The 56,989-nt window shown below is 70.3% G+C and carries 54 protein-coding genes (1 of these 54 cut by a window edge); 30 read left to right on the top strand and 24 right to left on the bottom strand.

All coding sequences use genetic code 11. The features are described 5' to 3' along the window. A protein-coding gene (locus tag VM306_RS24360) for an ArnT family glycosyltransferase (protein WP_325518978.1) crosses the window boundary here: on the top strand, window positions 1–99 show its 3' end. It extends 1,920 nt beyond the left edge of the window; the window shows 99 of its 2,019 coding nt (coding positions 1,921–2,019); the start codon falls outside the window, past its left edge; its stop codon occupies window positions 97–99. 76 nt (window positions 100–175) lie between these two features. On the opposite strand, the gene VM306_RS24355 is transcribed toward VM306_RS24360, so the two are convergent. Beyond that, a complete protein-coding gene (locus VM306_RS24355) occupies window positions 176–322 on the bottom strand; it encodes a hypothetical protein (RefSeq protein ID WP_325518976.1) in 147 nt (48 codons plus the stop codon). A 10-nt stretch (window positions 323–332) separates the two neighbouring features. After that, entirely contained in the window at window positions 333–698 is a 366-nt protein-coding gene (locus VM306_RS24350) for a hypothetical protein (protein WP_325518974.1), read from the bottom strand. A gap of 684 nt (window positions 699–1,382) precedes the next feature. Here VM306_RS24350 and VM306_RS24345 point away from each other — a divergent pair. Both VM306_RS24345 and VM306_RS24340 read left to right on the top strand, forming a co-directional pair. Beyond that, the gene (locus tag VM306_RS24345) at window positions 1,383–2,636 is read left to right on the top strand and encodes a DUF2252 domain-containing protein (protein ID WP_325518988.1); all 1,254 of its coding nucleotides are present in this window, start codon (window positions 1,383–1,385) and stop codon (window positions 2,634–2,636) included. A gap of 21 nt (window positions 2,637–2,657) precedes the next feature. Next, window positions 2,658–3,275, top strand: a complete 618-nt coding sequence (locus VM306_RS24340; protein WP_325518972.1) for a DsbA family protein — start codon at window positions 2,658–2,660, stop codon at window positions 3,273–3,275. Here VM306_RS24340 and VM306_RS24335 read toward each other — a convergent pair. Then, window positions 3,272–4,174, bottom strand: coding sequence for a GGDEF domain-containing protein (locus VM306_RS24335; protein ID WP_325518970.1), 903 nt, complete (start codon window positions 4,172–4,174; stop codon window positions 3,272–3,274). The genes VM306_RS24340 and VM306_RS24335 overlap by 4 nt on opposite strands. Window positions 4,175–4,417: 243 nt before the next feature. Between VM306_RS24335 and VM306_RS24330 the strand changes: the two genes are divergently transcribed. The 4 genes from VM306_RS24330 (at window position 4,418) to VM306_RS24315 (ending at window position 8,325) form a co-directional block, all read left to right on the top strand. Beyond that, window positions 4,418–5,125 (top strand): hypothetical protein, encoded by a 708-nt coding sequence (locus tag VM306_RS24330; protein WP_325518968.1) that lies wholly within the window; start codon window positions 4,418–4,420, stop codon window positions 5,123–5,125. Between the two features lie 64 nt (window positions 5,126–5,189). Continuing rightward, the gene (locus tag VM306_RS24325) at window positions 5,190–5,747 is read left to right on the top strand and encodes a hypothetical protein (RefSeq protein WP_325518966.1); all 558 of its coding nucleotides are present in this window, start codon (window positions 5,190–5,192) and stop codon (window positions 5,745–5,747) included. After that, window positions 5,734–6,948: an MAB_1171c family putative transporter gene (locus VM306_RS24320; RefSeq protein WP_325518963.1), complete on the top strand. Its 1,215-nt coding sequence runs from the start codon at window positions 5,734–5,736 to the stop codon at window positions 6,946–6,948. The genes VM306_RS24325 and VM306_RS24320 overlap by 14 nt, the downstream gene beginning before the upstream one ends. Continuing rightward, window positions 6,949–8,325, top strand: coding sequence for an FAD-dependent oxidoreductase (locus VM306_RS24315; protein ID WP_325518961.1), 1,377 nt, complete (start codon window positions 6,949–6,951; stop codon window positions 8,323–8,325). Here VM306_RS24315 and VM306_RS24310 read toward each other — a convergent pair. Next, entirely contained in the window at window positions 8,309–8,782 is a 474-nt protein-coding gene (locus VM306_RS24310; RefSeq protein ID WP_325518959.1) for a VOC family protein, read from the bottom strand. The two genes, VM306_RS24315 and VM306_RS24310, sit on opposite strands and share 17 nt — an antisense overlap. Window positions 8,783–8,920: 138 nt before the next feature. On the opposite strand from VM306_RS24310, the gene VM306_RS24305 reads away from it, so the two are divergent. Next, window positions 8,921–9,886: a helix-turn-helix transcriptional regulator gene (locus tag VM306_RS24305; RefSeq protein ID WP_414672441.1), complete on the top strand. Its 966-nt coding sequence runs from the start codon at window positions 8,921–8,923 to the stop codon at window positions 9,884–9,886. Window positions 9,887–9,889: 3 nt separating this feature from the next. On the opposite strand, the gene VM306_RS24300 is transcribed toward VM306_RS24305, so the two are convergent. Continuing rightward, complete coding sequence (locus tag VM306_RS24300) at window positions 9,890–10,369, bottom strand: DUF4262 domain-containing protein (protein WP_325518955.1); 480 nt, start codon at window positions 10,367–10,369, stop codon at window positions 9,890–9,892. Between the two features lie 222 nt (window positions 10,370–10,591). Here VM306_RS24300 and VM306_RS24295 point away from each other — a divergent pair, with 222 nt between their 5' ends. From VM306_RS24295 to VM306_RS24245, 11 genes are all read left to right on the top strand, one after another. Then, window positions 10,592–13,636: a TIR domain-containing protein gene (locus tag VM306_RS24295; protein ID WP_325518953.1), complete on the top strand. Its 3,045-nt coding sequence runs from the start codon at window positions 10,592–10,594 to the stop codon at window positions 13,634–13,636. 111 nt (window positions 13,637–13,747) lie between these two features. Then, a complete protein-coding gene (locus tag VM306_RS24290) occupies window positions 13,748–14,227 on the top strand; it encodes a sigma-70 family RNA polymerase sigma factor (protein ID WP_325518951.1) in 480 nt (159 codons plus the stop codon). Then, complete coding sequence (locus VM306_RS24285; RefSeq protein WP_325518949.1) at window positions 14,220–15,251, top strand: hypothetical protein; 1,032 nt, start codon at window positions 14,220–14,222, stop codon at window positions 15,249–15,251. The genes VM306_RS24290 and VM306_RS24285 overlap by 8 nt, the downstream gene beginning before the upstream one ends. 40 nt (window positions 15,252–15,291) lie before the next feature. After that, complete coding sequence (locus tag VM306_RS24280) at window positions 15,292–16,095, top strand: SAM-dependent methyltransferase (protein ID WP_325518947.1); 804 nt, start codon at window positions 15,292–15,294, stop codon at window positions 16,093–16,095. A gap of 109 nt (window positions 16,096–16,204) precedes the next feature. Beyond that, entirely contained in the window at window positions 16,205–16,711 is a 507-nt protein-coding gene (locus VM306_RS24275) for a SigE family RNA polymerase sigma factor (RefSeq protein WP_325518945.1), read from the top strand. Then, complete coding sequence (locus VM306_RS24270) at window positions 16,708–17,640, top strand: LCP family protein (protein ID WP_325518943.1); 933 nt, start codon at window positions 16,708–16,710, stop codon at window positions 17,638–17,640. Before VM306_RS24275 ends, VM306_RS24270 begins: the two co-directional genes overlap by 4 nt. A gap of 86 nt (window positions 17,641–17,726) precedes the next feature. Continuing rightward, a complete protein-coding gene (locus VM306_RS24265) occupies window positions 17,727–20,486 on the top strand; it encodes a helix-turn-helix transcriptional regulator (RefSeq protein WP_325518941.1) in 2,760 nt (919 codons plus the stop codon). A 138-nt stretch (window positions 20,487–20,624) separates the two neighbouring features. Further along, window positions 20,625–21,545, top strand: a complete 921-nt coding sequence (locus tag VM306_RS24260; protein WP_325518940.1) for a hypothetical protein — start codon at window positions 20,625–20,627, stop codon at window positions 21,543–21,545. A 62-nt stretch (window positions 21,546–21,607) separates the two neighbouring features. Then, window positions 21,608–22,129, top strand: coding sequence for a TetR family transcriptional regulator (locus VM306_RS24255; protein ID WP_325518938.1), 522 nt, complete (start codon window positions 21,608–21,610; stop codon window positions 22,127–22,129). A 9-nt stretch (window positions 22,130–22,138) separates the two neighbouring features. Beyond that, entirely contained in the window at window positions 22,139–23,233 is a 1,095-nt protein-coding gene (locus VM306_RS24250; RefSeq protein WP_325518936.1) for a nucleotide disphospho-sugar-binding domain-containing protein, read from the top strand. 27 nt (window positions 23,234–23,260) lie between these two features. Then, the gene (locus tag VM306_RS24245; RefSeq protein ID WP_325518934.1) at window positions 23,261–24,415 is read left to right on the top strand and encodes a glycosyltransferase; all 1,155 of its coding nucleotides are present in this window, start codon (window positions 23,261–23,263) and stop codon (window positions 24,413–24,415) included. An 18-nt stretch (window positions 24,416–24,433) separates the two neighbouring features. On the opposite strand, the gene VM306_RS24240 is transcribed toward VM306_RS24245, so the two are convergent. The 5 genes from VM306_RS24240 to VM306_RS24220 all read right to left on the bottom strand — a co-directional run bounded on the left by VM306_RS24240 (window position 24,434) and on the right by VM306_RS24220 (window position 27,984). After that, a complete protein-coding gene (locus VM306_RS24240; RefSeq protein WP_325518932.1) occupies window positions 24,434–24,817 on the bottom strand; it encodes an STAS domain-containing protein in 384 nt (127 codons plus the stop codon). Between the two features lie 102 nt (window positions 24,818–24,919). Continuing rightward, window positions 24,920–25,288, bottom strand: a complete 369-nt coding sequence (locus VM306_RS24235; RefSeq protein WP_325518930.1) for a response regulator transcription factor — start codon at window positions 25,286–25,288, stop codon at window positions 24,920–24,922. After that, on the bottom strand, window positions 25,285–26,313 hold the full coding sequence (locus tag VM306_RS24230) for a PAS domain-containing sensor histidine kinase (RefSeq protein WP_325518928.1): 1,029 nt from the start codon (window positions 26,311–26,313) through the stop codon (window positions 25,285–25,287). Before VM306_RS24230 ends, VM306_RS24235 begins: the two co-directional genes overlap by 4 nt. A 295-nt stretch (window positions 26,314–26,608) precedes the next feature. Further along, window positions 26,609–26,983 (bottom strand): response regulator transcription factor, encoded by a 375-nt coding sequence (locus VM306_RS24225; RefSeq protein ID WP_325518926.1) that lies wholly within the window; start codon window positions 26,981–26,983, stop codon window positions 26,609–26,611. Between the two features lie 5 nt (window positions 26,984–26,988). Further along, the gene (locus tag VM306_RS24220) at window positions 26,989–27,984 is read right to left on the bottom strand and encodes an FAD-dependent oxidoreductase (RefSeq protein WP_325518924.1); all 996 of its coding nucleotides are present in this window, start codon (window positions 27,982–27,984) and stop codon (window positions 26,989–26,991) included. Between the two features lie 70 nt (window positions 27,985–28,054). Between VM306_RS24220 and VM306_RS24215 the strand changes: the two genes are divergently transcribed. After that, complete coding sequence (locus VM306_RS24215; protein WP_325518921.1) at window positions 28,055–28,927, top strand: LysR family transcriptional regulator; 873 nt, start codon at window positions 28,055–28,057, stop codon at window positions 28,925–28,927. 206 nt (window positions 28,928–29,133) lie between these two features. Further along, window positions 29,134–30,318, top strand: a complete 1,185-nt coding sequence (tuf, locus tag VM306_RS24210) for an elongation factor Tu (RefSeq protein WP_325518919.1) — start codon at window positions 29,134–29,136, stop codon at window positions 30,316–30,318. Between the two features lie 240 nt (window positions 30,319–30,558). Here tuf and VM306_RS24205 read toward each other — a convergent pair whose 3' ends face one another. The 5 genes from VM306_RS24205 to VM306_RS24185 are packed head-to-tail and all read right to left on the bottom strand — an operon-like array spanning window position 30,559 to window position 34,783. Further along, the gene (locus tag VM306_RS24205) at window positions 30,559–31,509 is read right to left on the bottom strand and encodes a TIGR03557 family F420-dependent LLM class oxidoreductase (protein WP_325518917.1); all 951 of its coding nucleotides are present in this window, start codon (window positions 31,507–31,509) and stop codon (window positions 30,559–30,561) included. Then, on the bottom strand, window positions 31,506–33,263 hold the full coding sequence (locus VM306_RS24200; RefSeq protein ID WP_325518915.1) for a thiamine pyrophosphate-requiring protein: 1,758 nt from the start codon (window positions 33,261–33,263) through the stop codon (window positions 31,506–31,508). Before VM306_RS24200 ends, VM306_RS24205 begins: the two co-directional genes overlap by 4 nt. Further along, window positions 33,260–33,982 carry a metallophosphoesterase family protein gene (locus VM306_RS24195; RefSeq protein ID WP_325518913.1) on the bottom strand — a complete coding sequence of 241 codons (723 nt, stop codon included), beginning with the start codon at window positions 33,980–33,982 and terminating at the stop codon, window positions 33,260–33,262. Before VM306_RS24195 ends, VM306_RS24200 begins: the two co-directional genes overlap by 4 nt. Further along, complete coding sequence (locus VM306_RS24190) at window positions 33,979–34,227, bottom strand: BON domain-containing protein (protein WP_325518911.1); 249 nt, start codon at window positions 34,225–34,227, stop codon at window positions 33,979–33,981. The genes VM306_RS24195 and VM306_RS24190 overlap by 4 nt, the downstream gene beginning before the upstream one ends. Next, the gene (locus VM306_RS24185; RefSeq protein ID WP_325518909.1) at window positions 34,190–34,783 is read right to left on the bottom strand and encodes a nucleotidyltransferase family protein; all 594 of its coding nucleotides are present in this window, start codon (window positions 34,781–34,783) and stop codon (window positions 34,190–34,192) included. The genes VM306_RS24190 and VM306_RS24185 overlap by 38 nt, the downstream gene beginning before the upstream one ends. Window positions 34,784–34,862: 79 nt before the next feature. On the opposite strand from VM306_RS24185, the gene VM306_RS24180 reads away from it, so the two are divergent. The 3 genes from VM306_RS24180 (at window position 34,863) to VM306_RS24170 (ending at window position 36,871) form a co-directional block, all read left to right on the top strand. Next, window positions 34,863–35,090 carry a zinc-ribbon domain-containing protein gene (locus VM306_RS24180; protein ID WP_325518907.1) on the top strand — a complete coding sequence of 76 codons (228 nt, stop codon included), beginning with the start codon at window positions 34,863–34,865 and terminating at the stop codon, window positions 35,088–35,090. 279 nt (window positions 35,091–35,369) lie between these two features. Continuing rightward, on the top strand, window positions 35,370–36,053 hold the full coding sequence (locus tag VM306_RS24175; RefSeq protein ID WP_325518905.1) for an SRPBCC domain-containing protein: 684 nt from the start codon (window positions 35,370–35,372) through the stop codon (window positions 36,051–36,053). Next, window positions 36,050–36,871 carry an alpha/beta hydrolase gene (locus VM306_RS24170; RefSeq protein WP_325518903.1) on the top strand — a complete coding sequence of 274 codons (822 nt, stop codon included), beginning with the start codon at window positions 36,050–36,052 and terminating at the stop codon, window positions 36,869–36,871. The genes VM306_RS24175 and VM306_RS24170 overlap by 4 nt, the downstream gene beginning before the upstream one ends. Here the strand turns inward: VM306_RS24170 and VM306_RS24165 are convergent. Together VM306_RS24165 and VM306_RS24160 are read right to left on the bottom strand one after the other, a co-directional pair. After that, window positions 36,781–37,986: an MFS transporter gene (locus VM306_RS24165; protein ID WP_325518901.1), complete on the bottom strand. Its 1,206-nt coding sequence runs from the start codon at window positions 37,984–37,986 to the stop codon at window positions 36,781–36,783. The genes VM306_RS24170 and VM306_RS24165 overlap by 91 nt on opposite strands. A gap of 76 nt (window positions 37,987–38,062) precedes the next feature. After that, window positions 38,063–38,461, bottom strand: coding sequence for a DUF2000 domain-containing protein (locus VM306_RS24160; RefSeq protein ID WP_325518899.1), 399 nt, complete (start codon window positions 38,459–38,461; stop codon window positions 38,063–38,065). 50 nt (window positions 38,462–38,511) lie between these two features. Between VM306_RS24160 and VM306_RS24155 the strand changes: the two genes are divergently transcribed. Then, entirely contained in the window at window positions 38,512–39,273 is a 762-nt protein-coding gene (locus VM306_RS24155) for an AraC family transcriptional regulator (RefSeq protein ID WP_325518897.1), read from the top strand. A 4-nt stretch (window positions 39,274–39,277) separates the two neighbouring features. Next, window positions 39,278–41,875 carry a BTAD domain-containing putative transcriptional regulator gene (locus tag VM306_RS24150; protein ID WP_325518895.1) on the top strand — a complete coding sequence of 866 codons (2,598 nt, stop codon included), beginning with the start codon at window positions 39,278–39,280 and terminating at the stop codon, window positions 41,873–41,875. Here VM306_RS24150 and VM306_RS24145 read toward each other — a convergent pair. The 3 genes from VM306_RS24145 to VM306_RS24135 are packed head-to-tail and all read right to left on the bottom strand — an operon-like array spanning window position 41,844 to window position 44,225. Continuing rightward, a complete protein-coding gene (locus VM306_RS24145; RefSeq protein WP_325518893.1) occupies window positions 41,844–42,866 on the bottom strand; it encodes an FAD-dependent monooxygenase in 1,023 nt (340 codons plus the stop codon). The genes VM306_RS24150 and VM306_RS24145 overlap by 32 nt on opposite strands. 35 nt (window positions 42,867–42,901) lie before the next feature. Then, a complete protein-coding gene (locus VM306_RS24140; protein ID WP_325518891.1) occupies window positions 42,902–43,504 on the bottom strand; it encodes a DUF305 domain-containing protein in 603 nt (200 codons plus the stop codon). Window positions 43,505–43,508: 4 nt separating this feature from the next. Then, window positions 43,509–44,225 carry a lytic polysaccharide monooxygenase gene (locus VM306_RS24135; RefSeq protein ID WP_325518986.1) on the bottom strand — a complete coding sequence of 239 codons (717 nt, stop codon included), beginning with the start codon at window positions 44,223–44,225 and terminating at the stop codon, window positions 43,509–43,511. Window positions 44,226–44,534: 309 nt separating this feature from the next. Here VM306_RS24135 and VM306_RS24130 point away from each other — a divergent pair, with 309 nt between their 5' ends. The 3 genes from VM306_RS24130 to pip all read left to right on the top strand — a co-directional run bounded on the left by VM306_RS24130 (window position 44,535) and on the right by pip (window position 46,721). Next, the gene (locus tag VM306_RS24130; protein WP_325518889.1) at window positions 44,535–45,017 is read left to right on the top strand and encodes a hypothetical protein; all 483 of its coding nucleotides are present in this window, start codon (window positions 44,535–44,537) and stop codon (window positions 45,015–45,017) included. Next, complete coding sequence (locus tag VM306_RS24125) at window positions 45,014–45,652, top strand: DUF305 domain-containing protein (protein WP_325518887.1); 639 nt, start codon at window positions 45,014–45,016, stop codon at window positions 45,650–45,652. Before VM306_RS24130 ends, VM306_RS24125 begins: the two co-directional genes overlap by 4 nt. 121 nt (window positions 45,653–45,773) lie before the next feature. After that, window positions 45,774–46,721 carry a prolyl aminopeptidase gene (pip, locus tag VM306_RS24120; RefSeq protein WP_325518885.1) on the top strand — a complete coding sequence of 316 codons (948 nt, stop codon included), beginning with the start codon at window positions 45,774–45,776 and terminating at the stop codon, window positions 46,719–46,721. On the opposite strand, the gene VM306_RS24115 is transcribed toward pip, so the two are convergent. From VM306_RS24115 to VM306_RS24105, 3 genes are read right to left on the bottom strand one after another with little or no spacing between them, the layout of a single operon-like run. Continuing rightward, window positions 46,718–48,268, bottom strand: coding sequence for a tannase/feruloyl esterase family alpha/beta hydrolase (locus tag VM306_RS24115; protein ID WP_325518883.1), 1,551 nt, complete (start codon window positions 48,266–48,268; stop codon window positions 46,718–46,720). The two genes, pip and VM306_RS24115, sit on opposite strands and share 4 nt — an antisense overlap. Window positions 48,269–48,318: 50 nt before the next feature. Beyond that, window positions 48,319–50,292 carry an amino acid transporter gene (locus VM306_RS24110; protein ID WP_325518879.1) on the bottom strand — a complete coding sequence of 658 codons (1,974 nt, stop codon included), beginning with the start codon at window positions 50,290–50,292 and terminating at the stop codon, window positions 48,319–48,321. A 27-nt stretch (window positions 50,293–50,319) separates the two neighbouring features. Then, window positions 50,320–52,449 (bottom strand): diguanylate cyclase, encoded by a 2,130-nt coding sequence (locus VM306_RS24105; protein WP_325518877.1) that lies wholly within the window; start codon window positions 52,447–52,449, stop codon window positions 50,320–50,322. Window positions 52,450–52,829: 380 nt separating this feature from the next. Here VM306_RS24105 and VM306_RS24100 point away from each other — a divergent pair, with 380 nt between their 5' ends. Beyond that, complete coding sequence (locus VM306_RS24100) at window positions 52,830–55,496, top strand: AfsR/SARP family transcriptional regulator (RefSeq protein WP_325518875.1); 2,667 nt, start codon at window positions 52,830–52,832, stop codon at window positions 55,494–55,496. 1 nt (window position 55,497) lies between these two features. Here VM306_RS24100 and VM306_RS24095 read toward each other — a convergent pair whose 3' ends face one another. Next, window positions 55,498–56,712, bottom strand: a complete 1,215-nt coding sequence (locus tag VM306_RS24095; RefSeq protein WP_325518873.1) for a peptidase inhibitor family I36 protein — start codon at window positions 56,710–56,712, stop codon at window positions 55,498–55,500. Between the last annotated feature and the right edge of the window lie 277 nt (window positions 56,713–56,989).

Here is a 56,989-nt window from a genome sequence, read left to right as displayed (position 1 = left end):
AACGGCCGCCAGGAGTGGATCTCGCAGCACTGCTCCACGGTGGACCCGAGCGCTTACGGTGGCGGATCGGCGCAAACGCTGCTGGAGTGCCGCGCGTGAGCCGGTCAGGGCACGAGCGCCCACGCCTGCTGTGCGCTGGCCTTGCAGAACTCGAGCCGGCGGCTCCGGGTGGTGATCACACCGTCTGAGCCGGCACGGACCGGCGCGGCCAGTCTTCGGCCGCGCCGGCCGTCACCTTTTCGACGGCCGGTTCGTCGTGCCCGGCCTGCTCGGCGAGCACGCGACGCACCTGTTCCTCGCTGGCACCGAACATGAAGCACATGCCGTCGACGCTAGGCGCGGCTCCGGCTCCCGGCTTCTCGATTCCTGCTCGCTGTCAGCGCACCGGCCCCGAACGCCGCCGGCAACGCGCCGAACAGCCCCAGTCCGAGCAGTGACGCGCCCGTCCTGGCCAGCACGACCCCGGCGGACGGCTCCGGTGCCGCACCGCCGGGGCCGGCGGGAAGCGGACCCGGGGTGGGTGGCCACGACTCCTCCACCTTCGGTTCGAGGAAGATCGCGAGTTGCGCCTCGCGGTTCGCGGTGACCGTGACGTCGCGTTCGACCGGGCTGCGGTAGGTCCAGGGCCCCTCCACGTGCGCCCGGTGCGAACCGGCGGGCACGCGGTCGAACCGCAGCTTCCCCGTCGAGTCCGACACGGCCTCGCCACGACAGCGCCGGTGTGCCGGTCGTGGAACACGACCCGCGTGCCGGCGACGCCCTCGTCCTCGTCGCCCCCGTAGTTGCCGTTCCCGTCGTACCAGAGCCGTCCCGCCACCGAGCCGAACCCACCGGGACGGCGGCCCTGGCCGAAGCCTCGGCGTGACCGTCGCCGTGCAGGACCTGCGGCCCGAACCTGCAGGCCGCGAGCACCTCGCCGGCGGCGAGCGCGTCCTGCGGCACCACGTCGTGAAGCCGAACCGGCCGCCCGCGTCGCTGACCGCGTCGTGGTCTCCGGCGGCGTTGTCTCCGGCGGCGGTGGCGATGCCGATGTGGACACGGGCGTCCCCGGCGGGTCGGGCTCCTCGGCCAGGGCAGCCGCACCGCCGAACGCGAGCGCCGCGGCTGTGGTCACCGCGCCGAATCTGAGCAGGGGGCGCCTGACAGGTCTGCTGAGCACTGTTTCCCCACGGATCAGTCTTCTCGTAGACCCTCCAATGCGCCTCCTGCCCGGTTTGTTGCGTTATGCGATCAACTCGCGCCGAACTGACGGCGAAATATGCACGCGCACCACTGACAGCGCGCATGCTCGTGCTGAGATCTGCGTCTGGAGAAGGAGGGGCACCGTGACCGATCGCGGCGACCGCATTGTGAGTGTGCTCGAGGACGCGTTCTCGGGGCTGATGGCGGCCGACCCCGCCGCGTTCCGGCACAAGTTCCGCAAGATGGCGGCCGAACCGTTCGCGTTCTACCGCGGCAGCGCATGCCTCTTTTACGCCGACATGGCCGAATTGCCCGATGAATGGGCCGACGACCGCACCGGTCGCATCTGGATCCAGGGCGACCTGCACGCGCAGAACTTCGGCACCTACATGGACTCCGAGGGCACGCTCGTGTTCGACGTCAACGACTTCGACGAGGCCTACCTCGGTTCGTTCACGTGGGACGTCCGCCGGTTCGCCGCGTCCATGGCCCTGCTCGGCTGGCGCAAGGCGTTGCCGGACAGCGTGATCACCGACCTGATCCGCACCTACGTCACGGCCTACGTCACCCAGGTCCGCTCGTTCGCGGAGCACCCCGCCGACGAGCTGTTCAGCCTGCGCCTGGACAGCACCGAGGGCGCCCTTCACCGCGTGCTGCAACGAGCCCGGCTGGAAACGCGCATCGGCCTGCTGAACGAGAAAACGGTCATCGTCGACTACGAACGCCGCTTCCGCCGCGACCGCGATGGCATCCACGAGCTGGAACCGGACGAGCGCGCCGCCGTCGAGCAGGCGTTCGTGTCCTACCTGGACACCATCCCGACCGGCAAGCGGGCCAGCAGCCTGACCTACGCCATCAAGGACGTGGTGGGCCGCAGCGGTTTCGGCATCGGCTCAGCCGGCCTGCACGCCTACAACATCCTCGTAGAGGGCCGCACGCAGGCGCTGGAGAACGACGTCGTGCTGTCCATGAAACAGGCGAACGTGGCCTCGCCCAGCCGAATCGTCCACGACGAACGCATCCGCGAGTACTTCACGGACCACGGCCACCGCACAGCCGTCTCCCAACGTGCACTGCAGGCGCACGCAGACCCGTGGCTGGGCAACACGCAGATCGACGGCGTCGGCTACGTGGTCGCCGAGCTCTCGCCGTACGAGGCCGACCTCGACTGGTCCGACCTGACCGAACCCGCGGACATGCTGCCCGTCCTCGGCTACCTGGGCAGGGCCACCGCGAAGATGCACTGCGTGGCCGACGAGGACTCCGCGCAGACGCTCGTGGACTTCCAGTGCGAGGAGGCCATCTCGGCGGCGATCGGGGACCGCGAGGAGGAGTTCACCGAGTCGGTCGTCTCCTTCGCGCTGGGGTACGCGCGGCAGACCCGGGAGGACCACCGGCTGTTCGTGGACGCGTTCCGGGAGGGGCGGATCAAGGGGGTCGACGCGACGGCGTGAGCCGGGAATGTCTCGCGGGTCGTGGACTTTGTACTGGTCGTGAAGCTCCTCTACGTCTTCGACGCCTACTGCGGCTGGTCGCACGCCTTCTCCGGCACCCTGGAGGCGGTGACGGCCCGCCACCCCGACATTCCGGTCCAGGTGGTCTCCGGCGGGCTGTTCACCGGTGAGCGGCGGGTGCCGATCCGCGAGTTCGGGTTCATCAAGGACGCCAACGTGCAGGTCACGGCGCGGACCGGGGCGCGGTTCGGCGAGGCCTTCAACGCCGTGCTCGACGAGGGGACGTTCGTGATGGACTCCGAGGCGGCGGCGCGGGGGCTCATCGCGTTGCGCGAGGCCGCGCCGGAGCGGGCGGTCGAGCTGGCCATCGCGGTGCAGAAGGCGTTCTTCCACGACGGCAGGAGCCTGTCCGATCCGGAGACGTACCGGGTGATCGCTCGGGAGTTCGGGCTCGACGGCGACGCTGTCGTGGCGGCGTTCGAGAGCGCTGTGCCCGATGAGGACTTCGCGTTCGCTGCACGGCTTGGTGTGAACGGGTTTCCGACGTTGATCGCGGTGCGCGGGCCGGAGATGTACGCGATCGCGCGCGGGCACGCCAGTGCTGACGAAGTCGAGCAACGACTGGCTTCGTTGGTCTAGCGGATGACGCCGTGGTGGCGGTTCGTCCACGCCGCCACGGCGGGCAGCACGTCGGTGATCCACTCGCGTGCGGCGGCGGTCAGTTCGTAGCGGGCGGCGCGGCGGATCACGAAGCCGTTGTCCTGCAGGCGTTCCAGGGTCAGGATCACGCGCGGGCCGAGGGCGGAGACCAGGTCCTCCATCGGTTTGGGGCCGTCGGTCAGGGCGACCATGACCTGGGGCAGCTGGTCGCTGCTCATCAGGTCCTGCAACGCGACCAGGTGGTGCAGTGCGGCGGTGTCGGTCTTGCGCTCGGCCGTGACGGCACGCGGGTCGTGCAGCTGGACGCGGGCGCGGCCGGTGCGCTTCGCCCGTTGCAGGGCGGCGTCGGTGTCGCGGACCAGGTCGATCAGCGAGTCCTCCGGTCCGGGGACGTGGGACGCGACGCCGATGGACGCGGTCTGGTCGTGCAGGGTGACGTGGTGGCCGTCGTTCGTGGTCACCTCCGTCCGCAACGCGCGGATGCCGCGCAGGATCCGTTCCGCGGCAACGGCCGCGTCGGTTCCGGTGGTGTCGGGCAGCAGCACGAGGAACTCGTCGCCGCCGTAGCGGCACACCAGGTCCGTCGGGCGCGTGCAGGCGGCCAGGACGTTGGCGACGTCGGTCAGCACCACGTCGCCGGCGGGGTGGCCGTACTCGTCGTTGATCTTCTTGAAGCGGTCGAGGTCGACCATGAGCAGCGCGACCTGTTCCCAGCGGCGCTGAGCGCGGCGGTACACGGCGGGCGCCTGGTCGTCCCAGCCCCAGCGGCCCAGCAGGCCCGTCAGGCGGTCGGTGGCCCACGCGCCGACTGGCTGCGCGCACGCACCACACCGCGATGGCGTGCTCTCGTCGTGCAGGTGCAGGGAACCGTGATCCACCGGCAGTCCCATCCGCCCAGTCGCCATGAGTCCCCCCAGACTTCAGCTCCGGACCGGCCCGATCTGCCCCTTTCAACTGAAGTGACGTCGTTCGGATCAAACGCGACACATCAGTGCAAGCGGCGGAGTGTGATCATAGGGCTACGCACTGGTGGATTCAACCCCCGTGATGCCATATGCTTTCTTGATTCCACAACAGTGGAATGATCGCTGGCCAGCGAGACGTTCCCGCGGAGGTGTGGCGTGAGGCCGTTCGCCGAAGTCCTCAACGACCTGTGCACCAACCCGCCCGACGGCCGGGGCAAGGTGACCAACGTAGCGCTCGCCGCCGCGGTCAAGGCACGGGGCGGGGACATCGGGCACGGCTACATCTCGCAGCTGCGGCTCGGCGTGAAGGACAACCCGACGTGCCAGGCCATCGTCGACCTCGCGGGCGCGCTCGGCGTGCACCCGGCGGTGTTCCTCGGCGGTCGCGGCGAGCTGCACCCCGCTGAACGGCCCGGCTGGCGGGCGACCGCGTTGACGACGCTCTTCGAGGCGGTGCACCCGCCCGACCGCGGGCCGTGGTCGCCGGAGGAGGTCGCGACGTCGATCAGCTCGTCCGGCCAGTTCGGCAGCATCTCCGCGAGCTACATCCGCGAGCTGCTCAGCTCGGCGAGCGACAACCCGCGCCTCAAGCACATCCTGGGTCTGGCCGACCACTTCGGCGCCGACCCGGCGTACTTCTTCGACGACGACCTCGCGGCGCGGGTCGACTCGGAGCTCACGGACTTCCTGGCCCTGCGCGAGCTCGGTGTGGTCGAGTTCGTCACCCGGCTGGCCGAACGCACGGGCGAACTGTCCCCTCAGGCCAGGGCTGCTGCGGTAGAAGGGTTCAGACAGGCGCTCGAGGTCGGTGAAGGGTGGTCGTTCCCGTTGAACGGCCGCCGTCCGTCTCCGGACCACACCTGATGACGACGCCGGCGTGAAGATCTCTGCCTGGACCGCTGCTGACGACATCGAGAGGAGGCGACGGGTGAACCGCAGGAAACTGCGCAAGCTGGTCGACGAGGTCGCCCGCGACCTCGACCTGCCGCCCGACGCCACGCACCGCGACGCGAGCCGCCGGGTCTGCGAGCTGTTGAGCGAACGCCTGGGACGTCCCGTCGACGTCCGCTTCGCCGCCATCAGCAACGCGATCTGCCTCAGCGGCGCGACGGCGTTGCTCGAGAACGGCACGTACCTCGTCATCTGCGCGGACTCGCCGTCCTGGTACCACCGGCTGCACGTGCTGCTGCACGAGTTCGCGCACGTGCTGCTCGAGCACCAGCCCGTCGCGCTGGGCCGCAGCGAGGGCATGCGCAAGCTCGCGCCGCACCTGCTGCCCAGGATGGCGCAGATCATCGCCGGGCGGACGACGCTCACCGAGGACGAGGAGCGCGAGGCGGAGAACCTCGCCGACCACCTGCTGGAGCGCCTCACCGAGCACCGGGTGTGGTCCGACACCGCGACGACCGAGGAACCCGCGCACGTCCGGCGGGTGGCGGAGTCGCTCGAAGGAAGATCTCGCTGGGTGCGTCGTGGCGATCTTTAACCTGATCTACCTCTCGTGCGGTGTCGTCGGTCTGCTCCTCCTCGCGTACAAGATCCGCGCCCTGCGGTCGAGCTGGGGCAACCCCCGTGTCGTGGCGCTGATCTCCACCGTGTTCTTCGGCGCGTTCGCCGTGCTCTTCGCCGCGCCCGCGAACATCACGTGGATCAACTCGACCAGCGGCGTGCCGAACTTCGCGGCGCTGCTCGTCTACAGCATGGTGGTCTGCTTCGCCGGAGCCGCGTTCGCGCTGGTGCTGTACTGGCGCTACCCGGCGGTCCAGGCGTGGCAACGGGTCCGGCTGATCCTCGTCAGCTACACGACGGTCGTCGCGGCGATGGCCGTGCTGTTCTTCAGCTCCGACATCGCCGAAGAGCGCCAGGTCGACTTCGACACGTACTACGCGGGGCAGCCGACGATCGCGGTCTTCCTGTTCATCTACCTCGTCGCCACCGCGGTCGGCTGCGGCGGTCAGGCCTACCACTGCCGGCAGGGCGCGCGGGACGAGGCGATCTCCGCCCGGCCGTGGCTCGCGCGCGGCCTGCTCTGGTACTGCGCCACGGGACTCTTCCCGGTGGCGTTCGCGGTCATCAAGCTGGTCGTGCTGCTGCTGAACTGGGCGGGCGAGCACCGGTTCGACGTGCTGAGCACGGCCGCGCCGCTGATGGCGTCGCTGGGCATGATCCCGCTGGTGATCGCGATGGCGTTGCCGGCCTTCGGGCCGCAGCGCCCGTCGCCCTCGCTGTGGCTGCGGCGCTGGCGGACGTACTTCGCGTTGCGGCCGTTGCACCGCGCGCTCGTGCACGTGAACCCCGCGATCGTGCTGGTGGCGCCGGGCAAGTTCCTCAACCCGCACCACCGCGTGCGCCGGCAGATCATCGAGCTCAACGACTGGCGCTGGGCGCTCACGCCGTACTTCGACCTGACCATCGGCGAGGCGGCGACCTCGCTGGCGCGCGAGGCCTCCCTGACCAAGGACGAGGTGGCCGCCGTCGTCGAGGCGGCCCAGCTGCGGGCGGCGGGCACGTCCGGGCGTTCCAAGCCCGCGAAGCGCCGTCCCGCCGCGGAGATCGTCGACGGCACGGACCTCAACGCCGAGCACGACAGGTGGGTGCGCATCTCACGGGCGTACCAGCACTCGCCGATCGTCGACGCCGCAGTCGCCGACGCGGCGCGGGTGGAAGCAGCAGGGGGAATGGACTAGATGGCACCCACACACGCCGTCGTGCTCGGCGGAGGGCTCGCGGGCATGCTCACGGCGTCCGTTCTCGTCCGGCACTTCGACGAGGTCACCGTGGTGGAGCGCGACAAGCTGCCGGACGGGCCGACGCCCCGGTCCGGCGTGCCCCAGGCCCGGCACGCTCACCTGCTGATGTCCGGTGGCGCGCGGGCGATCGAGTCGCTGCTGCCCGGCACGCTGGACGCGCTCTTCGCCGCAGGCGCGCACCGGATCGGCGTGCCGAACGACCTGGTGTCGCTGAGCGCCCAGGGGTGGGTGCCGCGGTTCCCCGAGATGCAGTTCATCGTCTCGTGCAGCCGCACGCTGCTCGACTGGGTGGTGCGCGGCCAGGCGTTGCGGGACGACAAGATCTCCGTCCTGACCGGCACCGAACCGGTGTCGCTGCTCGGCGACCGGCACGCGGTGTCCGGTGTGGTGGTCGAGGACCGGATCTCGCAGGAGCGGACCTCGCTGGAGGCGGACCTGGTCGTGGACGCGACCGGGCGGGGCTCTCGGCTGCCCTCGTGGCTGGCCGATTTCGGGCTGCCCGCCGTGCGGTCCGAGTCGGTCGACTCCGGACTTGCTTACGCCACAAGGATTTTCCGTGCCCCTTCGTCGGCTTCCGCCGCCTTCCCGATCGTCAACGTGCAGGCGAACCCGCGCGACCCGCATCCGGGGTGCACGGCGACGTTGCTGCCCATCGAGGACGGGCGGTGGCTCGTCACGCTGTCCGGGACGCGTGGCGGTGAGCCCTCGACCGACGAGTCGGAGTTCGTGTCGTTCGCGCGGTCGGTGCGCAACCCCGTGGTGGGCGAGCTGATCGAAACGGCAGAGGCGCTGTCGCCGGTGTACGGGTCGCACAGCACGGCGAACCGGCGGAACTTCTTCGAGCGCCTGAAGCCGTGGCCCGCCGGACTGCTGGCGCTGGGTGACTCCGTGGCCACCTACAACCCCGTCTACGGGCACGGGATGTCGATCGCGGCGCAGAGCGCGCAGGTGCTGGACGCGGGCCTCGCGGCCGGGTACGGCGCCGCGCGGATCCAGCGCGGCATCGGCAAGGTGGTCGACGGCGCGTGGGCGATGGCGACCAACCAGGACATCCTCTACCCTGGCGCGGTCGGCAAGCCGCTGCCGCTGGCGGGGCGGGTGTTGCAGCGCTATGTGGACCGTCTGGTGCGCACGGCGACGACGGAAGCCGCCGTCACGCGGGCGTTCCTGGACGCCTTCACGTTGTCCGCGCCGATGGCGAACCTGCTGAGTCCTCGCATGGTGTGGGCGACCTTGCGCGGGCCCCGGCGTTCGGTGTCGCCCGAGCCCACGCTGACCGCCGACGAGCGCGACCGGGTCACCTCCGCGGAGTGAAGTCCGGGCTCTGCACGTACTTCATGGCCTGCTCGAACACCGGGTCCTGCATCCTCGCGTCCAGCTCCTCCGCGGTGGGCTCTGCGACGCGCTGGTGGAGCCACCACAGGTTGCCGAACGGGTCGGCGAACCGGCTGACCCGGTCGCCCCAGAACATCTCGGTCGGCTCGGTGACGACGGTGGCGCCGTTCTGCGCCGCCTTGCCGAGCATCGCCGCGTCGTCGGCGACGTAGAGGCGCAGGAACGCCGGGGTGGGCGGCCAGGCGGGCACGTCGAACAACATCACCACCGAGTCGCCGATGCGGACCTCGGCGTGGCCGATGTTCGGTGGCTCGCCCACGCGTCCGAGCTCTTCCGCGTCGAAGACGTTCTTGATGAAGTCGATCAGCTCGGCCGTGTGGCCCTGCGTGATCAGCCACGGCGTGACGGTGTGGTAGCCCTCGGGCACGACGTCCATCGGTCTCCCCTTGTTCGGTGGTGGGGCGACCGTATGGCTGAGATAGGACCGTTTCGGTCCTACTTCTCGCTTGGGGCCTGTGTCGAAGTCAGGCCCGGCTATCGCGAACACGGACTTCGACCCAGGCCCTAAGTTGTGCTGGTGAGTGACGCGGCTCGGTTGTTGCGCCTGTTGTCGTTGCTGCAGACGCCGCGCGAGTGGCCCGGCAGCGAGCTGGCGCGCCGCCTGGAGGTCACGCCGCGCACGGTGCGCCGCGACGTGGACCGCCTGCGCGACCTCGGCTACCCGGTCGAGGCCACGATGGGCGTGCTCGGCGGGTACCGGCTCGTCGCGGGCGCGGCGATACCCCCGCTGCTGCTGGACGACGAGGAAGCCGTCGCCATCGCGGTCGGCCTGCGCACCGCCGCCCGTCAACCGGTGGCGGGCATCGCCGAGTCGTCCCTGCGCGCCTTGGCGAAGCTGCAGCAGGTGCTGCCGTCCCGGCTGGCACGGCGGGTGGCGTCTCTGACGGCGGCCACCACTTCGGCCGCGTCGTCGTCCGCCTCGCTCGTCGACCCCGGCCAGCTGAGCGTGATCGCGGGCGCGGTGGAGGCCCGGTCACGCGTGCGGTTCGCTTACGTGGCGCAGGAGAACGTGGTGTCGAAGCGCCACGTCGAGCCTGTTCGGTTGGTAGCGCTGGACCGGCGCTGGTACCTCCTCGCGTTCGACGTCGAGCGGGACGGCTGGCGGACCTTCCGGGTGGACCGGATCTCGTCCTCGCTGGCCACCGGGGTCCGGTTCGCACCACGGGTGCCGCCTGGCGGGGACGCGATCTCGTACGTGACGGAGACGATGTACTCCTCGGCTCCGACCTATCGGGCTCACGCCACGCTGCGGCTACCCGTGGAGCTGGCGCGGGCCCGGCTGGCGGACTTCGCCGGTGAGCTGACCGCGGTCGACGACGGCTCGTGCACCTGGCACAGCGCCGAGGACACGGTCGAGTACCTCGCGTTCCGGCTGACCTCGCTGGGGTGCGAGTTCGCCGTGCACGGGCCGGCGGAACTGGTGGGGCACCTGCGGGAGCTCGGGGAACGGATCAGCCGCTCGGTGGGACGGGAAGCCTGAGAGTCAGCCTCCCGGCGGTCTCGCCCGCACCCCCAGCACCGGCTGACCGCCCGGCACGCCCGCGTACTCGCTGTCCCAGGGCCAGCGCCCGCCCGAGTCCGGGTGCACGAGCTGCAGCGCCGCGATGCCCTCCCCGAACAACCGCGCGGACACCAGCAGGTGGGCCCACGGCCGTGCCACCTCCACGACCTCCAGCAGCGGGCCGCCGGGGAGCGAGAACCGCCGGCCCGGCGAGGGGAGGCACGTGTGCGTCAGGTGTTCGGCCACGGCGTCCAGCAGGCGGCCCCCTTCCAGGACCGGCAGGCCCGTCACCACCAGCTCCGGCAGGCCCAGCAGGGTGAGGCCGACGGTGTAGGCCCATGGCGGGTGCGCTCGGTCCCGGTCCAGGGCTTGCACGGCCCAGCCGCGCGCGTCGATGCAGCGGCGCAGGGTGGCCAGGTGGTCTTCCATCCGGCCGGCGGGGTGGTCGCAGTCCCAGCACATGGCGGTCTCCTCTGATCGGTGTGGTTCCAGTGTGGCGAGGAGGACCGACAAGATCGTTTGGGCAGTTCATGGACAGAAAGGTGACAAACGATCTGTGGGCCGTCTGGATCGTTACCCTGCGACGCACGGAGGATCGTCCATGCGCCAAAGAGGGCTTCTCATCGCGTTGGTTGAGGCCGTACGAAGGTTCGCCATGCGGCGTGCGGTGGTCCGGGGCCGCTGATGGACATGGAACCCGGCTCGCCGCTGGCCAACGCCGTCAAGGCCGCGCGTTCCGCCGCACTGCGGGGCAACGTGGTGGGGGTCGACCTCGCCTACGCGAGAGCCGCCAAGATCAGTCCCGTCGTCACCTACGACCACTGCTCCACCCTGCTCAACCTCGGTGCGCTCGGCAGAGCGGCCCGGCGCTGCGACGAGTACCTCGCCCAGTTCGACGACACCGCGCTGCGGGTGCTCAGGGCGCAGGTCCGCAGTGCCACGACGGACCACGACGGCGCGAAGCGGGAAGTGCGCGAGCTGCGCAAGCGGGAGCTCACCGAGCTGGAGCAGGCGAAGCTCGCGAGGGTCGCCGCGCTGGCCGCCGCCGACCGCTACGACTTCCCCACCGCGGAGAGCGAGCTCGACGCCGCCGAACGGCACTTCCGCCGGGCGGGGCGCAGCGAGTTCCTCGAGGACGTCGGCAAGGACCGGCTGCTCCTCGACGTGCGCAGGAGCACCCACGTCCCGAGGCTCGCGAAGCCGGCCCCGCTCACCCCCGCCGAGTTCCTGCGGCGGTCGGCGGCGCTGCGGCGGGACGTCCGGTACGAGGAGGCGCTGGCGTTGATGACGAGGGCCGTCACCAGCTACCAGGTCGAGCCCTCGCTGCGGTTCGCCGTGCTGTACGAGCTGACGGTCCTGCTCGTGCTGACGCGGCAGCCGGGGTCGGCGCGCAAGCTCTTCCCGCTGCTGGTGTCCGCTGCGGGACCAGAGGTGATCTCGAAGCTCCCCGACGCCACCAGGACGCTGCGCCTCGAACGGCGGCTCGACCACGTGCGCAGACTGGTCGTGGACGGTGAGCTGCTCAAGGCGAAAGGCATGCTGGGTGAGGGGAATTCCGCCCTCTGGCACCTCACCGCCGCCGAGATCGCCCACGCCGAGGACCGGTTCGACGAGGCGGCCCACCACTTCCACGAGGCGGCGACGCGGTCGAACCACGCCGAGCTGAAGGCGTTGGCGTTGCGCAAGCTCGGCGACTCCCGCGCCGACGCGGGCGAGGAGGACGAGGCCGCGCGGTACTGGCGCGAGTCGCGCCGCGTCGAGCTGAGCACCGGCGACCAGCAGAACGGCCCCAAGCTCCGGATGCTGCGCGCCACCCCCGACGAGCGCGACGGCCGGGTGCTCGCCGCGGTCCGCCGGGTCGAGCGCGAGGGCCGGAAAGCGTTGCCGGGACTGGTGGTCGCGGTCGAGACGGCCAACAGCGCCAAGGTCCTCGCCGAGCCGCGGCACCTCCCGCGGTTCACCGACCTCAGGGCGGCCAGGCGGTGGCTCGCCAGGACGACCCGGCACCTGCCGCGCGACCAGGTCGTGTGGATGATGCACGTGACGCCGGACCAGCTCCACCACGTGATCATCGGCCGCGGGACCACCCACCTCACGACCGACGTCCACATCAGCGATCTCACCGAAATCGTCCGCCGGCTCAAGGCGTGGAAACCGAAGCACGAACCGACGGTCCTCGGCGCGCTGCTCATCGAGCTCACGGCGTTGATCGGCCTGAAGGACGTCGTCGAGGCGCTGCCGCCGAACGTCACCAGGATCGCCGTGGTGGCGGGCGACCTGCTGGCGGACATCCCGTTCGCCGGTCTGCCGGTCCCCGGCACCGGCCAGTTCCTGGGCCTGAGCCACGCGCTGTCGACGCTGCCGTGCCTGTCCGCGCTGGCACCGCTGCGGCGCCGGGCCCGTGCTCAGCGAGGCGACGAGACGGCGGTGTTCAGTCCCGACCCGAAGCTCCGCGGTGTCCAGGGCGAGAGGTTCCGCAAGGCGTCGGACCTGGAGCCCACGCTCGCGGAGCGGCGCTTCCACCGCGTCCGCATCGACGCCTGCGGCACGTCCAACCGCCTGAGCCCCGAGCAGTCGTGGCTGAAGTTCGGCGACGAACGCGTGCCCGCGGAAGCGTTGGGGAACATGGACTTCAGCGCCTGCGGCACGGTCGTGCTCGGCGCCTGCGAGTCCGGGTTCGTCCGCGCCGCCGTCACGGCGGGCGCGGGGGCGGTCGTGGCGGCGCGCTGGGCGGCGGGCGAGACGGCGCGCACGGTGCTCGACGCGTTCGACAGGAACCTGGCCAGGCTGCCCCGCGACCAGGCGTTGCAGCACGCGCTGAGAGAGGTCGGCGACCGGCACCCCGCCGAGTGGGCGTGCTGGTCGGTGTACGGCGACGCGGGGGTCCAGACCACGGCGGGCCCGCTGCGCAGACGACTCAGGAAGAACGGAGAGCCCGTGCCGCTCGAAACCCGTCCCAAGGTGTTCCTGTCGTTCGCGGGCAAGGACCGCGCGCACGCCGAACGGCTGCGCGCGGAGCTGGAGGAGCGCAACGTCAACGCCTACCTCGACGAGACCGACGTGGCGCCCGGCGCCTCAGTCGTCGACGAGGCGCTCGCCACTTCCGACTACTACGTCCTGCTGTGGTCGGCGAACACCTCGCGACGCGAGTGGGCCACCGAGGAGTGGACGGCGGCCTTCACCCCGGAGGTCACGCGGCGGCGCGCCTTCCTGTTCGTCGTGCGGCTCGACGGGGAACCGCTGCCGCCGCTCCTGGCGCCCCGCAAGCACATCGACCTGGTGGACGCCGCCGACCACCTCGTCGCGACGTGGCGCGCGGATCGCAAGTCGGAGCTGCCGGTGTTCCCGCAGCCCGTGCCGCCCGCCCCGGACGGGCCGACCGCCGCGATCTCCGTGCGCAGCCACGACCTCGGCGTCACGCACGTTGTCATGGCACCGCTGCACGTGTCCGGCGCCGAGCTCTACCAGACCGTGTCCGACGCGTTGCGGCTGCCGACCGAGCAGGCCACCTTCGACGGTTCGATCGGGATGCGGTTCTCCTACGAGCTGTTCCACCATGGCGAGTCGATCCCGGCTGATCAGTCCACTGTGGACCTGTCGTCCGACCTGGTCGACATCGCCGTCCGCGTGGAGCCGTTCGGCACGCGCGAAGGCTTCTCCGACGAGGGTCTCGACGTCGACCAGCAACGCATGCTGCTCGTCGCGGCGTTCCGCCACCTACTCCCCTGAACGGGTGAACCAGCACGTCCAGCTCAGCCTTTTCCGGGCTTCAGCGCCTGTAACCGGTGAAGGTCGTCCCAGGGCGATGAAGACCGCGGGCGGACGCTGAAGGGGAGGCCGTTGAGCACACCGGAGCCGGACGAGGGCTTCGCCGACTTCTTCCGTGCCTGCCTGCCCGTGGTGACCAGGACGTTGACGGCGCTCACCGGAGACACCCGCGTGGTCGAGGACGTGGCGCAGGACGCGTTGGTGATCGCACGCCACCGGTGGCACGACATCAGCTCGTACGACAAGCCCGAGGCGTGGGTGCTCAAGGTCGCGATCCGGCTGATGCGGCGCCGGCAGCAGCGGCACGAACGCGAGACGCCGCTGGTAGTGGTGCCCGACGTCGCCGACCAGGTGCACGAGGTGGAACTGGTGCACTCCGCGGTGCGCAAGCTCTCTCCCCGGCACCGCGAGGCCGTGGCGCTGCACCACCTGCTCGGCTACTCGGTCAGCGAGATCGCCTCGGTGCTCGTGGTCGGCGAGTCGACCGTGCGCACGCACCTGAGCCGCGGCCGCGACGAGCTGCGGCGGATTCTCGGAGGCAGTGATGAGTGACCTGCTGGCCCGCTTCGAGCTCGACGACGCGGTCGAGCGGGTGTACCGCCTCGGCGAGGCCGCCGAACGGGCCGGGAACCCGCGCGAGGCGGCCGTCCACTTCCGGGTCGCCGCCGACCAGCACCTCGGTGACGCGGCGGTCCGGCTCGCGCGGGCGTTGTTCGCGCTCGGCGAGACGGAGGAGGCCACGCGCTGGTGCGCCACCGCCGCGGCGGACGGCTTCAGCGAGGCGGTGGAGCTGGTCGAGGAGAACCTCCTGGCGCGGCAACGGTTCCTGGAACACGCGGCACGGATCACGGTGGGCGCGCCGACGTTCGACTGGCTGCCCTCGGGCATGCCGTCCGGCCGCATGGAGCCGTCGGCGATCAAGGCTCGCACCCAGGCGTTGCGTGCTCTGGACCGCCGATACGGCGGAATCGCTTGCCACGCAGCGGTGTTGGAGCATCTCGCCGCAGTCGAACCGATGATCGTCGTCGGTGACGAGGCGATGTGGACGGCCGTCGCCGAGGTGCACGAACTGGCCGGCTGGACCGCGTTCGACAGCGGGCTGCCCGGCACGGTGCTGCCGCACTTCGAACGCGCCCTGACCCTGGCGCGGCAGGCGGAGGACGAGTCGCTGATCGCCTCGGTGCTGACCCGCGCGGGCCGGATGTTCCTGCACCACAACGCACCCGACGACGCGCTGAAGGCGTTCCAGCTCGGGCTCGTGGCCGCGCACAACTCGTGGGCCGACCGGCGGGACGTGACCGATCCGGAACAGGCCATCGCCTCGCTGACGACAAGGGTTGGCACATATGAAGAAGGGCGGGTCCGCGCCCGCACGATCGCGCTGACCGCCCTGGCCCGCAACCACCTCGCGATCGGCGACACGGCCGCTGCCGGCGGTTTCGTCGGGAACGCCCTGGCCGGCGCGAGAAACCTGCGTTCGGCGCGCGCCGACGACCAGCTGCGATGGCTGGCAGAGGAGGCCCGCGCGGCCGGCGCATCCGTGCTGGTGGACCAGATCTCGGCCCGCGTCGGCTGACCGCTCCACGCGTGCGCGCAGACGTTGTAGGTTCTCCGGCATGGCCGAGCCTTTCTCCTGGGTGCCCGCAGGGATCAACACGGACGTGCCGAGCGCCGCGCGCGTCTACGACTTCCTGTTAGGAGGTGGCCACAACTTCGCGTCCGACCGCATGGTCGGCGACAAGGTGCTGCAGGTCCTGCGCGACGGTCGCGCGATCGCCGCGTCGAACCGCTCGTTCATGCGCCGCGCGGTCCTGCTGATGATGGACCAGGGCATCACCCAGTTCCTCGACCTCGGCTCGGGCATCCCGACGGTCGGCAACGTCCACGAGATCGTGCAGCACGAGAACCCGGACGCGCGCGTGGTCTACGTGGACTACGACGAGGTCGCGGTCTCGCACAGCCAGCTCATCCTGGAGGGCAACGCCAACGCGGGCGTGGTGCAGGCGGACATGTGCCGGCCCCACGACGTGCTGTCCGACCCGGTCGTGCAGGACCTGATCGACTTCTCGCGGCCCGTCGGCCTGCTCATGGTCGCCGTGCTGCACTTCGTGCCGGACGAGAAGAACCCGGCCGAGGTCGTCGCCCGCTACCGCGACGCCATGCCGGCGGGCAGCCTGGTCGCGCTCTCGCACCTGACCGCCGACTTCAAGCCGGACGAGATGGGTGCCGTCGTCGAGGCCATGAAGCAGAGCCGCGACCCGATGTACTTCCGCCCGCTCGACGAGTTCCTGCCGATGTTCGACGGCGTGGAGGTGCTCGAGCCGGGCGTCGTCCCGGCGCCGCGGTGGCACCCGGAGCTCGGCCCGGCCGGAGAGGGCGGCCCGGAGGACGTCTACGTCGGAGTGGGCCGCACGCTCTAGCCGGACCCGGCTTCGTCGGCTGTGGCCTGGACCACAAAACCCGGTGCAGCGAACGGGGGTGTCCAGGGGGTTTCCCGAACCACACGACCACGAAGAAGAAGGGGGCGGCGTGGGGTTCGACCAGTTCGTCACCGATCGGCTGGACCGGCTGCTGCGGTACGCCACCGCGATCACCTGCGACAAACACCTGGCGCAGGACATCGTGCAGAACGTCCTCATGCGCGCACAGGGCAAGTGGGACCGCATCGGAGCGATGGAAGCTCCGTACCTGTATGTGAAGCGCATGGTGACCAACGACTACCTGTCGTGGCGTCACCGCAAGGCCGCGCGCGAGATCGCCGTGGAACGCAGCGAACTCGCTGAGCGCGTGCCGTCGATGGCTGATCCTGCTGATGCGCACGCCGAACGCGAGGCCATGCGCGCACGGATCGCTGTCCTGCCACGCAAGCAACGTGCGGCGTTGGTGCTGCGGTTCTACGAGGACTGCAGCGACGCTGAGATCGCACAGGTGCTCGGCTGCGCGGAATCGACTGTGCGCAGCCAACTCTCTCGCGCGCTGCAGACGTTGCGCGCCCATGAACTCGCTCGGTCCGCCACCCTGGGGGTGCACTCGTGAACGACCTCATCCGTCAGGCCATCGCCGCCGAGGCCGAGGAGCGCGTCGACCCGCGGACCGTCATGGCCGGGTTGCGCGAGCGCAAGAAGCGCAAGCCGATCGGCATGATCGTCGGGGTCGCGACGCTCACCGCGGCCGCGGCTGCCGCGGCCGTGATCATCCCGACCGCGGTGAAGAAGACCGACGCGGCGCCTGCCGCGGCGCCACCGGCGACCGCGCAGAACGTGCTGCTCATCGGCCTCGACGACTACGACAACGCCGACGCGCTCATGCTCGCGCGGTTCAAGGCCGGTGGAGAGGGGGTCTCGATCGTCTCGGTGCCACGGGACGTCCTCGTGGGCGCGGAGAGGATCAACGGCCTGTTCGCCAAGGATCCCAAGAGGCTGACCGACGCGATCGAGAAGACGACGGGGGCGGAGGTCGACCACTACGCCGCCGTGAGGATGTCCGAGTTCGGCAGGATCTCGCAGCTCCTCGGTGGGGTCGAGGTGTGCCTGAAGGCACCGGTGAGCGATCCGGTCGCCAAGGTCAGCTTCCCGGCCGGGCGGCAGACCCTCCAAGGGGACAAGGCGCTCGCGTTCCTGCGTCAGCGGCACGGCCTGGAGAACGGCGACCTGGACAGGGCCAGGCGGCAGCAGGCGTTCCTCGCCGGTCTGGCCTCGCGGATCACGAAGGAGAACGCGCTGGCTCTCGCCCGCGGCGTCACCGGGGTGATCAGGACGGACGAGGGCTGGGACGTGCTGGAGTTCGCGCAGCGGTTCACCGGCCCGGTGACGGTCGGCGTGACGACGCTGCCGGTCGACGAGCCCGTCGAGCTCCAGCCCAGTACCGGTTTCGGGTACGAGGTCGACCCGGCCAAGGCCAAGGAGTTCGTCGGCAAGGCTCTCGAGGGCGGCGACGTCTCCGGCGGAGACGGCTGCGTCCGATGACGATCACTCCAATGGAGCATCAAGTCCCCCGGTTGCATCGTCGATGACCAGCGTGTAGCCCGCCGGACGGCCGCTACGATCACCCCGTGCGCGAGCCCCTCGAACGAGACGACGAGATCGCGCACATCCGCGAAGCACTCGACGCGGCCACCCGTGGTGAGGGTCGTGTCGTCGTCATCGAGGGCCGTGCCGGCATCGGCAAGACCAGGCTCGTGCACGAGTGCCGCGAGATGGCCAAGGAGCGCGGGTTCGGCCGGCTGCAGGCCGTCGGCGACGCCCTGGAGAGCGCCATGGCGTGGGGCGTCGTCCGGCAGATGGTCGAGCGGTCGGTGTCGCGGTACTCCGGCGAGATCCGCGCGAAGATCCTGGCCGGGCCGTCCGGGGCCGCGCTCAAGGCCCTCGACGACGCCGCGCTCGACCCGAGCGAGGCCGAGCTCGCCCGCACGCTGCACTCGCTGTGGTGGGTCGCGGTGGACCTCTCGTCCACCCGGCCACTGCTGATCACGGTGGACGACGCGCACTGGGCGGACCACTCGTCGCTGCAGTTCCTCGTCTACCTCTCGCGCCGGATCGCGGACCTGCCGATCGCGCTCGTCGTCGCGACCAGGCCACCCGCGGACAACTTCGGGCCGCTCGCGCAGTTCAGCGTGTCCGCCGACCGGCTGTTGCCGCGCCCCCTCACCACGGAGGCGCTCGCCACGCTGGTCGGCGGTCACCCCGAGGTGATCACCGCGCTGCACGCGGCCAGCGGCGGGAACCCGTTCCTCACCGGCGTCCTGGTGGACGAGCTGGCGGCGCTCGGGCTGCCGCTGGACGACGCGGCGACGGCGGAGAAGGTCGGCACGCTGGGACCGAGCACCGTCTTCCGCGCCACGCTCGGCCGGTTGCCCACGCAGGCCGTGGCGCTCGCGGGGGCGGTCGCCGTCCTCGGGTCGCACGCGGATCCCTGGCAGGCGGCGGAACTCGCCGAGGTGAGCGATCTCCCCGCCGCGGTGGAGGCGTTGACGGCGGCGAACGTGCTCGTCACCGGCGACCACCTGGAGTACGCGCACCCCGTTGTGCGCGAAGCGGTTCTGGCCGGTCTCGGACCGATCGCCCGTGCCTCGCTGCACGCGCGCGCCGCGAAAGCGTTGCGGGATCAGCACGCGCCGGCGGACCGGATCGCCGTCCACCTCGTCCACGCTCCCAAGGGGACGCTGCCGAACGCCGCGGAAGTGTTGCGCAAGGCCGCTTCCGCGTTGTTGGCGGCCGGTGACGCGCGCACGGCCGCCGCGCACCTGACACGGGCGGTGGACGAGAAACCCGACGACGCGGCGCTGCGTGCCGAGCTCGGACGAGCGTTGCTGCGGACCGGCGACGCGGTCAACGCGCACCGGCACCTCAAGGCCGCGGCGCAGGGGCTGCCGGACGCGGAGCTGGTGGCGGCCGCCGCCTCGGCGACGGCGGCGCTGGAAGGCCCGGCGGCGGCGATCACCGAGCTGACCGAAGCCATCGCGGCACGGCCGAACGGTGAGTCGCGGCTGCACCTGGAGGCACGGCTCGCGGTGTTCCGCTCGTTCCTCCCCGACCAGCGGCAGGTCGCGTCCGCGCACCTCAGCGCCTACGCGGACCTGCCGGGCAGCACCCCGGACGAACGCACGCTGCTCGGGCTCCTCGCGCAGATGGGCCGCTACGAGGTGTGGCCGCACGACGAGGTCGCCGCGACCGCGACGCGCGCGCTGGCCAACGGCGCCTACCTCGACGACGCGACGGGCAGCACGGACGCGATGGTCGCGTGGCTGGTGGCGTTGCTCGCGCTGATGGCCGCGGACGGCGTCGACACGGCACGACCCGAGATCGAGCGCGCACGGCTGAAGGTGCGCCGCCACGGCTCGCCGATCGAGTTCGCGATGGTGGCGAACGCGTCGCTGTTCCTGAGCTGGCGCATCGGGGCCATGCAGGCGGTCGAGGCGGAGGCCGAGGGCGCGCTGGCCGCCGTCGAGCACGAGGACCCGGTGTCCGAGGTGATCAGCCTGCGGGCGACCTCGACGCACTTCGCGGCCTACGCGGCGCTCGAACGGGGCGACGTCGCCGCCGCCACGGGCTTCATCACCGCGTTCGACACCAGGCACGCCGACGCCCGGCTGACCATGCCGATGATCTGGCTGCACGAGGTGCGGGCGTTGATCGCGCTGGCGGAGGGCGACGCACGGCGCGCGATGGCCGAGGCATACCGCCAGCGCGACGCGATGCACCAGATGCACGCCGACCCGCCGACGGTCCCGTGGCGCGCTCCGGCGGCGAGGGCGGCGTTGCAGCTCGGCCAGCACGAGCTCGCGCTGGAACTGGCGGCTGAACAGCTCGGCGTGGCCCGTAGGTGGGGTGCCGCGACCGAGGTCGGCGCGGCCCTGCGGCTGCTCGCGCACGCCGACCCCGGCGACCGGCTGGACCTGCTGACCGAGTCGGTGTCGGTCCTGGATAGCTCGCCGTCACGCCTGGAGCTCGCCCGGTCGCTGGTCGACCTGGGCGAGGCGCTCCGGGTGGCACGACGGCGGACGGACGCGCGCGAGCCGTTGCACAGGGCGATCGACCTCGCGGGCCAGTGCGGCTCCGCGGTCCTGCGGACGCGGGCCGTCGAGGCGCTGGAGGCCCTCGGCGACAGGCCCCGCAGGCAGGTCGTGGTGGGCGCGGAGGCGTTGACGGCGTCCGAGCGGCGGGTCGCGGACCTCGCGGCGACCGGGCGGGCGAACAGGGAGATCGCGCAGGAGCTGTTCGTGACTCCCAAGACCGTCGAGAACCACCTCGGGCGGATCTACACGAAGCTCGGGATCGCAGGTCGCAGGGACCTCGCCCGCGTCCTCGCCTGAGACAGAGCGACGTGGGGGTGTGCCTGATACACCCATCTTTCCCGGCGAAGGGTTGAGGGTTCTCCCCTCATGCCCTTGGGGGTCCGTCCCGGCGAATCTTGTGTCACCACAGGGGAACACGAGACAGGGGACACCGAGATGATCCGCAACGCCCTCATCGCCGCCGCCGCACTCACCGCCGTCGTCGCACCCGCCACCGCGGTGGCCGACCCGGTCCTGGGCACGCCGCCGCCGTGCGTCGGTGCCGCCGACCTGGCCGGTGCCGACTTCAACGTCAAGAAGTGCGGCGTCAGCGACGTGGACCAGCACCGCGCCGGCCTGGAGAGCAACGGCGGCGCCTACTGCGGCCCGGCCTCGCTCTACAACGTCCTGCACTACTGGGGCCACGAGAAGGACGCGCCGGTCGGCTGGCTGACCACGAAGGTCGGCAACCTGAACCCGAAGGACCCCGCCGACTTCGGCGTCATCACCAACTCGATCGGACGGATCGGCGTCGACGCGAAGTACGACGGCGGCACCAACCTCACGAACCTGCGCACCGCGTGGAACATCGCCACCAAGCCCGCCCGCGACGCCGGCTGGACCACCTCCGCGGGTGTCGTGAGCACCAACAACGTGCCGGACTTCGCCGGCGAGCTCGCCAGGAAGCTCAACGAGGGCCCGCTGCAGCTCGTGTACGGCCGCTACAAGGCGGGCCCGACGGCCGGCTCTCTGCAGCGCACCGGCGGCCACATCGTCACGGTGGTGTCCGCGACCGGCTCGTTCAACGGCAGCACGATCCAGCTCAAGCTGGCCGACCCCGGCCGTGCGCTGGACAGCGGCCAGGGCGACTACCTCTACACCCAGTCCGCCTACGAGTCGCTCGACGTGACGCTCACCAAGAAGGTCCTCAACGAGTACGTCCCGGTCAAGGACGACGAGGACACCCGTGAGGACGAGTCGCAGCAGCCGGGCACCTACCGGACCGTGACGCGCTGGGAGGTCTCCGGCCCGCGCTACGTCAGCGACACCACCCGCGGGATGGCCGAGGGCTTCAACTGGTTCGACATGGCCAAGTGACCCGAGGCGTCCAGGGGCCGCACCCTTCAGGGGGTGCGGCCCTTCGCCCTAGCCTGAGTGGCATGCCCAGCCGCGATCGGGAACGGACCCGCCGCCGGTTGCTGGACGCCGCGTTCGTCGAGTTCGCGGCGTACGGGGTCGCCGGCGCGCGGATGGAGCGGATCGCCCGCATCGCGGGGTGTTCCGCGGGGCTCGCCTACACCTACTACGGCGGCAAGGACGAGCTGTACGACGCCGTCCAGGCCGAGGTGGTGGACGCGGCGGCGGTGGAGTTCGACGCGAGCGACCTGCCGGGGTACGCGGCCCGGTTGTACGAGCTGCAGCACCGGCACCCCGAGTTCGCCCGGCTCGCGACCTGGCGGCGGCTGGAACGGCGCGGGACCGTCAGCCGCGCGGCCGAGGTCGAGGCGATCAGGGCGGTGCAGGAGTCGGGGCTCGTGTCGTCGCGGTTCGCGGCCGAGCAGGTGCTGGAGCTGGTGCTGGCGATCGCGTCGATGTGGTCGAACGCCCCGGCGGTGAGTTCGGACCACGTGGTGCGCAGGCGCACGGTCGAGGACGCGGTGCGACGGCTGATCGAGCCGTAGCCTGGCTGCATGCGCGTTCTTGTGGTCGCTGCGCCGCTGCTGGGGCATGTCTTCCCGTTGATGCCGCTCGCTCTCGCCCTGCGCGAGGCGGGCCACGACGTCGTGGTCGCGACCGGCGGCGAGGCGCTGCGGGTCCGCGACTCCGGCCTGCGCGTCGAGGACGTCGTCCCCTCGAACGTCCGCTTCGGAGCGATCGCGTTGCGGATCATGCTCGCGCACCCGGTGGTGGCCGGGAGGGAGATGCGCGGCAGCGGCGGGCTGGACTTCGTGTCACGGCTCTTCGGCACCGTCGGCGACGCCATGCACGGGCCGTTGCGCGAGCTCGCCGGGAGCTGGAAACCGGACATCGTGGTGCACGAACCGCTGGCCGCCGCCGGCGCCGCGCTGGGCGTGCCCTCGATCGTCCACGACGTGTCGCTGTTCGACGGCGTGGACCTGACGGCCGCGGTCGGCGCGCGGATGAAGGCCGCTGTGCGTTCTCCCACGACGACCCTGCGCACCGCGCCGAAGAGCATGGCGGAGTTCCTGGGCGGACGGCCGCTGCGGTTCGTGCCCTACAGCGGCGACGGCGAGGTGCCCCAGTGGCTCGTCGAGCCCTCCGGCAAGCCGCGCATCCTGGTCAGCCGCAGCACCGTGTCCGGTCCCGGCGCCGGGCGCATGATGGCCGCCGTCACGAAGGCCGCGGGCCAGGTGGACGCCGAGTTCGTGCTCGTCAGACCGGCCAGGACCGAGGGCCTGCCGGACAACGTGAGGACCGTCGGGTGGGTGCCCATCCCCCGCGTGCTGCCGTTCTGCGACGGCATCGTGCACCACGGCGGCGCCGGGTCGTTGCTCGGCGCGCTCGCGGCCGGGGTGCCGCAGCTGGTCGAACCGGGTCCCGGCGACCGGACCGTGCACGCGACGGCGGTCACCGGGCGCGGGGCGGGGCTCGCGGCACGGCCGGAGGAGGTCACCCCGGCGCTGCTCACGCGGCTGATCGAGGACTCGAAGCTGCAACGGGCCGCCGGCGAGGTGCGGGACGAGATCGCCGGGATGCCCTCCCCCGCGGAGGTGGCGGAGCAGTGGGAGAGTTTCACGCGGTGGGGCCGCGGTTCACGAGAGTGACCCCGGCGTAATAGAAGAGCATCTAATGTGGACCGTGTGCGCATTCTCTTCTCGAGCTTAGGCTCACACGGACACGTTTATCCGATACTCCCGCTCGCGATCGCCGCCCGTGCGCAGGGACATGACGTCCTCTACGCCGTCGACTCCGGATTCCACGCGACCGTGGAAAAACTGGGTTTCACGGTTGTCGACGCGGGCGTGAGCATCTGGGACGCGTTCCGTCAGGCAAACGATCTGCACGGCACGTCCGGGTTCCGCCGCGACATGCTGCGCCAGACCGCCGTCGACGCGTTCGGATCCGTGCTGCCCAGGGCCTTCGTGAGGGACCTGGAGCCCGTGCTGGAGCGGGACAAGCCGGACCTCGTCGTCTTCGAGATCATCAACGCCGGCGCGGGCCTCGCCGCCATGCGCGCCGGAATTCCCGCGGTCTGCCACGGATTCGGCAAGATGGACGAGAACCTGGTGCCGGAGGCCATGAGCGACCTGCTCCTGGAGTACGTCGCCGAACTCGGCATCACCGTGCCGAATGGGCAGCATTACGGACTCGGATCGCCTTATCTCGACCCCTTTCCCCCGTCTTTGCAGGACGTCGGGTTCCTATCGGACGTCGATCGAATTCCGATGCGTCCCGTTCCGTTCACCGAGCCGGGCGAATTGCCCGAATGGGTGACGGAACGCTCCAGGCCGCTCGTGTACCTGACGTTCGGCACCGCGTTCTCGAACCCGGACGTGCTGCGGACCGCGATCGCCGGGCTGGCGGGGCTGGACGCCGAGGTGCTGGTCGCGACGGGCCCGCAGGTGCAGCCGTCCGCGCTGACCGACGTGCCGGGCAACGTGCACGTGCTCCCGTGGGTGCCCCAGGCGGATCTGCTCGCGCACGCAGATCTCGTCGTGCACCACGGTGGCGCGGGCACGACGGTGAGCGCCATGGCGAACGGCCTGCCGCAGCTGGTGCTGCCGCAGGGCGCCGACCAGTTCCGCAACGGCGAGATCGTCACGGACACGGGACTGGGCGCGCACCTCGTCGCCGACCAGTTCACCTCGGAGGCGGTGCGGGAGACCGCGGCGAAGCTGCTGGCCGACAGCGGCGTGCGGGCCGCGAACGCCCGCATCGCCGCCGAGATCGCGGCCATGCCGCACCCGGACGAGGTCGTGCCGAAGCTCGTGGAACTGGCGGGCTGAAGCGGCGGGGACCGGTGTCTACTCGCTGGGCACCGGTCTCAACGCGGACAGCGCCTCGTCAACCGAGTCGTGCAGCAGCAGCACGTCGGCCACGCCCGTGACCTGCAGAGGCCTCCTCACGGCGCGATGAGGCGCCACGACGTGGAAGTCCTTGCTGTGCTCGTCGGCCAGCTCGTGGGCCGTGATCAGCGTGGAGATGCCGGTCGAGCCGAAGAAGCTGACGCCTGTGAGGTCCGCGACGAGCGCGGGGCCCCCGGAGGAGAAGCCGGCCCGCAAGGCGTCGAGCACCTCGTCGGCCGTGTCCACGTCGATCTCACCTTCCACCACGATGACCACCACGCCGGCGACATCCGCGGCGCGCACCGTGAGCAGCGGTGACTCCCTGAACTGATCTTCGTTCACCAGCACTCCCCGGTGGCCGAAGCACGTGTTGCGCGGACTCCGAGCACGCTGCTGAACCCGGCTACCCGCCCGACGTTACGGCCGTTGCTTCCGCACCACAACCTATCGCTCACCCAACCGCCTGATGGCTGCGACCAGTTCAGTGTTGCGCACGCCCTTGGCCAGGTAGACGGTCACCCCCGCCTTCCGCATCTCGTCGACCGCGCCCGCGTCGGTGTAGGCGGAGAACGCCAGGATCCGCGTTCCGGGTACCCGTTGCAGGATCTTCGTCGCCGCGACCGGACCGCCCCCGGACGGCATCCGCACGTCGAGCACGACCACCGACGGCGCGTGCCGTTCGGCCAGCTCGACGGCTTCGCGGGCGTCGGCGGCGACCGCCACGACCTCCATGTCGGGCTCGTCGCCGAGCACGTCGCGCAGGACGTCCCTGATCAACGGGTCGTCGTCGGCGATCAGCACCCGCAGCGTCACGGCCGCACGTCCGGGAGCCAGAACTCGACCTCCGTGCCCCGGTCCGCACGCGCGGACACCGTGCACCAGCCGCCCGCGGCCTCGGCGCGTTCCCGCATCTCGATCAGTCCGAAGTGGCCGCTGTCGCGGTCGAGGGCGGGGAGCCCGACACCGTCGTCGGTCACCTTCACCAGGAACCCGCGGTCCACCGTCGACATGTCGACGTCGACACCGGACGCATACGCGTGCTTGCGCACGTTGGTCAGCGCCTCCTGGCAGACGCGGAAGATCGTGACGGCCGCGTCGTCGGACGGCTCCCGTTCGAAGCGGTCGCGGACCTCGCCCGCCATGCCGGTGTCGGCGAGGTAGGTCCGCAGCGACTCGCAGAGGCCCTGCCGGTCGATGGCGGGCGGCCGGACGCGGAACACGAGGTTGCGCAGCCTGGTGATGGCCGAGCTCACGGCGTCGTCGAGCTGGTCGATGCTCTCGCGGTGCGCTTCCGGGATCTTGCGGGCGAGGAGCTGCAGCCTCATGCCGACCGCGACCATGGCCTGGATCGTGTCGTCGTGGACGTCCCACGCGATGCGCTGCCGCTCCTGCTCCTGCGCCTCGACGAGGTGCGCGAGCAACCGGCGCCGGTCCGTGAGCTTCTGCTCGGCGCGCCGCCGTTCGGTCATGTCGCGGGTGACCTTGCCGAACCCGCGCAGCTCGCCGGTGTCGTCGTCGTAGAGGGCCGTGATGATCACGTTCGCCCAGAACCGGGTGCCGTCCTTGCGGACCCGCCAGCCCTCGTCCTCGAGCGCGCCCTCCGCCCTCGCGACGCGCAGCTCCCACTCGGGTTTGCCGGACCGGACGTCCTCCGGCGGGTAGAACGTCGAGAAGTGCCGTCCGATGATCTCCTCGGCGGTGTACCCCTTGATGCGCTCGGCGCCGGGGTTCCAGCTCACGACGTGCCCGCCGGGGTCGAGCATGAAGATCCCGTAGTCGCGCACGCCCAGGACGAGCAGGCGGAAGAGGTCGCTGTCCCGCCACGAGTCCGGTCGCACGGCCCCATCATGGCCTCATGCCGTCAGCTCGCACCAGGCGACCTGCTGGCCGGCCAGCTCGGTGACGCCCCAGCTCCGGCACAGCCCGCCGACCAACCTCAGGCCCCAGCTGCCGGCGCGCGGCTCGGGCGAGTGAGACGCCGCCGCGCCGGTCCGCCTCCGGCAGGGAGAACACCGCTTCGGTGAGCGAGCTCGTGGCCACCTCTTCACACTGCACCGGCGCCACTCGTCCGTGCAGGTGCAACCACACCAACCCGTCTAGTGCAGCTGCCCCAGCCGAGCACGCCGGGCGCGGCTACTGGTCGAACACGACCTCACCGCGGGCGACCTTGCGGACCGCCTCGACCAGCTCGTCCAGCCGCGCCGACTTGAGGACCAGCCCGGCCCCGCCGGCCTCGGCGACGCGGGCGGCGAGCGACGCGGTCGCCTCGCCGGTGAGCACGAGGACCCTGGCGCCGTGGGCGAGGAGCTCCGGGATCACCGCCGTGCCGTCGCCGTCGGGAAGCCTGCGGTCGAGGAGGACGACGTCGGGCCGGGTGCGTCCGGTGTCCGCGAGCGCGGCCGCGACGGTGAACGCGCGGGCGACCACCTCGATCCCGGCACGTTCCAGCGCCAGCCCGATCGCCTCGGCAACCATGTCGTGGTCCTCCACGAGAACCACTCTGGTCATGCGCCTCAGCCTACGGCGTACCTGAAGCTCCGAGACCGGCCGAGCACGAACGGGCCCAGGCACGCGAACACCTCTTCGTGCAGCTCCTCGACGCCGAGCCGCGGTGAGATCAGCTTGAGGAGGTGGGTCGCCTCGGTGGTGAGAGCACCGCCGAGCGGGAGGACGCCGACGAAGATCGGCACGCTGGAGTGCGCGGCCCGCTGCCTCACCTCCCGCAGCGCGTCCAGCGGCAGGTCGCCGAGCAGCACGTTGTCGCCCTGGTAGGCGTGCGGCGGCAGTGGTTTGCCCGCCGCCTCCGCGAACGGCCTGGGCCCGAACTCCTCGCTCAGCCTCGGTGCGACGCGGAGGTGGTCCACGTCGAACGGTTTCGTGCTCGCGAAGGTCACGCGCACGACGTCGCCGAGGGTGGTGAGCGCGGGCGTGACGTGGTCCGGCAGGTCCCACGCGTGGAACGCCTCGAACACCGCTTCCGCGTGCTCCGCCTCGAAGAACATCTCCCCCGCGTGGACCTCGCCGACGTCCAGGAGCTCGAACTCCAGCGCGGTGACGACGTCACCGACCTTCTCGGTCTTCAGGACGCGGTCGCTCGCGAAGCCGAACTCGCGGGCGAGCACGCTGAACCCGCCGCCGAGGGTGTAGCCGACGACACCGACGTCGCTCGCGTCGCCGCTCAGCGGGGCCAGTCCGTGGGGTGCGGCCTTCTCGATCACCTGCTGCCAGACCGCGCCCGCCTCGGCCCTGGCGGTCCGGGTCGCCGGGTCGACCACGACGTCGTTCATGCGCCTGGTCGAGATGAGGACGCCGGTGGTGGCCGTGGTCAGGCCGTGGCCGGTGGCCTGGATCGCGTAGTCGAGACCGCGGCTCTCGGCGTGGCCGACGGCTTCGCGCACGTCGTCGGCGTTCTCCACCGCGAAGATCACCTGGGGTTCGTGGCGGAGCCCGGTCTGGAAGCCGCTGCGTTCGTCGTCGTAGCCGGTGTCGCCGGGGCGGAAGATCTGCATGCTTCCAGCCTCGCTGGCCTGGTTCTATATGTCCAAGATCTAGTTGTGCTCGCTTCTATAATCTCCTGTTATGGAGCTTCGGCAGCTGGAGTACTTCGTCGCCGTCGTGGAAGAGGGCTCGTTCACGCGCGCCGCGGAACGGGTGCACGTCGCGCAGCCCGGCGTCAGCGCGCAGATCCGGCGGCTGGAGAGGGAGCTCGGGCACGACCTGCTCGACCGGTCCGGGCGCGCCGTCACCGTGACGGACGTCGGCGCGGCGGTGCTGCCGTGGGCCAGGGCCGCCCTGGGGTCGGTGGAGTCGGCCCGGCGGACCGTGGAGGAGATGGCCGGGCTGGTGCGCGGTGTCGTGCGCGTCGGGATGGTCGTGTCGTGCGGGATCATGGACATGCCGGAGCTGCTGTCGTCGTTCCACACGTCGTTCCCCGGCGTGGAGATCACGTTGGTGGAGGCCAACTCCGATGCGCTCATCTCCTCCCTTGTGGACGGTGAGCTGGACCTGGCGCTGGTCGGTTACGCCGGGCCGGCACCGGACGGGGTGTCGGTGCGGGTGCTCGTCGACGAACCGCTCGTGGCCGCCGTCGCCGCGTCGGATCCCTGGCACGGCAAGGAATCCGTTCCGCTGGAGGAGCTGCTGGAGCGCGGGTTGATCAGCCTGCCGCCGGGCACGGGACTGCGGGGGGCGTTGGACGAGGCCTGCGGTTCCCGCCGTCCGCGCATCGCGTTCGAGGCGTCCGCGCCGCCGATGGTGATCACGCTGGCGCAGCGCGGACTCGGGCCCGCCGTCCTCGCGTCGTCGATGGTGCCGCCGGACCTGCACGCGGTGCGGATCACCGATCCGGCGCCGTCCAGCAGGCTGGCCTTCGCCTGGCGCTCCTCCGGTCCGCACAGCCCGGCGGCGCGCGCGTTGATCGGGCTGGCGGAAAACCGGATGACAGCGGACTAACTGCTCTGTCACGCTCTTCGCATGTTCCTGACGGCTGAGCTCGACACGTGCGCGGGTGTTCCCGCGGGCGCGCTCGCCGTTGCCTCGGCACAGCTGGCCGGCGCCCGAATCTGACCCTTCTCCAGTCCCTCCTTCAGGACCGCTGGAGGAGGGTGGCAGCGGTCCACGGTTCTGAGCCCCAGCTGGATTCCCGAAGGAACAGGACGATGAAGCAGGAGTTCGTGCGCGCCAAGCCGCACCTCAACATCGGCACCATGGGTCACGTCGACCACGGCAAGACCACGCTCACCGCGGCCATCACCAAAGTTCTGTCCGAAATGGACCCCTCGGGCACGACCTTCACGGCGTTCGACCGCATCGACCGCGCGCCGGAGGAGCTGGCCCGCGGCATCACGATCAACATCGCGCACGTCGAGTACGAGACGCCCACGCGTCACTACGCGCACGTCGACATGCCCGGCCACGCCGACTACGTGAAGAACATGATCACGGGTGCGGCGCAGCTGGACGGCGCGATCCTCGTGGTGTCCGCGGAGGACGGCACGATGCCTCAGACGCGGGAGCACGTGGTCCTGGCGCATCGGGTCGGCGTGCCGCACGTGGTGGTGGCGCTGAACAAGGCCGACGCGGTGAGCGACCCGGAGCTGCTCGACCTGGTGGAGCTGGAGATCCGCGACCTGCTCTCCCAGTACGGCTTCGACGGCGACGCCACTCCGGTGGTGCGGGTGTCCGGCCTGCGCGCGTTGCAGGGCGACCCCGAGTGGGTGCGGTCGGTGGTGGCGTTGCTGGACGCCGTCGACTCGCACGTGCCGGTGCCCGAGCGGGACGTCACCGGACCGTTCCTGATGCCGATCGAGAACGTCCTGACCATCACCGGTCGCGGCACCGTCGTGACCGGCGCGGTGGAGCGGGGCGTGCTCGGCGTCGGCGACCAGGTCGAGGTGATCGGTCTCGGCGCCGCGGTGACCTCGGTCGCCACCGGCATCGAGACGTTCGGCAAGCCGATGCGGCAGGCCCAGGCGGGGGACAACGCCGCCGTCCTGCTGCGCGGTGTGAAGCGCGGGGAGGTCCGGCGCGGCCAGGTGCTGGCTCTGCCGGGCAGCGTCGCGCCGCACACCCGGTTCCGCGCGTCGGTGTACCTGCTGTCGCACGCGGAGGGCGGCCGGCACACCGGGATCGCGTCGAACTACCGCCCGCAGTTCCACTTCCGCACCGGCGACGTCGTCGGCGTGGTGGAGCTGTCCGGCACGGCGCTGGCCATGCCGGGCGACACCGTCGACGTGACGGTGGAGCTGGGCAAGGCGGTGGCGATGGACACCGGGCTCGGGTTCGCGATCCGCGAGGGCGGCAAGACCGTGGGAGCGGGCACGGTCGGCGAGGTCCTCGCCTAGCGCGGCGACCGTCGACCTCCGTCGTCGGCTTCGAGCGGCCAGGCGGGCACCTGCTGGGTGTTCGAAGCAGGCGGCGAAGACCGCGGTCGCCGCGCTGGGGCGGTGGTGACGGCCCGCGAAGGTGGTCGCGCCGCCAAATGAGAGCGCGGTGGGACTGTTGTCCCACCGCGCTTTTCACGTACCAGCCCGGTTTTCGCGCAAGAATCTCCTCACGGGACCGGGTGCCCGGCGCCCGTGCCGTCACACATCGAGCAGCGGCACGACCTCCTTGGCCCAGAACTCGAAGAACTCCCGCTGGTTGGTGCCGATCTGCTGCACGTGGACCTCGTCGAACCCGGCGTCGGCGAACTCCTTGATCTTCTCCGCGTACTGCTCGGGGTCGGGGCCGCACGGCATGGAGTCGCGGATCATCTCCGGCGTGACGAGCTGGGACGCCTGCTCGAAGTGCTTGGGGCTCGGCAGCACCTGGGCCAGCTCACCGGGCAGGCCGTCGTTGGGCCACAACCGGTGCGCGGTCTTGACGGCGTCCTCCTCGGACTTGTCGTAGCAGACCTTCAGGCCGCTCTGCGCCGGTCCGCGGCCGCCCTCGGCCCGGTACTTCTCCACCAGCTCACCGGCGGGGCCGACGCTGACGTAGCCGTCGCCGCACCGGGCAGCCAGCTTGACCGCCTTGGGACCGAACGCCGAGACGTAGATCGGCACCGGCCGTTCGGGCACGGTGTAGATCCGGGCGTTCTCGACGGTGTAGTGCTTGCCGTGGTGAGTGACCTCGTCGCCCTGGTGCAGCGTGCGGATGATGCCGATCGCCTCCTCCAGCATCTCCAGGCGCACGTCGGCGGACGGCCAGCGGTCGCCCAGCACGTGCTCGTTGAGCGCCTCGCCGCTGCCGACGCCGAGCACGAAACGGCCCTCGGTCTGCACGGCCGCGGTGGCCGCGGCCTGGGCGATGACCGCCGGGTGGACGCGGACCGTCGGGCACGTCACGGCCGTCGTGATCGGCAGCGTGACGCGCTCGGACAGCGCGCCGATCGTGCCCCACACGAACGGCGACTGGCCCTGCTCGTCGTTCCACGGGTGGTAGTGGTCCGAGATCCACAGCGACTCGAAACCGTTGTCCTCGGCCATCTTCGCGTGCCGGACCAGGTCGCGCGGGCCGTGTTCTTCTGACGAGAGGAAGTAGCCGATTTTCACGGGAGGAACTCCTGGATCTTGGTCTTCACACCGCGGCGCAGCAGGTCCCAGGCATCGGGATCGCCGCGCAGCACCGCTTCGGTCATGTCCTTGATCTGGTCGAACGTCGCGTGCGGCGGGATCGGCGGCACGTTCGGGTCGCAGCGCACGTCGAGCACGGTCGAGCCGTCGAACGCCAGCGCGGTCTCCCACGCCGTGGCGAGCTGGTTCGGGTCGTTGACCTCGATGCCCTGCAAGCCGATCGAACGCGCGTACGCCGCGTACGACACGTCCGGAAGCGTTTGCGACTCCTCGAACTTCGGTGCGCCGCCCATCGCGCGCAGCTCCCACGTGACCTGGTTGAGGTCGTTGTTGTGGAAGACGCACACCACACAACGGATGCCGTAACGCCGCAGCGTCAACAACTCCGCCATGCCGTTCATCTGCATCGCGCCATCGCCGACCAACGCGATCAACGGCCTGTTCGGCTGGGCGAAAGAGGCGCCCAGCGCGTACGGCACGGCGCAGCCCATCGTGGCCAGCGTGCCGGACAGCGACGACCGCACCTCCCCGCGGATCTTGAGCAGCCGGGCGTACCAGTTCGTCGCCGAACCCGAGTCCGCGGTGACGATCGCGTTGGCGGGCAGGCGCTTCGACAGCTCGGAGACGATCCGCATCGGGTTGACGGGGTCGGCGGGCACCTGCGCCTGCCGTTCCATCACCTCCCACCAGCGCTCGACGTTCGACTCGATCGTCTCGCGCCACGAGCGGTCGGTCTTGCGCTCCAGCAACGGGATCAGCGCTCGCAGCGTCTCGCCGGAGTCGCCGACGAGGTTGACCTCGGTCGGGTAGCGCATGCCGATCGCGCGGCCGTCGACGTCGATCTGCACGCCTCGCGCGGCACCGAACTTCGGCAGGAACTGCGAGTACGGGAAGTTCGACCCGATGATCAGCAACCGGTCGCAGTCGCGCATCATCTCGTACGACGGTCTGGTGCCGAGGATGCCGATCGACCCGGTCACGTACGGCAGGTCGTCGGGCAGCACGTCCTTGCCCAACAACGCCTTCGCGACACCCGCGCCGAGCAGGTCGGCGACCTCCCGCACCTCGTCCGCGGCACCGCGAGCGCCCTGGCCGATCAGGATCGCGACCTTGTCGCCGGAGTTCAGCACCTCGGCCGCGCGCCGGACCTCGTCGATCGACGGCACGACGGTCGAGGACGGCCGGGACGGCGGGCTCGACGGGATGTACTTGAACTCGTGCTTGGGCGGCTCGTACTCCTGCTCCTGCACGTCGTTCGGGATGATCAGCACGGCAGGCGCGCGGTCGGCCTGAGCCGTGCGCATCGCACGGTCCAGCGCGTTCGGCAACTGCTCCGGCACCACCACGTCGACCAGGTAGGAGGCGACGTCGCGGAACAACGAGTGCAGGTCGACTTCCTGCTGGTAGCTGCCGCCCAGCGCGGTGCGGGCGGTCTGGCCGACGATCGCGACGACCGGCACGTGGTCGAGCTTGGCGTCGTACAGGCCGTTGAGCAGGTGGATCGCGCCGGGACCGGACGTCGCCAGGCACACGCCGACGTCACCGCTGAACTTCGCGAACCCGACGGCGGCGAGCGCGGCCATCTCCTCGTGCCGGGTCTGGATGAACCGCGGGTCGTTGTCGGCCTTGCCGAACGCCGCCACGATCCCGTTGATGCCGTCACCGGGGTAGGCGAAGACCTGCTTGACGCCCCAGTCGCGCAGGCGCCCGACGATGAAGTCGCCGACGGTCATGAGGCGCTTCCTTCCAGCACGTACACCGTGTAGGCGGAGCGGATGATCGGCTGCGCGACGTTGCGGACCCGCACGCCGCCCGGCGTCATGCCGTGCTCGGTGCCGAAGTGCGCATGACCGTGCACGGCGAGGTTCGTGCCGGTGGCGTCGATCGCCTCGCCGAGCAGGTACGAGCCGAGGAACGGGTAGATCTCCGGCGGTTCGCCCCGCAGCGTGTCCGGCACGGGCGCGTAGTGCGTGAGCGCCACCTTGATGTCGGTGTCCAGTTCGGACAGGGCGCCCTTCAGGTTCTCCGCGATGTCGCAGGTGTGCTGGATGAACGCCTTCATCTCTCGTTCGCCGAACGCGCTGCCGCACTTGCCGGCGAACCCGCCGCCGAACCCCTTCACCCCGGCGATGCCGATCGAGCAATCGTTCGCCCGGTGGGTGAACGTCGTGCCCTCGAGCACGTGGATGCCCTTGTCCTGCAACGTCTTGGTGACTTCGAGCGGCTTGTCGTCGTGGTGGTCGTGGTTGCCGAGCACGGCGACGACCGGCACCGGCAGGTCCGCGAACTCGTCCGCGACGACCTCGGCCTCGGAGACCGTGCCGTGCCGCGTCAGGTCACCGGCCAGCAGCAGGATGTCCGCGTGCTCGCCGACCTTCTCCAGAGCGGGGCGGAGGTGCCCGCGCATGTCCTCGCCGAGGTGGATGTCCCCGACCGCCGCGACGCGGATCATCGCAGGTCCTCCTCACCCTCCGGCTCTCCCGCCGGGGTCACGCGCACGTCGTTCAGGATCTTCAGCTCCGGCGCGGCCTCGTGCAGGACCTCCTCCAGCGCGGCACGCCGTTCGGCGCAGGCCACGTCGCCGGAGAGCATCACGTTGTCCCCGCGCACGGTGACCCGGACGCCGAGCTCCGCTGTTCTGGGGTCCTCCGCGACCGCCCTACGCAGATTTGCCGCCAGGTACTGCTCGGATTCCATTGCTGCTCCTCCCGATGATCTCCAGGCGTTCGATCAGCAACAGGAACGCCTCGGCGTACGGGGAGTGCCGTGTCTCTTCGCGCACCCGGTCCCAGTCGATCTGTTCGCGCAGCGCGCGGGCGAACGGCAACAGCTCGCTGAAGTCGCAGCGGTGTCCGTCCAGCACCAGCAGCTTGCTGCTGAGCACGAAGGTCGCCGGCATCACCGGCAGCATCACCGACCCGACGGGCATCTCCTCCGCCATCGCCAGGATCTCGTCGGTGACGGGGCGCTCGTTGGGCCGGAACAGCAGGTCGACCAGCGAGTCGCCGTCGTACACCTTCAGCAGCCAGTCCTCCGGCGGCTTCGCGGCTCGTAAACCCCGCTGCACCAGCACCCGCACGGCTTCCGCCGCGTCCTGCTCGCGCACGAGGAGGTCCACGTCGTGCTCACTGGCGGGCCCGCCGCGCGCATAGCCGGCGCACCCACCCGTCAGCGCGAACGGGATCTCCGCGCTGCGCAAGGCGTTGGCTACTTTGGTCAACGTCCGCAACAGCTCGTCCTGCACGTCACTCATGCACGCCCGGTTACCCACCCAGGCGCAACGAGAACCACCGGCCGCGCGTCAAAGAGTGAAACAACCCCCGGGAGCACAGATGGTCATCTTCGGCTGGCGCACGACGATCGAGCAGCTGCGGATGGTGCAGCTGGTGTGCGGGCACTGCCACCACCAGTCGGCGCACAACCTCTTCCGGCGCTACACGAAGCCGACGATCTTCTTCATCCCGTTGTTCACGATCAGCAGCAAGTACGGGCTGCAGTGCACCTTCTGCGGTGTCTCGTACGACATCAGCAAGATGCACGCGCATCAGCTCCTGGGCTGACGGCAGGCCTCGCAGCCGGGCGCGCCCCCGTCGGTGGTGACGCGCCCGCACTCCGGGCAGATCAGTTCGAGAAGGCAGGCCGGCTCAGCCTCAGGAACACCACGACCGAGGTCCGCATCCACCCGACCGTGGCCAGGAGCACGCTCGTCACCAGCCACCTTCCAGAGCCTACCCAGGGCAGACCGACAACTTTTTTTGTCAAGACTAGTCGAACTGTCTTGACGAAGAGAATTTTCGGAAGCAGGATGGGACCATCCACCGACCGACGAGGGAGAACCGATGGGCCACGCGTTCGAGAGCACCGACGAGATCGAGGTGCCGGCATCGGTCGAGGACGTCTGGACGGCCATCGCGACCGGACCGGGGATCGACTCGTGGTTCATGGGCACCAACGAGGTCGCGAACGGCCAGGTCAAGATGGCGTTCGGCGGGTACGGGCCCACGTGCGGGATCACCGCGTCGGAGCCGCCGCACCACTTCGCCTACGACACCGGCAAGGCGCCCGACGGCCGCTTCATGGCCTACGAGTTCCTCGTCGAGGGCCGTGAGCACGGCAGCACCGTGCTGCGGATGGTGACCAGCGGTTTCCTGCCCGGCGACGACTGGGCCGACGAGTTCGAGGCGATGACGCTGGGCGGCGCGCTCTTCCGCGGCACGCTGGCCGAGTACCTGCGCCACTTCGCCGGTCGCACGGCCCGTCCGCTCACGGTCTTCGGGCCGGTGGTCGGCGACTGGGACGAGGCCTGGAAGAAGCTCGGCGCCGCGATCGCCGAGAAGCTCCCGGACGCCGTCGAGTACCACCGCAACGCCCACACTCTCGGCCTGCGCACCGGCACGGGCCTGTACCGCTTCATGCGCGGGTTCGGCGGCCCGGTGATCGCCGCGCACCACGTCTTCGAGGGCGACGAGTCCGAGCAGGACTGGCAGAGCTTCCTCGACACCACCCTGGGAGAGCAGAAATGACCCGCTTCACGACCTCTGCCGACGGCACCGAAGTCGCCTACTCGGTCACCGGCTCCGGACCCGCGCTGGTCCTCGTGGACGGCGCGATGTGCCACCGGATGTTCGGGCCGTCCACCGAGCTCGCGTCCGTGCTGGACAAGGACTTCACCGTGTACACCTACGACCGGCGCGGCCGCGGCGAGACCGGTGACGGCGCGACGCCGTGGTCGTTGGAGCGCGAGGTCGAGGACGTGGACGCGGTCATCAAGGCGGCCGGTGGCAGCGCGTTCGTGTTCGGCGTGTCCTCGGGCGCGGTCCTCGCGATGGAAGCGGCCTCACGCCTGCCCGGCATCTCCCGGCTCGCGCTGTACGAGGCACCGTTCGTCGTGGACGGCACGTACGAGCCGCGCCCCGCGGACATCGTCGCGCGGATGAACGACCTGCTGGCGCGCGGCGACCGTTCCGGGATGATCTCGACGTTCATGAAGATGGTCGGCACGCCCGGCTTCGCCGTCGCGGTCATGAAGCTGACGCCGGTGTGGAAGAAGCTCAAGCGGGTCGCGCACACGCTGCCGTGGGACCTCACGATCCTCGGCCCCGACGGCCGCGGCTCGAAGCTGCCCACCGACCGCTGGGCGGTCAAGGTGCCGACGCTCGCGATGGACGGCGGCAAGAGCCCCGAGTACCTCCGCAACGCCATGAGCAACGTCGCGGAGGTGCTGGGCGCGGACCACAGGACGCTGCCGGGTCAGACGCACATGCTCAAGTCGTCGGTCGCGGCGCCGGAGCTGGTGGAGTTCTTCTCGCGGGCCCAGCGCACCGCGGGACCCATCGCGTAACCGGCCACGACGAACAGCCCGCCGACCAGCACCCAGCCGGCCGCGCCCCAGCCGAGGACGACGGTGGTGAGCAGGGCGGGGCCGACCATCCTGGCGACGGCCGTCCCGGTCGCGAAGAAGCCCTGGTACTGGCCCTGCCGGTCGGCGGGCGCGAGGGAGAAGCTGATCTCCCACGCCCCGGAGGCGAGCATCATCTCGCCGAGCACCTGCAGCGCGGCGGCCGCGACCAGCAACGCCGCCGCGGGCCAGGCGCCCACGCTGAACGCCGTCACCGCGAAGACCGCGCAGGAGGCGAGCATGACCAGCCCGGCGTTCTTCACGAGCCGGGAAGCCTGCGCGAGACCGGTGGCGCGCCGGGCGATCCGCACCTGGAACAGCACGACGGCCGCGGTGTTGAGCACCAGCAGCGCGGCCGCGAGCCACGTCGGCGCCTCGGTGCGCTGCACGATCCACAACGGGATGATCAGGCTCAGCAGCGGCATGTAGAGCAGCATCACGGCGTTGATCAGCGTGACCAGCGCGTACGGCTTGTCCCTGAGCACGTCGAACTTGCCCTTGGCCCTGGTCATCACGGTCTCCGGCAACGTGGCCAGCACCGCCGCCGCCACGAGGAAGCAGAGCGCGTCGAGCACGAACACGGCCGTGTACGCGACCTCGCTGCCGAGGTGCAGCGCGAACCCACCCGCCGCCGCGCCGATCGCGATGCCCGCGTTGGCCGTCGACTGGATGCGCGCACGGACCCGTGTGCGTTCCGCGGGCGTGGTGAGGCCCGCGAGCAGTGCCTGCCTGGACGCCTGCAGCCCGCTCTGGAAGCTCGCGTAGAGGCACATGACCAGCACGAACGCGGTGAAGTCCCGGGTGAACAGCAGGATGCCGATGCTCACGGCCGTGGCGAACGCCAGCACCACGGCGGTGGTGCGCGGTCCCCAGCGGTCGGCGAGGTGTCCCAGCGCGACGCCCGCGACGGCTCCCACGCCCCACGCGAGGGTGAGCGCCAGGCCGACCCGCGTCGCGCTCAGGCCGACCACCTGCGTGAAGTAGAGAGCGGAGACGACGAGGAAGCCGCCGTCGCCGATCGAGTTCGTCAGCTGCGCGTACGCGAGTCGCCTGGTCATGACATGACCGTAGGGCGCTGATTGGCCTCAGTTCTGGGACAAGAAGGCGTTGCTTCTTTGGGCCAATCCGGCTCCGTCAGGGATGCATCCGGGCGCCCTTGAGGATCTTGTCGACGGCGTTCTTCTGGCCGTGCACCGCGATCCCGACCAGGTCGAGGTCCTGCGTGTGCACCTTGCGGACGGCGGCGCGGTTGTCATCGTCGTTGCCGGTCGCGAACAGGTCCGCGGTGAAGATGGTCATCGGCTGGTTGCGGCTCAACGCGCGTTCGTGGGCCTTCTTGACGACGTCCTTGCCGCCTTGCAACACGACGATGGGCTGGCCGAACATCGGCAGGTAGTGCACGTCGTCGGCGTCGATGTAGGGCTCGCCGCGCAGCGTCTCGGGCAGGCCGCTGACGAGGAAGGCGGTCACGTTCAGCGCCTGCCAGCCGGCCAGGTCGTCCCGCAGCAGCACAGCGATCTTGGTGTCGAACATGACCACCACGATCGCGGGCACCCGACCCGCGCGTCTTGTACGTTCCTGACATGAGCGTCACCGCGTGGAAACCGGCGGTGGAAGGCATCAAGGAGGTTTTCCACGCCTCCTTCACCACGCACGTCTACCCCGCGCACACGCACGACGCGTGGACGTTGATGCTGCTCGACACCGGTGCCGTGCGGTACGAGCTGGACCGTCACGAGCACGGCGCTCTCGTGGACGGCGTCACGCTGTTGCCGCCGCACGTGCCCCACGACGGCCGGTCCGCGCACCCCGCCGGGTTCCGCAAGCGCGTGCTGTACCTGGACGACGCGGCACTGCCCTCCGGCCTGATCGGCAAGGCCGTCGACACGCCCATGCTGGTCGACCCGCTGCTGCGCCGGCGCGTGCACCAGCTGCACCTGGCGCTCGACGAGCCGTTGGAGGCGTCGAGCCGGCTGGCGTTGATCACCGAACGCCTCACGCACCACTTCGCGGGCACCACGCCCGCCGTCCACCCCGACCCGACGCTGGCGGACAGGCTGCGGCAGCTGCTCGACGCGTCGCTGCCGGACGGGATGACGGTGAACGCGGCCGCCCAGGAGCTGCAGACGAGCCCGACGCACCTCGTGCGGGCGTTCAGCCGCCGGTTCGGACTGCCTCCGCACCGGTACCTGACCGGGCGCCGGGTCGACCTCGCGCGCGGGTTCCTCGTGGAGGGGCGGTCCGCGGCCGAGGCCGCGGTGCTGGCCGGGTTCCACGACCAGTCGCACCTGACGCGCCACTTTCGCCGTGTGCTGGGTACGAGTCCCGGCAGGTTCGTACGCTGACACCGTGCACGTCGGCATTCTCGGCCCCGTTGAGGCGCATTCCCCGCACGGCAAGATCGCGGTGGGTGGCCCACGTCCGCGCACCCTGCTGGCGCTGCTCGCGATGCGCGTGGGCGAGATCGTCCCGCTCGACCGGTTGATCGACGAGCTCTACGGCTCCGAACCGCCCTCGGACGCCGCCAACGCGTTGCAGGGCCAGGTGTCGAGGCTGCGCCGGGCGCTCGGTGACCCGTCGCTGATCGAGTTCCACCCCGCCGGCTACCGCCTGGCCTTGGCGGCTGAGCGGGTCGACGCGCACCGGTTCGCCTCACTCGCGGCCGAGGGCAGGAAGGCGTGGGAGCGGGGCGATCCGCAGGCGGCGGAGTCCCTCCTGTCCGAGGCGCTCGGCCTCTGGCGCGGCCCGGCGCTCGCCGACGTCGCCGCGGCCGATCACGCGACCCGTCTCGAGCAGCAGCGGTCCGCCGCCACCAGCGCGCTGGTCGCCGCGCGGATCCGGCTCGGCAAGGCCGACGTGCGCGAGGTCCAGGACCTCGTGCGGCAGAACCCGCTGGACGAACGGCTGCGCGGCTACCTCATGCAGGCGCTGAACCAGGACGGCCGCCAGGCCGAGGCGCTGCAGGCGTTCGAGGACGCACGGACGTTGCTGGCCGACGAGCTCGGCACCGACCCGTCACCCGAGCTGCGGGCCGTCCACCTCCAGATCCTGCGCGGCCAGACCCACCGCGAGCCGCCGGCGCAGCTCACCAGCTTCGTCGGCAGGCAGGAGGAGCTGCGGCGCATCGCCTCGCTGACGTCCCGGCTCGTCACGCTCACCGGTCCCGGCGGCGCTGGCAAGACCAGGCTCGCGTTGCGGGCGGCGCCCCCGTCCGCGATCTTCGTGGACCTGGCGCCGGTCAAGGACGTCGCCGCGGCGACCCTGCTCGCGTTGGGGCTCAAGGAGACCGTGCTCGAACCGGAGGTCCGGCTGACGCTCGCACTGCGCGAGCGCGACACGACGCTGATCCTCGACAACTGCGAGCACGTGGTCGTCCAGGCGGCGCACCTGGCCCAGCACCTGCTCAGCACGTGCCCGTCGCTGCGGATCCTCGCCACGAGCAGGGAGCCGCTGGGAATCACGGGCGAGACGCTCTGCCCGGTGCCTCCGTTGCGGCCCGAGCAGAGCGTGGCGCTGTTCGCCGACCGCGCCCGGCTCGTGAACCCGGCTTTCGCGCAGGACCGGCACACCGCCGACATCTGCCGCGAGCTGGACGGCCTGCCGCTCGCGATCGAACTGGCCGCCGCGCGCACGCGGACGTTGACCACGAAGGAGATCGCCGAGCGGCTCAACGACCGCTTCCGCCTGCTCACCAAGGGGAACCGCGCCGCCGCGCCGCGCCACCAGACGCTGCGCGCCGTCGTGGAGTGGAGCTGGGACCTGCTGTCCGAGGACGAACGCGACCTCGCCGCCGCCCTCGCCACGTTCAGCGGCGGGGCGGCGCTGGAGGCCGTGGAGCAGGTGTGCGGGCACGACGTCGAGGTGCTGGACGCGTTGGTGGACAAGTCCTTGGTGGAGGCGGCCGACGGTCGCTACCGCATGCTGGAGACCATCCGCGAGTTCTGCTCGCAGCACAAGCGCGTCGACGCCGAGCACGCCGCGTACTTCCACGCGCTGGCCCGGCGCGCGGATCCCGAGTTGCGGCAACGGAACCAGGTCGAGTGGTTCACGCGGATGACCGCCGAGCACGCGAACTTCCTGCAGGCCGTCGAGTGGACCACCGAGCACGCACCGACGCAGGCGCTGCGGCTCGTCAGCGACCTCGCCTGGTACTGGTACGTCAAGGGCAGCCGCACGGAGGTCCAGGGCCTGGCCCAGAAACTCCTGGAGCGGGTGCCCGACGAACCCACGGAGGAGTACACGGTCCTGCTGGCCCTGGCCGCCCCGGAACGCGTGCGGGACAAGTTCCTCGAGCTGCGCGGCCCGATCGGGCAACCGTTCGTGCTCATCGCGTGGGCGATGATGGTCGGCCCGCCCGACCCGTCCGCGCCGCGCACCGCGCTGCAGGACGAGGTCGAGAGCAGTGACGACCCGTGGATCCGGGGCCTGATCGGCTTCAGCAACTCCTACACCGGCTGGACCGTGCGCGGTGACCGCGCGCTGGCGATCGAGCAGTCCCGCGAGGCGTTGCGGCGGTTCCAGGAGCTGGGCGAACGCTGGGGCGCTGCCCAGGTCCTGGACGTGCTCGCCGACCTGACCGAGGACCCGCACGAAGCCCTCGCCCTGACCGACGAGGCGCTGCGGGCCGTCGCCGAGCTGGGCGCCAGGGAGGAGCTGGCCGAGCTGCGCGGCCGGCGGGCGGACCGGTTGCTCGACATCGACCAGGACCAGGCAGAACGCGACTACCACCAGGCCCTGGACCTGGCCACGCAGGCGGGCCTCGCCGCGACCCGCGCGCTCGCCAACACCGGCCTGGCGAAGATCGCCCAGCGCAGGGGCGACCTGCCGCGCGCCGAGGCGTTGCTGCGGGAGGCCCAGCAGGAGCTCGGCTTCGGGTGGATGCACGCGGCGGCGCAGGAGCAGGTGGAGGACGCGCTCAGCGAACTGGTGCGTAGTCGGGAAGCTTGATCGCGGTCGCGGCCTTCATGTCCATCCGCGCGAACATCGGCATCTTCGGCAACAGCCCGAACATCCTGTCGCGCGCCCACATCCCGAGGCGTGTCGCCGGCGCGAGGAACCGCCCAGGGTTGCCCTGGCTCCCCCGCGCGTACGGGCCGATCAGGGCTTCGTAGCGGGCGAAGGCGTCACCGCCCGCCGCCATCTCCCCCGCCAGCACGTAGGCCGACACGACCGCGAGCCCGGTTCCCATGCCGCCCAGGGTGGAGCCGAACCCGGCGTCCCCGATCAGCGTGACGCGGCCGGAGCTGACCGTCGGCATCCGGACCTGGCTGATCGAGTCGAAGTAGACGCCCGGCGCGACCAGCGCCTCCGGCATGAGCTCCGGCGGCACCGACGACCTGTACATCAGCCAGCCGGGAGCGGAGATCACACCGGGTGAGCACGTCAGGTCGTGGTCGTCGCCCTCGGTGTCCCAGATCGCGAAGTAGTAGCCCTGGAACCGGGGCCGGTAGCCGGGGAAGACCAGCCTCCGCACGCCGGACCGCATCCCGTCGGCGCCGATCACGAAGTCGAAGCGCCGCGACGGGCCGCGGGCGAACGTCACGTCCACGCCGTCGCCGTCGTCGTGCAGCGAGGTGATCCAGTCGCCGAACACGTACTCGGTGTCCGCGGCCGTCAGTTCGTGGAGCAGACGCGAGAGATCGCCGCGGAGGATCTCCACCTCCCCCGCGGTGAACGACGCGGGCAGCCGTGCTCGCTCGCGTCCGTCGAGACCGCGGAACACCATGTCCCGCGGTGACGTCCGCGCGGCTTTCACCGCGTCGAGCACGCCCATCCGCTCCAGCACGGACAGGTGCGCCTCGCCGCGGAAGTCCACGGCCTGGCCGCCGCCGCGCAGCGACGGCGCCCGTTCCACCACGACCGGCGAGAAACCGAAGTGCCGCAACCAGTGGGCGAGCGCGGGTCCGGCGATTCCCGCTCCCGAGATCAGTACGTCCATGCGGGAGAGGGAACGCCGACCGGCTGACCGAACGCCTACGACTGGCTGATGATCTTCAGCATCTGCTGGATCTGGCCCTGCCTGCTGTTGGCCACGCGTTCCGCGTAGGCCGTGGCCTCCGGGTTCATGCCGTCCTTCTTCTCCGTCAGGGACATCTCCACGGCAGCGCCCTGGTGACCCGTCATCAGGTTGAGGAAGGAGGCGTCGAACTCGGCGCCGCTCTTGTTCTTGGTGTCGTCGATGACCTTCGCGTCGAGCAGCGGCTCACCGCCGTGGGCGGCGTGCAGGCTCGCGCCGTCGCCCTCCGGCTTGTCCCAGAGCTTGAGCCACGACTTGAGCGTCGAGAGCTCCTCGCGCTGGGTGGCGTCGATCGCGCTCGCGAGGTCCTTGGCCTCCTGCCGCGTGGCCTTCGCCATCCCCAGCTGGGAGAGGCTGATGCCGAGCTGCAGGTGGTCCACCATCATCTGCACGAACATCACGTCCGCGTCGTTGAACCTCGCGCTGGCGGCGGGTGCAGGTGGCGCGGTGGAGGACGCACCGTGCCCGTGGGCTCCCTGGCCCTCGGGCACGACCGCCTCTCCACCGCACCCCGCCAGCGCCAGGACCGCGACCGCGGTCACGATCACAAGGCGCTTCATCAGGTCAGACCCGCTCCCACAGAGCCGGAACGTTCGGCGGCTCCCAGCCGGTCAGCGAGGTGTGCGCCTGACGGCACCGGTAGTTGGCACCGCTGTAGCTCACCTGCGCGCCGGCCGCGTACGACACGTTCGCCGCCCACGTGCCACCGGCAGGGGGCTGCTGGGTGGTGGTGGTCGGCGGGTTGGTCGTCGTGGTGGGCGGCTTCGGCGTCGTGGTCGTGGGCGGAGGCGTGGTGCCGCCACCGTTGATGTTGACGTCGATGCAGGAGTAGAACGCGTTGCCCGTGTCGGCGATGTTCCAGATCGCGAAGATCTTCTGCCGGCCGGAGAACCCGCTCAGGTTGATGGTGTGCCGCACCGGGTCGACCGGAGCGGCGTTGCCGCCGTCGACGAAGCCGACGCGCGTGCCACCGATGAAGTACTCGTAGTTGCTCGTCTTGTGCCGGGCCGTGAAGGTCCAGCCGATGGTCAGGCTGGTGCCGGTGCTCGTGGCCTGCCAGCCCTTGTTGTCGTCGTTCAGCTCGTCGAAGTCGGCACGAGCGCCGTTGCAGTTCTTCATGCCCTTGGGGCCTTCGGAACTCTGCGGCTCCCACGTGGGCGCACCGCAGGGAACAGTCTTCAACGCACACTGAGCCGTCCGGCTCGGCGGCGAGGACACGTATCCGTGCGCACTCGCCGAACCGACCGGCGTGATGAACACGATTGCAGGAACCGCGGCCATGACCAGCGCCGCTTTACGGGTGAACTTCATTCGTCCGAACTCCTCGGATCGTTCCCGGACAGGGGATCCCACAGCAGGGGGCGGGAACCGGGAGCGTGCTCAGCACCACTCGCCGATCCAGTTTCGGTTTGGTCTAGACCATAAACCGGAGTTCAGAAAGTGGTCAAGTGACCACCACCGGCGAACCGAAAATCATTGCGCAACAACAGGTCCACCCAAGGAACTGGTACTGCCCGTCACCCGTTCGGCGGACACCACGACCCCACTCGGCCTACTGGTACGACACCGCTTCAGTGGGTACCCGGTGGCATGCGCGATTTCGACGAGCCCAGCAGGGCGGCAGGCCCGGGAGTGGTGGCGGACGGACCAGCAGGCGCCCCCACGATCCTCGTGATCGATCCAGCAGGCGAGGCCCTGCACGACGAGATTCCGGCGACCTGGCGCGACCTGACCGACAGGTTGCGCGTGGTGTGGCTGCGAGTCCCGGCGGCACCGGGCTGGCAGTCCACAGTGGACGCGGTGCTGACCAAGCACAGCGACGAGAACCACCCGGTCCTGGACGTGGTCTCGAGCGGTCCGATAGCGGCGGATGTCCTGGCCCTGGTCCGCGAACACGAGGACCTGGTCCGCTCAGTGCTGCTGGTGGACCCCGAGGTCCCGGTGGACGAGCCCTTCGCCCAGGTGGTGGTCCGCAGCCACAAGGCCCCGGACGACCGCATCCCGCCACCACTCCCCCTGGGTCACCCGGACGTGGTGTTCGGCGTGGTCAAGGCCCTGAACGCCTTCGAGTGACGCGGGAACAACCCAGCCTCGAAAACTTCACTGAACCGGACACAACGACCACCCGTATGCCTCGTCAGGGAACCGAGACGGGAGGCATCATGCGTGCGCGTCTGCTCACGATCGTGCTAGGCGGCCTGCTGGCGCTGACAGGCTGTTCAACGGTCAGCGGCGGCAACGGCGGCGAACCAGCAGCCAACGAGGCGGACGCAACCTTCTCGTTGCAGATGATCCCGCACCACCGACAGACGATCGACATCGCCAAGGTCGCTACGAGCAGGTCGAAGGACCAGTTCGTGGTCGACGTGGCGGACAAGATCGCCACAGCGGAGTCGGGCGAGATCGAGCAGATGGCCACCTACCTGCGAAGCTGGAACATCCAGATCCCCGGCGAGGACCCCAACGCCACCCACAAGATGGCGGGCATGATGACCGCCAAGGACGTGGAAACCCTGAAGGCGGCCCAGGGCAAGCAGTTCGACGACCTCTTCCTGGCAACCTTGTCCCGCCACCTCCGCAGCGGCGTGAACATGGCCAAGGACGCCCAGGCCAAGGGCGAGCACATCGGCTCGAAGGCCCTGGCAGGCAAGATCATCGTGAGCCAGACGGAAGTGCTGGACCAGATCGCGGCAAAACAGAAGTCCTGACACCAGAACCGACGACGAACCACCGCACAAGCCCACAGCGCCGCGCGCAGTGGGCTTGTAGCCATGCCAAGCCGACAAACCCGCAAGCCAAACAACCCCGACACCAATACCCTCCCCACCCATGTACGAACAGGTGGAGCCCTACGCCCAGGGCATGCTCGACGTAGGCGACAACCAGAAAATCCACTGGGAAGCCAGCGGCAACCCCACAGGCAAACCAGCGGTGATCTTCCACGGCGGCCCGGGCTCAGGCCTGAACGCACGATGGCGCCAGGACTTCGACCCACAACACTGGAACCTGGTCCTCTGGGACCAACGAGGCGCGGGCAAGAGCACCCCACCGGCCAGCGACCCGGCAACCAGCATGGAGCACAACACCACCCAGCACCTGGTAGACGACGCCGAGAAGCTCAGAAAACACCTGAAAATCGACAAGTGGATGCTGGTAGGCGGCTCCTGGGGCTCAACCCTGGTCCTCGCCTACGCCATCCAGCACCCGACGAGGGTGAGCGAGATCATCATCCCAGCGGTGACCACCTCCCGCCCGGAGGAACACGCCTGGATCACCCGAGGCCTGTCCATGTTCTACCCGGACTACTTCGAGGACTTCAAGAACGGCGTCCCAGAGGAAGACCAGAACGGCAACCTGGCCGCTGCCTACAACAAACTCCTGAACTCCCCAGACCAAAGAACGAGAGAAAAAGCAGCCTGGGACTGGAACAAGTGGGACCTCTCCACCATGACAGGAGGGGACAACAACTTCGAGGGCACCAGGTACGAGGACCCGACCACCCGCTACCTCATGGCCAGGATGGTCACCCACTACTGGGCCAATGAAGCCTTCCTCGAACCGAACTACGTCATGGACAACCTGGACGAGCTCAAAGGCATCCCAGGCATCCTCATCCACGGCCGCAACGACTTCGGCGGCCCGCTGCACACCGCCTGGGAAGTGGCGAAGAGGTGGCCCGACGCCGAACTGGTCATCCTGAACGACGGGGGCCACCAGGCCAAGGACGGCAACAGCATGGACAAGGCCATCGCCGCCGCGGTCGAGAAGTTCCGCTAGGGCGCAACAGGTCCGGGCCGGTGATGCACGCCCTCACCGGCCCACCGGATCCGGTCCGAGAAGACGAACCCAGGCGCCGCGACGAAGTTCACAGCATCATCCACAGACCCGACCCCGGTGTACCGAGCCCGCGACGGATACGGGAAGACGGGCCGAGTACGCACCACAGCACCAGACTGATCCCGCCCAACGGCAACAACCCGGACCGGTGCCCGCCCGCCCTCGACCCAAGACACGAGCTCAGGCAACGGATCGAAGTCGGTCAAAGTGTCACCCCCGGCGCAGTGCCACATCGAAGGCACGATGAACAGCCGGGCCCAGTCCGGCGTCCGCCCACCGGTCAGCCGCTGCCAGTAGTCCAGCGTCCCCTCGAACGGAATCCCCTGATCCCCGGCCCCGTGCCAGATGATCAGCTTCCCACCGGCACGACGGAACTCCCGCAGGTCCAACGACACCGCGTCGGCCTTCCCCGCCTCAACGGACACCCGCCGCAACTCGCGCACGGTGAACTCGAACCCCTCCAGCGAAGACCCGGGCTGACCGATCGGATAGACGAGGTTCTTCAACGCGTTGTCCGCGAGCCCGGCGGACACGGCCTCACCGAACTCCGGCGTCGGGTTGAGCCAGAACGTCCACCCGAGCTCCGACCCGTAGGCCTGCCCACCGGGGTAGAGCCGGGCACCACGGTCCGACGGCCCGTCGTACAACCGCCGGACACGAGCGATCTCGTCGGGAGTCAGCTGCGGAGCCAACGTCCCCGGATCGAACGAGCACAGCCGCGGATCGTCGATCTGCCCGTCCACCAAGCCGTCGAGACCATCACAGGCCGCCATCACCGCGTCGTGCAACAGGAAGATCTTCTCGTTCGGGATGGTGTTGCGCGCGATCCAGGCCTGATAGCCGATCAGAGCGGAGTAGTACCCCGCCGGCGCCGCCGCGACGATCCCGTCGAAGTCGTGCGGATACCGCTGCGCCAGCAGCAACCCCTCGCGCCCGCCGTTGGAGCACCCGCTGAAGTACGAATGGGAGGGCGCCTTCCCGTAGAACACCGAGATGATGTGCTTGGACACCTTCGACAACACGTGCGGCGCACGGAAGAAGTAGTCGTCGCGAGCCTTCTGATCATCAACAGCCCACGTGGTGTCGAAGCCGTTCCAGGGCGGATCGGCCTGGTGACCGTCGTCGGTCGCCGCCACCGCGGCGTCACCGAACGCAGGCCCGCACCCGGCCGGGAAGCCCGGGTCGTCGATGATCCCGCAGAACCCGCCGCACCCGTACTGGAGGTACCGGCCCTGGTACGAGCGGGTCGGCAGCTTCAGCTGGAACCCGATGTCCGGCTCGATCGTCCCGCGCACATCGCAGAACTCCGGCTCACCGGCGACGACGACGGCCGACGCGACACGAGTCCGCGCGTGCGGCACGTCGAACGACCGCACCAGGTCAGCACACGAACGCACCGGGCGGTTCCCGGTACCGGCCAGAGCGGGCGCGGCCCCCGCCGCGACAGTCGCGAGCACCACGAAAAAGATCAACAGCCGACGGAACATGCGAAGCGTCCTTCCCCCTGAAGTCGGACGTACAGGGGGAAGTCTCGCAGCTATCCGACGTGCACGCGTGGGCGTCGGGAAGGATCCTCCTCAGCCGAGCGGATGATCTCGCGTACGACCGGAGGCGTATCCCCGCGGCCCAGGATCAGGTAGCGGAAGAGGTGTCCCAGGGGATTGCCTTCCGACCACTCGAAGTGCGCGTGCGGAATCACGCCGGTGGAGTCGCGCAACGCCAGCAGGATCGCCGCGATCGCGTTCGGCGCGGCCGGGGCGGACGCGCGCAGGACGCGGTGGCCGTCCACCTCGACCCCGCGGACGCACAGCACGTGGCTGAACGCCGACGGGTCGACGATGTCGATCTCCAGGAAGATCACGTCGGCCGTGCCGGGCACCGGGTTCATGCCGCGCTGCTCGGTCTCCTTCTCGTCGTACTCGGCCTTGTCGCCGTTCTGACGGCGGTTCGCGATCAACGTGATGCGGCCGTCGTTCGCGATCGTCTCGGTGACGAACCGCCGTGCCTCGTCGTCGAACTTGATCCTGTCGACCCGCAGCTCGGTCGTGCGGGAGATGCGCGACACCAGCGAGATCACCACGATGCCGAGGATGAAGCCGAACGAGATCGTGATGCCGTCCGGCTTCTCGATCACGTTCTCCACCAGCGCGTACAGCAGCACCAGCGTCAGCACGGCGAAGCCGGTCGTCGCGCCGCGCTGCTTCTTGCGGAACGCCGACGCCGTCACCGCGAACGAGCCGGACACCATCATCGCCAGGATGCCGGTGGCGTACGCGCCGGCCTGCGCGTTCACGTCGGCGTTGAAGATGATCGTGATGATGACGCAGATGACCGTGTAGACGAGCACGACGGGGCGGACCGCGCGGCCCCACTCCGGCGCCATGCCGTAGGAGGGCAGGTAGCGCGGCACGATGTTGATCAGGCCGGCCATCGCGGACGCGCCGGCGAACCACAGGATCAGGATGCTGCTGATGTCGTAGACCGTGCCGAACGCCTCGCCGAGCAGCTCGTGCGCGAGATAGGCCAGCGCACGGCCGTTCGCGGGACCACCGGGCGCGAACTTGTCCTGCGGCACGAGCACCGTCGTGATGAACGACGTGGCGACCAGGTACACCGACATGATCAGCGCGGCCGTCGTCAGGAGCTTGCGGGTGTTGCGGACGCGGCTCTCCAGCCGCTCCTGGGCCGTCTTCCCGTCCGCGGCGACCAGCGGCATCATGCTGACGCCGGTCTCGAAGCCGGACAGGCCGAGCACCAGCAGCGGGAACGCCAGCACCGCCGGCCCGACCACCCCGAAGAAGCCGTCGCCGTGCGAGCCCAGCGCCGAGATCCAGCGGTCGAGGGCGTCCGGCGTCGCGAAGACGTCCACGAGGCCCACCACGGCCACGACGGCGTTCAGCACGAGGAACACCGCCACCAACGGGATCGCGACGCCCACTGCCTCGCTGAAGCCCATCAGGAACACGCCGCCGAGGACCAGCAGCAGGACGATCGTCACGATCAGCTGGGAGCCGTGCAGCGCCTCGGGGACGTACGGGTTCTCCAGCGCGTGCACCGAGGCGTCGGCGGCGGAGAGCGTGATCGTGATGATCCACGACGTCGCCACGAACCCGAGCAGCACCAGCACGAAGATCTTGCCGCGCCAGAACGGCAGCAGGTTCTCCAGCATCGCGACCGAGCCCTGGCCGTTCGGGCTCTCCTGCGCCACCCGCCGGTACATCGGCAGCATGCCGAGCAGCGTCAGCGCCACGATGAGCAGCGTCGCCAGCGGCGAGAGCGATCCGGCGGCCAGCGCGGCGATGCCGGGCAGGTAGGACAACGTGGAGAAGTAGTCGACGCCCGTCAGCGTCATGACCTTCCACCACGCGTGGGGCTTGGCGTGGGACTCGTGGCTCTCAGGACCCGACGGCGCCACGCGGTCGGCGAGCAGCCACCTCCCCAGCGGTCCACCGGGCGGTGACGGCCGTTCGGGGCTCGGCACCTCGGCGGGGACGGCGTACTCCGTGCTCATGGCGCAGAGCATGCCACCACGAGAGGATCAAGGCCGGAAGTCGGCCGGGAATCCCGCTTCTTGAACAGACAATCCGGACGGACGGAGCGTTCCGATGGTGCCCTGGGTGTGCAGGTCGAGGAACATGTCCACAACGTCCGGATCGAACTGTTCGCCCCGTCCCGCCCAGAGTTCCCGCCGTGCCCGGCTCTCGTCCAGTGCGGTCTGGTGTGGACGGTTCGACCGCATCGCGGCCCACGCCACGCAGACGGACAGGATGCGCGCTTCCGCACGGATGTCCGCGCCGCGCAACCCGTCCGGGTAGCCGGTGCCGTCGTAGCGCTCGTGCTGCTGCCTGATCACGTGCGCCACGCCCGCGAACCCCGGCACCATCCTGGCGAGCCGGTAGCCGAAGTCCGGGTGCTGGCGCAGCAGCCGCCACTCCTCTTCGGACAGCGCGCCGGGCTTGGTCAGCACCACCTCGGGAATGATGATCTTGCCGATGTCGTGCAGGCGGCCCGCGAGCTGCGCGACCCTGGTGGTCGGCGCGTCCAGTCCGAACTCCCCCGCCGCCACACCGGCCCAGCGCGACACCGAACGGCTGTGGTCGTAGCGGTGCAGCCAGCCGTCCACCCGGTCCGCGACCTGGCAGAGGAACTCCGCCATCGCGCCGTCGGTGTCCGGGTCGACGGCGGGCAGCGGCTCGGGGCCGACCGCGATCCTGTTGCGCCCCGCCGCCTTCGCCGCGTAGAGCGCGCGGTCCGCGATCACGACGATGTCGTCCGGACCGTCGCCGTGCGTCGGGAAGCTCGCCGACCCGACGGACACCGTGACGGACAACGGGATGTCGTCGTTGCCCGCGTTGACCGGAATGGGCTTCTCGGCCACCCGTTCGCGCAACCGGTTCGCGATCACGGACAGCCTGCCGGGACCCGCCTCCGGGACGAGCAGCGCGAACTCCTCGCCGCCGTAGCGCGCGAGCACCTCACCGGCGCGGGAGGCCGCGCGCAACCGCGCCGCGACCTCCATCAGCACGTCGTCGCCGGCGGGGTGGCCGTAGTTGTCGTTGATGGACTTGAAGCGGTCGACGTCGATGATGAACACCGCGACCGAGCCGTCGTTGCGCCGCGCGCGGGAGATCTCCAGCGGCAGCTGCGCCTCGAAGAACCGGCGCGTGTGCAGGCCCGTGAGGCTGTCGGTGATCGCGAGCTTGCGCTGGTCGGCGACGAGCCCCGCGAGCCGGGCGATGATCAGCAGCGACAGCAGCGCGCTGCCTGCCGCGATCACCAGGACGTCCTGCGACGACTCGCCCACGTCGTGCACCAGCATGAGGATCGGCGCCGCCAGGGCGGCCGACGACAGCGCGATGATCCGGCCGCGGCTCAGGCCGACGTCCTTGACGTGCCCGCGGTCGACGAGGCGCGCCATCGTCGGGTGCAGCGCGGCCGCGCCGATGCACAGGTTGGCCGACAGCCAGATGGCGTCGAGGAAGTTGCCCGCGTGGTAGCTGCCGTCGAGGCGCTGCAGCACGTAGATCGTGTCCGCGGTCAGGATGCCCAGCAGGTTGCCCGTCAGCAGGATGAACGCGCGCGGGCGCGGACCGGCGCCGAAGATCAGGCGCAGCGCGACGACGAAGAGCGCGAGGTCCATCATCGGGTAGCCGAGCGACGCGATCTTCACCAGTACCGGTGACGTGAGCCTCGCCTGCGGGCCGATCACGTAGAGCCAGGACGCCATGCCCGCGACGACCGCGAGCACCGCGGCGTCGAGCAGGCTGGGCAGGTCGAGGCCCGGGGTGCGGCGGCGGATCAGCATGATCACACCCGCCACCATCAACGGGTAATGCCCCAGGTAGAAGATGTCCGCATAGGACGGGTAAACCGTGTGCCCGAAGATGTAGTGCGATGCGTAGAACGTCAGGTCCGCCATCGCGTAAACGACCTGGCTGAGTGCGAGGAACACCCACGGACGCCGCCATTGGGGGCGGTTGCGCTTGACACCCGCGAAAGTCGCGATCGCGGCGGAGGCGCTGATCGTGCAGTAGAGCACCACCCGCACCGTTTGTCCCGTTGTCCCCGCAGGGCTGACCGGAATCAGGTAGTAGACGCCCAGGAGCAGGTGACCTGCCACCAGGTACATCCACCACGCTCCGGTCCGGCCGGCACGGAAGATGGTCACCCGAGACCCCTCGTTCTACGACTTGGTCGAGCCAGTGATGATGCCCGACTCAGGATGTTCGCGGCACCGCCGTTACTCCAATGAGGTGACTCCTTAATACGACGCTACCGCAAATCGCTGTTCTGTTTTCCACGCGAAAGAATCCGAGTGCCGCAGTGGCAACCGGGTGCACGTGGCCCGCGTCGGTCCCCCGCATCGATTTTCGCACGACTTTTGCCTGCACGACGCGGATTCACACCACCTCGTGCGAATCCATGCGTTCACGGCGGTCTCCGCGGATGTTCGTCGTTGACCGTTGCTGGTGCGCGGCGGACGACAATGACGAGTCGCACGGTCTTGAGAACGTTTGCGCACTCGATCAACGGACTATCGTGAGAGGTGTGGACGGCGTTCGGTTCGGGGTGCTCGGCCCGCTGCTCGTCACCCACGGGCCGCGGACCGTGCGCATCCCCGCCGGCCAGCCACGACAGGTCCTGGTGCTGCTGCTCCTGCACGCGGGCAGGACCGTCGGCGTCGACCACCTGATGTCGGTCCTGTGGGAGGGCGACCCTCCCGCCAGTGCGCGCAAGGCCGTGCAGGTGCACGTGTCGCAGCTCAGGCGCGCGTTGAAGGACCTGCCGGGGGTGTCGCTGGAGTGGTCGCCGCAGGGCTACCGGCTCGACGTCCCCGACCGCTCGCTCGACCTGCAGCTCTTCCGGGAGGCCCGCGACCCCGACGAGGCGCTGGCCCACTGGCGCGGGCCCGCGCTGGCCGAGCTGACCACCAACACCCAGCTCGCGAACCAGCTGGAGGAGGAACGGCTCGCCGCGATCGAGCGCAGGGTCGACAAGGCGCTTCGTGACGGCCGCCACCTCGAGGTCGTCGGCGAGCTGACCGGGTACGTCGCGGATCACCCGACCAGGGAACGGTTGCGCGGCGCGCTCATGGTCGCGCTGCACCGCTGCGGACGGCAGGCGGACGCGCTCAGGACCTACGACGAGGGCAGGCGGCTGCTCGCGGACGAGCTCGGTCTCGACCCCGGCCAGGAGCTCAGGGACCTGCACGCCGCGATCCTGCGGGGCGACCTCCCCGCCGTTCCCCGCGAGCTGCCCAAGGCCCCGGAGCCGTTCGTCGGACGGCGTGCGGAGATCGAGCTGATCACCGGTGCGGCCGACCCCGTGATCGCCGTGCACGGACCCGGCGGGCAGGGCAAGAGCGCGCTGGCCACCGCCGCGGCGCACGCGATGGCCGGCCGCTTCCCCGACGGCCAGCTGTACGTGGACCTGCACGGCGCCACGCCGGGTCGTTCCCCGCTCTCGCCCGCCGAGGTGGTCAGGCGGTTCCTGCGCGCCTTGGGCACGCCCCCGCTCGCGGTGCCGACGGACCCCTCCGAGGCCGCAGCGCTCTACCGGTCGACGCTGGCCAGGCGCAAGGTGCTGGTGCTGCTGGACAACGCCGTCGACGCGGCGCAGGCCGGACCGCTGCTGCCCGGCGAGGCCGGGTCGGCCGTGCTGATCACCAGCAGGCGGATGCTCGCCACGCTCGGGGCGCGGCACGTGCGGCTCGACCCGTTGCCCGAGGCGGACGCGCTGCGGCTGCTCGGCGACGACAGCGAGGCGGCCAAGCAGGTCGCGAAGGCGTGCGACCACCTGCCGCTCGCCCTCACGATCGCGGCCGCGCGGCTGCGGTCACGGCCGGACTGGACGACGGCGACACTGGCCAGGCGGCTCGCGGACCAGCGGCACCGCCTCGACGAGCTGCGCTTCGACGACCTCGGCGTGCGGTCGAGCTTCCAGCTGGGCCTGGAAGGCCTGCCCGACCGGTCGACCAGGGCGTTCACCCTGTTGTGCTGCCTGAACGTTCCGACGGTGAGCGAGCAGACCGCGCGGGCGCTGCTCGGGCAGGACGACGTGGACCGCGCGCTGGACCCGTTGGTGGACGCCAAGCTCATCGAGCCGTGCGGGCCAGAGCGGTACCGGGTGCACGACCTGCTCAGGCTGTTCGGCGCCGAGCAGGCGACCGGCGAACGGCACGAAGCCCTGAGCCGTGCGCTGGTCCACTACCGAGAGACGCTCACCGCCGCTCTGCGGAAGCTGCGCCCGCACGCCTATGGCGCGCTCACGAACTCCGCCGCGCGGCAGGACCTCGACGAGCCGTTGCGGTGGCTGACGGACGAGGCCGAGAACCTGCTGGCGGCGGCCCGCTCCACGGTGGGCGAACCCGAGCTCGCCGAGCACTCCCTCGCCATCGCGCACATGCTCTACCCGCATCTGTTCAAACAGGACAGGGTCGCGGACCTGGTCGAGCTGGGCGAGGTCGCCGACCGGGCCGCGCGGACGATCGGCACCTCCGCCGCGATGCAGACCGCGCTTCTCGTGCGGTCGGCGGTGAACCGGCGGATCGGCGAGTTCGACCTCGCCCGCGCACAGCTCGAGGAAGTCCTGGACGCCCGCGCCGACGACCCGTTCGGCCAGGGCCGCGCGCTGGCCGGCATCGGCACGATCCACCGCGAGCTGGGTGAGCTGGACAAGGCCACGTCGGCCCTGACCAGGGCGATCGAGCTCACGACCGAGCACGGACCCGTGGGGGCGCAACGGGTTCCGTTGTCCGCGCTGGCCCAGGTCCACCAGGTCGCCGGCCGGTACGAGCAGGCTCTCGAAGCCGCGACCGGAAGCCTTGCCCACGCCGACCGGGACGCCGCCGGAAGGGCGTACGCGCTGGCCTCACAGGGGCAGGCGCTGTTCAAGCTCGGCCGGCTGGACGAGGCGGAGGCCGCGTTGGGCGAGTGCATCGAGCTGTGCCGGATGACGGGCGAGCACAACGACGAGTGGCAGGCTCTGCTGTGCCGTGCGGAAGTCCTGCTGGCCGCAGGCAAGATCTCGAAGGCAGTGGAGGACGCCGAACGCTGCCTGGAGATCACCGGCGCGCGCGGTGACCGCTACGGCGAGGGCGTCGCGCACCTCGTGCTCGCCAAGGCGGGGCTGGAGAAGCACGCGGACCGGGCGGCCGAACTGCTCGGCACACCCGGTCTGCGCAGGGACAACCTCTTGGACAGCCTGATCTGCTAGATCAGTCGCCGTAGGGGTTCTGCATCGACACGTGGACGTGGTCGTAGTGTCCACCCGTCACACCGCTGCCCGCGGTGTAGGTGCGCCAGCCCTCGGACGAGCGGGCGACGCTCCAGATCTTGCCGTCCCAGATCACGTAGCGGACGTCGAGCCTGACCGCGTGCTGCTTCAGCCAGTTCGCCAGCTTCCAGCCCTGCGCCTCCTGGGCGGAGTTCGGGTACTGGCCGATCGCGTTCGAGATGGTGCAGTCGAGCGCGTTGCCGGTGTTGTGGTTGCTCGTCGACGGCTCACCGGGCCGGTAGTCGCCCACGTAGCACTGCGTCTCACCGGTCAGCTCGGCGATCTGCGTGCGCACGAACTTCGTGCGGGCGGAGGCGTTCGGTGCCCGCACGGCCTGCTCCGGGTTCGTGTTCTCCGGCGGGGTCGGGTAGGGACCGGGGTCGCCGGGGTCCGGGTCGGGGTCGCCGCCACCGCCACCGCTGTCGCCGATGCGGTGCGAGGCGTTCTCGTTCTTCAGGCCCGCCTTGAGGTTGCCCTTGGCACCCGCGGCGAACGTCTGGCTGGTGCCGCCGTAGCCGCTGTTGAAGTACACGGTGACCGGCTTGCCGGTGCGGTTCCACACGGAGGCCGCGTTGTTCTTGACGCAGACGCCCTGGCCGTTGCCGGAGCCCTTGAACTCGTAGCAGCTCGGCTGGCTGTCACCGTAGTCGGAGACGGAGGTGTCGAAGTCGGACACCGAACCGGCCTGGTCGCTGTTGAAGTACAGGCAGAACTCGTCGTCGTTGCAGACGCCGTCACGGGCCTCGGCCGGAGAGCCGACGCGGTGCGAGGCGTTCTCGTTCTTCAGCCCCGCCTTGAGGTTCGCCTTGGCGCCGGAGCCGATCGTCTGGCTCGTGCCGCCGTAGCCGCTGTTGAAGAACACCGTGACCGAGCTGCCCTTGCGGTTCCAGACCGACGCGGCGTTGTTCTTCACGCACACGCCCTGGCCGTTGCCGGAGCTCTTGAAGTCGTAGCAGGTCGGCTGGCTGTCGCCGTAGTCGGAGATCGAGGTGTCGAAGTCGGACACCGACCCCGCCTGGTCGCTGTTGAAGTAGAGGCAGAACTCGCCCGACTCGCAGACGCCGTTGCGCGCTGTCGCCGCCGAGGCCGTGGCCGTGCCGAACAACACGCCGAGCAGCGCACTGGCGAGCGCCGCGAAAGCCAATCTTCGTAACACCGTGAGCCCTTCTGTTGGAGGATCCCGGAAAAACCAGCCGCAGTGCTCGAACCCGCTGGTGCGGCTGAAGTCGATCGAGGCTCACCCGAAGACGCGGCGGACCTCGGAGTACGGCGTGCCGTGGCTGCTGGGACCGCTGATCCGGACGCTCTGCCCGCCGCGCGGCGGCGAGGCCTCCAGGATCTTGTCGTCATCCGGGTGGAGGGCGACGTGCGTGGTCGTTGCCGGAACGGCCTGAGCCGTGGGCGGGCCCCCCCCCCGCCCCCCCCCCCCCCCC

This window comes from Lentzea sp. (genome assembly GCF_035525475.1).
Lineage (GTDB): Bacteria > Actinomycetota > Actinomycetes > Mycobacteriales > Pseudonocardiaceae > Lentzea.
Note: the sequence above shows the minus strand (reverse complement) of the source record. Positions and strands in the feature narration are given on the sequence as shown.

Coding starts and splice junctions, on each gene's coding strand:
- VM306_RS24135 (WP_325518986.1), bottom strand. CDS start 44,225: ATGGCCGCGGTTCCTGCAATCGTGTTCATCACGCCGGTCGGTTCGGCG.
- VM306_RS24200 (WP_325518915.1), bottom strand. CDS start 33,263: ATGACCGTCGGCGACTTCATCGTCGGGCGCCTGCGCGACTGGGGCGTC.
- VM306_RS24180 (WP_325518907.1), top strand. CDS start 34,863: ATGGTCATCTTCGGCTGGCGCACGACGATCGAGCAGCTGCGGATGGTG.
- tuf (WP_325518919.1), top strand. CDS start 29,134: ATGAAGCAGGAGTTCGTGCGCGCCAAGCCGCACCTCAACATCGGCACC.
- VM306_RS24110 (WP_325518879.1), bottom strand. CDS start 50,292: ATGAGCACGGAGTACGCCGTCCCCGCCGAGGTGCCGAGCCCCGAACGG.
- VM306_RS24190 (WP_325518911.1), bottom strand. CDS start 34,227: ATGGAATCCGAGCAGTACCTGGCGGCAAATCTGCGTAGGGCGGTCGCG.
- VM306_RS24145 (WP_325518893.1), bottom strand. CDS start 42,866: ATGGACGTACTGATCTCGGGAGCGGGAATCGCCGGACCCGCGCTCGCC.
- VM306_RS24295 (WP_325518953.1), top strand. CDS start 10,592: ATGGACATGGAACCCGGCTCGCCGCTGGCCAACGCCGTCAAGGCCGCG.
- VM306_RS24225 (WP_325518926.1), bottom strand. CDS start 26,983: ATGACCAGAGTGGTTCTCGTGGAGGACCACGACATGGTTGCCGAGGCG.
- VM306_RS24250 (WP_325518936.1), top strand. CDS start 22,139: ATGCGCGTTCTTGTGGTCGCTGCGCCGCTGCTGGGGCATGTCTTCCCG.
- VM306_RS24165 (WP_325518901.1), bottom strand. CDS start 37,986: ATGACCAGGCGACTCGCGTACGCGCAGCTGACGAACTCGATCGGCGAC.
- VM306_RS24215 (WP_325518921.1), top strand. CDS start 28,055: ATGGAGCTTCGGCAGCTGGAGTACTTCGTCGCCGTCGTGGAAGAGGGC.
- pip (WP_325518885.1), top strand. CDS start 45,774: ATGTACGAACAGGTGGAGCCCTACGCCCAGGGCATGCTCGACGTAGGC.
- VM306_RS24170 (WP_325518903.1), top strand. CDS start 36,050: ATGACCCGCTTCACGACCTCTGCCGACGGCACCGAAGTCGCCTACTCG.
- VM306_RS24155 (WP_325518897.1), top strand. CDS start 38,512: ATGAGCGTCACCGCGTGGAAACCGGCGGTGGAAGGCATCAAGGAGGTT.
- VM306_RS24185 (WP_325518909.1), bottom strand. CDS start 34,783: ATGAGTGACGTGCAGGACGAGCTGTTGCGGACGTTGACCAAAGTAGCC.
- VM306_RS24285 (WP_325518949.1), top strand. CDS start 14,220: ATGAGTGACCTGCTGGCCCGCTTCGAGCTCGACGACGCGGTCGAGCGG.
- VM306_RS24255 (WP_325518938.1), top strand. CDS start 21,608: ATGCCCAGCCGCGATCGGGAACGGACCCGCCGCCGGTTGCTGGACGCC.
- VM306_RS24220 (WP_325518924.1), bottom strand. CDS start 27,984: ATGCAGATCTTCCGCCCCGGCGACACCGGCTACGACGACGAACGCAGC.
- VM306_RS24115 (WP_325518883.1), bottom strand. CDS start 48,268: ATGTTCCGTCGGCTGTTGATCTTTTTCGTGGTGCTCGCGACTGTCGCG.
- VM306_RS24300 (WP_325518955.1), bottom strand. CDS start 10,369: ATGTGCTGGGACTGCGACCACCCCGCCGGCCGGATGGAAGACCACCTG.
- VM306_RS24355 (WP_325518976.1), bottom strand. CDS start 322: ATGTGCTTCATGTTCGGTGCCAGCGAGGAACAGGTGCGTCGCGTGCTC.
- VM306_RS24315 (WP_325518961.1), top strand. CDS start 6,949: ATGGCACCCACACACGCCGTCGTGCTCGGCGGAGGGCTCGCGGGCATG.
- VM306_RS24260 (WP_325518940.1), top strand. CDS start 20,625: ATGATCCGCAACGCCCTCATCGCCGCCGCCGCACTCACCGCCGTCGTC.
- VM306_RS24345 (WP_325518988.1), top strand. CDS start 1,383: ATGGCGGCCGACCCCGCCGCGTTCCGGCACAAGTTCCGCAAGATGGCG.
- VM306_RS24160 (WP_325518899.1), bottom strand. CDS start 38,461: ATGTTCGACACCAAGATCGCTGTGCTGCTGCGGGACGACCTGGCCGGC.
- VM306_RS24280 (WP_325518947.1), top strand. CDS start 15,292: ATGGCCGAGCCTTTCTCCTGGGTGCCCGCAGGGATCAACACGGACGTG.
- VM306_RS24140 (WP_325518891.1), bottom strand. CDS start 43,504: ATGAAGCGCCTTGTGATCGTGACCGCGGTCGCGGTCCTGGCGCTGGCG.
- VM306_RS24175 (WP_325518905.1), top strand. CDS start 35,370: ATGGGCCACGCGTTCGAGAGCACCGACGAGATCGAGGTGCCGGCATCG.
- VM306_RS24310 (WP_325518959.1), bottom strand. CDS start 8,782: ATGGACGTCGTGCCCGAGGGCTACCACACCGTCACGCCGTGGCTGATC.
- VM306_RS24195 (WP_325518913.1), bottom strand. CDS start 33,982: ATGATCCGCGTCGCGGCGGTCGGGGACATCCACCTCGGCGAGGACATG.
- VM306_RS24130 (WP_325518889.1), top strand. CDS start 44,535: ATGCGCGATTTCGACGAGCCCAGCAGGGCGGCAGGCCCGGGAGTGGTG.